At 34.7% G+C, this 57671-nt stretch carries 53 protein-coding genes (2 of these 53 cut by a window edge); 39 read left to right on the top strand and 14 right to left on the bottom strand.

Going from position 1 to position 57671, the window contains the following annotated elements; translation table 11 throughout:
- The 21 genes from QLS65_RS06600 to QLS65_RS06500 form a co-directional block, all read left to right on the top strand.
- Positions 1-3579 carry the 3' portion of an endonuclease gene (locus QLS65_RS06600; protein ID WP_282716095.1) on the top strand. 1677 nt of this gene lie to the left of the window's left edge, so the window shows 3579 of its 5256 coding nt (coding positions 1678-5256); its start codon lies beyond the left edge, outside the window; its stop codon occupies positions 3577-3579.
- Between the two features lie 736 nt (positions 3580-4315).
- The gene (ppsA, locus tag QLS65_RS06595; protein ID WP_282716093.1) at positions 4316-6736 is read left to right on the top strand and encodes a phosphoenolpyruvate synthase; all 2421 of its coding nucleotides are present in this window, start codon (positions 4316-4318) and stop codon (positions 6734-6736) included.
- Between the two features lie 12 nt (positions 6737-6748).
- Positions 6749-7504, top strand: coding sequence for an SDR family oxidoreductase (locus QLS65_RS06590; RefSeq protein WP_282716091.1), 756 nt, complete (start codon positions 6749-6751; stop codon positions 7502-7504).
- Positions 7505-7539: 35 nt separating this feature from the next.
- Entirely contained in the window at positions 7540-7998 is a 459-nt protein-coding gene (locus QLS65_RS06585) for an OsmC family protein (protein ID WP_233206876.1), read from the top strand.
- Positions 7999-8114: 116 nt separating this feature from the next.
- Entirely contained in the window at positions 8115-9062 is a 948-nt protein-coding gene (locus tag QLS65_RS06580; RefSeq protein WP_282716089.1) for a thiamine pyrophosphate-dependent enzyme, read from the top strand.
- A gap of 28 nt (positions 9063-9090) precedes the next feature.
- A complete protein-coding gene (locus QLS65_RS06575; protein WP_199074777.1) occupies positions 9091-9396 on the top strand; it encodes a zinc ribbon domain-containing protein in 306 nt (101 codons plus the stop codon).
- Between the two features lie 12 nt (positions 9397-9408).
- Positions 9409-10407, top strand: a complete 999-nt coding sequence (locus QLS65_RS06570; protein ID WP_282716087.1) for an alpha-ketoacid dehydrogenase subunit beta — start codon at positions 9409-9411, stop codon at positions 10405-10407.
- A gap of 182 nt (positions 10408-10589) precedes the next feature.
- Positions 10590-11579 carry a 2-hydroxyacid dehydrogenase gene (locus QLS65_RS06565; RefSeq protein WP_282716085.1) on the top strand — a complete coding sequence of 330 codons (990 nt, stop codon included), beginning with the start codon at positions 10590-10592 and terminating at the stop codon, positions 11577-11579.
- Between the two features lie 97 nt (positions 11580-11676).
- A complete protein-coding gene (locus QLS65_RS06560; protein WP_158234593.1) occupies positions 11677-12780 on the top strand; it encodes a site-2 protease family protein in 1104 nt (367 codons plus the stop codon).
- The gene (locus QLS65_RS06555) at positions 12767-13921 is read left to right on the top strand and encodes a phospholipase D-like domain-containing protein (RefSeq protein ID WP_282716081.1); all 1155 of its coding nucleotides are present in this window, start codon (positions 12767-12769) and stop codon (positions 13919-13921) included. Before QLS65_RS06560 ends, QLS65_RS06555 begins: the two co-directional genes overlap by 14 nt.
- A gap of 508 nt (positions 13922-14429) precedes the next feature.
- Positions 14430-15491, top strand: coding sequence for a reverse transcriptase domain-containing protein (locus QLS65_RS06550; protein WP_282716079.1), 1062 nt, complete (start codon positions 14430-14432; stop codon positions 15489-15491).
- 258 nt (positions 15492-15749) lie between these two features.
- Positions 15750-16322 (top strand): YceI family protein, encoded by a 573-nt coding sequence (locus QLS65_RS06545; RefSeq protein ID WP_282716077.1) that lies wholly within the window; start codon positions 15750-15752, stop codon positions 16320-16322.
- A gap of 54 nt (positions 16323-16376) precedes the next feature.
- Complete coding sequence (locus QLS65_RS06540) at positions 16377-17276, top strand: J domain-containing protein (RefSeq protein WP_282716075.1); 900 nt, start codon at positions 16377-16379, stop codon at positions 17274-17276.
- Positions 17273-17566, top strand: coding sequence for a chaperone modulator CbpM (locus tag QLS65_RS06535; protein WP_282716073.1), 294 nt, complete (start codon positions 17273-17275; stop codon positions 17564-17566). The genes QLS65_RS06540 and QLS65_RS06535 overlap by 4 nt, the downstream gene beginning before the upstream one ends.
- 49 nt (positions 17567-17615) lie before the next feature.
- Positions 17616-20219, top strand: coding sequence for a cation-translocating P-type ATPase (locus tag QLS65_RS06530; RefSeq protein WP_282716071.1), 2604 nt, complete (start codon positions 17616-17618; stop codon positions 20217-20219).
- Between the two features lie 218 nt (positions 20220-20437).
- Positions 20438-22333, top strand: a complete 1896-nt coding sequence (locus QLS65_RS06525) for an SPFH domain-containing protein (protein WP_282716070.1) — start codon at positions 20438-20440, stop codon at positions 22331-22333.
- A 178-nt stretch (positions 22334-22511) separates the two neighbouring features.
- On the top strand, positions 22512-23294 hold the full coding sequence (locus tag QLS65_RS06520; RefSeq protein ID WP_282712451.1) for an MlaE family ABC transporter permease: 783 nt from the start codon (positions 22512-22514) through the stop codon (positions 23292-23294).
- A 6-nt stretch (positions 23295-23300) separates the two neighbouring features.
- Positions 23301-24053: an ABC transporter ATP-binding protein gene (locus QLS65_RS06515; RefSeq protein ID WP_282716067.1), complete on the top strand. Its 753-nt coding sequence runs from the start codon at positions 23301-23303 to the stop codon at positions 24051-24053.
- Positions 24054-24061: 8 nt separating this feature from the next.
- Positions 24062-25039, top strand: coding sequence for an MlaD family protein (locus QLS65_RS06510; protein WP_282716065.1), 978 nt, complete (start codon positions 24062-24064; stop codon positions 25037-25039).
- A gap of 20 nt (positions 25040-25059) precedes the next feature.
- Entirely contained in the window at positions 25060-26103 is a 1044-nt protein-coding gene (locus tag QLS65_RS06505; RefSeq protein ID WP_282716063.1) for a glycoside hydrolase family 130 protein, read from the top strand.
- A gap of 34 nt (positions 26104-26137) precedes the next feature.
- A complete protein-coding gene (locus QLS65_RS06500) occupies positions 26138-28330 on the top strand; it encodes a glycosyltransferase (protein WP_282716061.1) in 2193 nt (730 codons plus the stop codon).
- A gap of 71 nt (positions 28331-28401) precedes the next feature.
- Here the strand turns inward: QLS65_RS06500 and QLS65_RS06495 are convergent, their stop codons facing one another.
- Both QLS65_RS06495 and QLS65_RS06490 read right to left on the bottom strand, forming a co-directional pair.
- Positions 28402-29526: a cysteine desulfurase family protein gene (locus QLS65_RS06495; RefSeq protein ID WP_282716060.1), complete on the bottom strand. Its 1125-nt coding sequence runs from the start codon at positions 29524-29526 to the stop codon at positions 28402-28404.
- A gap of 18 nt (positions 29527-29544) precedes the next feature.
- Positions 29545-30465, bottom strand: coding sequence for an EamA family transporter (locus tag QLS65_RS06490; protein ID WP_282716058.1), 921 nt, complete (start codon positions 30463-30465; stop codon positions 29545-29547).
- Between the two features lie 204 nt (positions 30466-30669).
- On the opposite strand from QLS65_RS06490, the gene QLS65_RS06485 reads away from it, so the two are divergent.
- Complete coding sequence (locus QLS65_RS06485) at positions 30670-31614, top strand: hypothetical protein (RefSeq protein WP_282712443.1); 945 nt, start codon at positions 30670-30672, stop codon at positions 31612-31614.
- 140 nt (positions 31615-31754) lie between these two features.
- Here QLS65_RS06485 and QLS65_RS06480 read toward each other — a convergent pair whose 3' ends face one another.
- The gene (locus tag QLS65_RS06480) at positions 31755-32306 is read right to left on the bottom strand and encodes a Smr/MutS family protein (protein WP_282716056.1); all 552 of its coding nucleotides are present in this window, start codon (positions 32304-32306) and stop codon (positions 31755-31757) included.
- Positions 32299-32481 (bottom strand): hypothetical protein, encoded by a 183-nt coding sequence (locus tag QLS65_RS06475; protein WP_099714810.1) that lies wholly within the window; start codon positions 32479-32481, stop codon positions 32299-32301. Before QLS65_RS06475 ends, QLS65_RS06480 begins: the two co-directional genes overlap by 8 nt.
- Positions 32482-32582: 101 nt before the next feature.
- On the opposite strand from QLS65_RS06475, the gene QLS65_RS06470 reads away from it, so the two are divergent.
- Positions 32583-32861, top strand: coding sequence for a DUF2752 domain-containing protein (locus tag QLS65_RS06470; RefSeq protein ID WP_282716054.1), 279 nt, complete (start codon positions 32583-32585; stop codon positions 32859-32861).
- Positions 32862-32893: 32 nt separating this feature from the next.
- Here QLS65_RS06470 and QLS65_RS06465 read toward each other — a convergent pair whose 3' ends face one another.
- Positions 32894-33592: a DUF1003 domain-containing protein gene (locus tag QLS65_RS06465; RefSeq protein ID WP_121342509.1), complete on the bottom strand. Its 699-nt coding sequence runs from the start codon at positions 33590-33592 to the stop codon at positions 32894-32896.
- Between the two features lie 392 nt (positions 33593-33984).
- Here QLS65_RS06465 and cysM point away from each other — a divergent pair, with 392 nt between their 5' ends.
- From cysM to QLS65_RS06450, 3 genes are all read left to right on the top strand, one after another.
- Positions 33985-34872: a cysteine synthase CysM gene (gene cysM, locus QLS65_RS06460; protein ID WP_282716051.1), complete on the top strand. Its 888-nt coding sequence runs from the start codon at positions 33985-33987 to the stop codon at positions 34870-34872.
- A 143-nt stretch (positions 34873-35015) separates the two neighbouring features.
- On the top strand, positions 35016-35708 hold the full coding sequence (locus tag QLS65_RS06455) for an SGNH/GDSL hydrolase family protein (protein ID WP_282712439.1): 693 nt from the start codon (positions 35016-35018) through the stop codon (positions 35706-35708).
- Between the two features lie 26 nt (positions 35709-35734).
- Positions 35735-36721 carry an aldo/keto reductase gene (locus QLS65_RS06450; RefSeq protein WP_282716050.1) on the top strand — a complete coding sequence of 329 codons (987 nt, stop codon included), beginning with the start codon at positions 35735-35737 and terminating at the stop codon, positions 36719-36721.
- Positions 36722-36790: 69 nt separating this feature from the next.
- Here the strand turns inward: QLS65_RS06450 and QLS65_RS06445 are convergent, their stop codons facing one another.
- Both QLS65_RS06445 and QLS65_RS06440 read right to left on the bottom strand, forming a co-directional pair.
- Positions 36791-37201, bottom strand: a complete 411-nt coding sequence (locus tag QLS65_RS06445) for an OsmC family peroxiredoxin (protein WP_282712436.1) — start codon at positions 37199-37201, stop codon at positions 36791-36793.
- A 109-nt stretch (positions 37202-37310) separates the two neighbouring features.
- On the bottom strand, positions 37311-38354 hold the full coding sequence (locus tag QLS65_RS06440; RefSeq protein WP_282712435.1) for a sensor histidine kinase: 1044 nt from the start codon (positions 38352-38354) through the stop codon (positions 37311-37313).
- A gap of 508 nt (positions 38355-38862) precedes the next feature.
- Here QLS65_RS06440 and rlmD point away from each other — a divergent pair.
- From rlmD to QLS65_RS06425, 3 genes are all read left to right on the top strand, one after another.
- Positions 38863-40275: a 23S rRNA (uracil(1939)-C(5))-methyltransferase RlmD gene (gene rlmD / locus QLS65_RS06435; protein WP_282716047.1), complete on the top strand. Its 1413-nt coding sequence runs from the start codon at positions 38863-38865 to the stop codon at positions 40273-40275.
- A gap of 125 nt (positions 40276-40400) precedes the next feature.
- Positions 40401-40922 (top strand): DUF6452 family protein, encoded by a 522-nt coding sequence (locus QLS65_RS06430; RefSeq protein WP_282712433.1) that lies wholly within the window; start codon positions 40401-40403, stop codon positions 40920-40922.
- Positions 40894-41757: a DUF6048 family protein gene (locus QLS65_RS06425; RefSeq protein WP_282716045.1), complete on the top strand. Its 864-nt coding sequence runs from the start codon at positions 40894-40896 to the stop codon at positions 41755-41757. Before QLS65_RS06430 ends, QLS65_RS06425 begins: the two co-directional genes overlap by 29 nt.
- 81 nt (positions 41758-41838) lie before the next feature.
- Here QLS65_RS06425 and QLS65_RS06420 read toward each other — a convergent pair whose 3' ends face one another.
- Both QLS65_RS06420 and QLS65_RS06415 read right to left on the bottom strand, forming a co-directional pair.
- A complete protein-coding gene (locus tag QLS65_RS06420) occupies positions 41839-42075 on the bottom strand; it encodes a hypothetical protein (RefSeq protein ID WP_282716043.1) in 237 nt (78 codons plus the stop codon).
- A 58-nt stretch (positions 42076-42133) separates the two neighbouring features.
- Positions 42134-43309 carry a THUMP domain-containing class I SAM-dependent RNA methyltransferase gene (locus QLS65_RS06415; protein ID WP_282716041.1) on the bottom strand — a complete coding sequence of 392 codons (1176 nt, stop codon included), beginning with the start codon at positions 43307-43309 and terminating at the stop codon, positions 42134-42136.
- 69 nt (positions 43310-43378) lie between these two features.
- Here QLS65_RS06415 and QLS65_RS06410 point away from each other — a divergent pair, with 69 nt between their 5' ends.
- Entirely contained in the window at positions 43379-44143 is a 765-nt protein-coding gene (locus tag QLS65_RS06410) for a class I SAM-dependent methyltransferase (RefSeq protein ID WP_282716040.1), read from the top strand.
- On the top strand, positions 44144-44812 hold the full coding sequence (locus tag QLS65_RS06405) for a ZIP family metal transporter (RefSeq protein WP_282716038.1): 669 nt from the start codon (positions 44144-44146) through the stop codon (positions 44810-44812).
- 57 nt (positions 44813-44869) lie between these two features.
- Here the strand turns inward: QLS65_RS06405 and QLS65_RS06400 are convergent, their stop codons facing one another.
- Both QLS65_RS06400 and QLS65_RS06395 read right to left on the bottom strand, forming a co-directional pair.
- The gene (locus QLS65_RS06400) at positions 44870-47260 is read right to left on the bottom strand and encodes a TonB-dependent receptor (protein ID WP_282716036.1); all 2391 of its coding nucleotides are present in this window, start codon (positions 47258-47260) and stop codon (positions 44870-44872) included.
- Positions 47261-47416: 156 nt separating this feature from the next.
- Positions 47417-48559, bottom strand: a complete 1143-nt coding sequence (locus QLS65_RS06395; protein ID WP_282716033.1) for a helix-turn-helix domain-containing protein — start codon at positions 48557-48559, stop codon at positions 47417-47419.
- A 213-nt stretch (positions 48560-48772) separates the two neighbouring features.
- On the opposite strand from QLS65_RS06395, the gene murQ reads away from it, so the two are divergent.
- From murQ to QLS65_RS06355, 8 genes are all read left to right on the top strand, one after another.
- On the top strand, positions 48773-49585 hold the full coding sequence (gene murQ / locus QLS65_RS06390; RefSeq protein ID WP_099714794.1) for an N-acetylmuramic acid 6-phosphate etherase: 813 nt from the start codon (positions 48773-48775) through the stop codon (positions 49583-49585).
- Positions 49586-49591: 6 nt separating this feature from the next.
- Entirely contained in the window at positions 49592-49894 is a 303-nt protein-coding gene (locus QLS65_RS06385) for a Dabb family protein (protein ID WP_099714793.1), read from the top strand.
- 10 nt (positions 49895-49904) lie between these two features.
- Positions 49905-50126: a DUF6095 family protein gene (locus QLS65_RS06380; RefSeq protein ID WP_099714792.1), complete on the top strand. Its 222-nt coding sequence runs from the start codon at positions 49905-49907 to the stop codon at positions 50124-50126.
- Positions 50126-50698: a pentapeptide repeat-containing protein gene (locus QLS65_RS06375; RefSeq protein WP_282716030.1), complete on the top strand. Its 573-nt coding sequence runs from the start codon at positions 50126-50128 to the stop codon at positions 50696-50698. Before QLS65_RS06380 ends, QLS65_RS06375 begins: the two co-directional genes overlap by 1 nt.
- Before the next feature lie 23 nt (positions 50699-50721).
- On the top strand, positions 50722-51096 hold the full coding sequence (locus QLS65_RS06370) for a DNA topoisomerase IV (RefSeq protein ID WP_282712421.1): 375 nt from the start codon (positions 50722-50724) through the stop codon (positions 51094-51096).
- 39 nt (positions 51097-51135) lie between these two features.
- Entirely contained in the window at positions 51136-51906 is a 771-nt protein-coding gene (locus tag QLS65_RS06365; protein WP_282712420.1) for a TerC family protein, read from the top strand.
- A 159-nt stretch (positions 51907-52065) separates the two neighbouring features.
- A complete protein-coding gene (locus tag QLS65_RS06360) occupies positions 52066-53985 on the top strand; it encodes a DUF294 nucleotidyltransferase-like domain-containing protein (protein ID WP_282712418.1) in 1920 nt (639 codons plus the stop codon).
- Entirely contained in the window at positions 53985-54641 is a 657-nt protein-coding gene (locus tag QLS65_RS06355; protein WP_282716028.1) for a 3'-5' exonuclease, read from the top strand. Before QLS65_RS06360 ends, QLS65_RS06355 begins: the two co-directional genes overlap by 1 nt.
- Positions 54642-54701: 60 nt before the next feature.
- Here QLS65_RS06355 and QLS65_RS06350 read toward each other — a convergent pair whose 3' ends face one another.
- The 3 genes in view from QLS65_RS06350 to QLS65_RS06340 are tightly spaced (at most 50 nt apart) and all read right to left on the bottom strand, a layout consistent with a single transcriptional unit that may run on beyond the window.
- On the bottom strand, positions 54702-57392 hold the full coding sequence (locus QLS65_RS06350; RefSeq protein WP_282716026.1) for a DNA gyrase/topoisomerase IV subunit A: 2691 nt from the start codon (positions 57390-57392) through the stop codon (positions 54702-54704).
- Between the two features lie 50 nt (positions 57393-57442).
- Positions 57443-57628 (bottom strand): hypothetical protein, encoded by a 186-nt coding sequence (locus tag QLS65_RS06345; RefSeq protein ID WP_121342524.1) that lies wholly within the window; start codon positions 57626-57628, stop codon positions 57443-57445.
- An 11-nt stretch (positions 57629-57639) separates the two neighbouring features.
- Positions 57640-57671: the final stretch of a DNA topoisomerase IV subunit B gene (locus tag QLS65_RS06340; RefSeq protein WP_121342525.1), read on the bottom strand. Its footprint extends 1831 nt past the window's final position; 32 of the gene's 1863 nt are visible here — the last part of the coding sequence; the start codon falls outside the window, past its right edge — the gene reads right to left on this strand; its stop codon occupies positions 57640-57642.

The following is a 57671-nucleotide window of genomic DNA, read 5'->3' as shown; positions in this document are numbered from 1 at the left end:
ACAGCAGGAACATCAAATGCTTCTTTTGAAATTTATAACGGAGGTACATTATTAGCAGCTACAACAGCCACTAGTTTTACTCTTACTGGTTTAACATCAAATACTACTTACGCCTTAACAGTGATTGCATTAGATGCTAATGACAACGCTTCAATAGCTAGTAATGTGGTTAGTATAACTACCTTAAATAATACTACACCTACTCCAGCTGGAGCTGTTTTTATCAACGAAATTCACTATGATAATGCAGGAACAGATCTTGAAGAAGGTGTTGAAGTTGCTGGGCTTGCAGGTACCGACTTAACAGGATGGAAAATCATCCCTTACAATGGCAATGGTGGCGCTTCTTATACTCCAATAGGAAATTTATCAGGAACAATTCCAAATCAATTAAACGGATATGGAACAATATCAGTAACTATTCCGGGATTACAAAATGGTGCTCCTGACGGAATTGCATTAGTAGATGCTGCTGGAAAAGTTATTCAATTTCTAAGCTACGAAGGTACTTTTAAAGCGACGAATGGTCCTGCGACAGGAATGACAAGTACTGATATTGGTATTGCTGAGGCAAGTACTGCAACTGTTGGGAATTCTCTTCAGCTTATTGGTAAAGGAACCAAATATACTGATTTTACCTGGGAAGCAGCTGCAAGTACTTTTGGAAAACCTAACAAGGGAGAAAAGTTTGGTAATTTAGTTTTTATCAATGAAATTCATTATGACAATGCAGGAACTGATATTGCTGAAGCAGTAGAAATTGCTGGTTACTCAGGAACTGATCTAACAGGATGGAGTATCATTCCATACAATGGATCAGGAGGAGCTAGCTATACTCCAACAGGAAATTTATCCGGAATTATTCCAGATCAATTAAATGGTTATGGTACTGTATCTGTAAACATTGCTGGATTACAAAATGGTGCTCCTGACGGAATTGCATTAGTAGATGCTGCTGGAAAAGTTATTCAATTTTTAAGCTACGAAGGTACTTTTACTGCTACTAATGGTCCTGCTGCAGGAATAACAAGTACAGATATAGGTATCGCTGAAGCAAGTACAGCAACAATAGGAACTTCATTACAATTAACCGGAGTAGGATTTACTTATGCTGATTTTACTTGGCAAGCAGTCAATAATACTTTTGGAGCTATAAATAAAGGACAGTTTTTTGGTAATGCTTCTGATATACTGGTAGTTATTCCAATTGCTGAAGCTAGAGCAAAAACGGATGGAGAAATTGTAACCGTAACTGGAGTTTTAACCGTTTCTGACCAATTTGCAGGATCAGCTTACCTACAAGATGCTACAGGAGCGATAGCAGTTTTTGACAAATCAGTTCATGGAACTGGACTTTTTAAAATAGGAGATTCTATCACAATTACAGGAACTAGAAGTTCTTTCAGCGAACAAGTACAAATAAGCCCAGTAAGTGCGGTTACCAATAATGGATTACCTAATCAACCTATTGTGCCTCTTACTATCACTTTGAGTGAAATGGCAAACCACCCTGCTGAATTAGTTCGCATTGAAAACACAACTTTTCCTAAGCCTGGCGCCATGATGTTTGGTAATTCAAACACTGCTATTACAGATGCTAGTGGAACAGCTCAATTGAGAATCGATGCAGATGTAAATGATCTTACAGGTTTTGCGCAACCAGAAAATTGTTCAGAAATAATAGGTGTTGTGGGGAATTATTTTGCAACTCAACAACTATTACCTCGAATGAGAACAGACTTACCTTGTGCAAATAAATATGAACAAACTGGTAATGATTTAGCAATTTCAAAAGAAAAAACTTTGGATATCGCTACTTGGAACATCGCTTGGTTTGGTGATGAAACCAATTCGCCTGCAGCAGGAAACACCAACCCTGATGCCATACAAAAAGCGGCTGTCAAAAATGTTTTACAGCAATTAGATGCTGATATTTATGCTGTAGAAGAAATCTCTGATGATGCTTTGCTTGCTCAGATGGTTAGCGAAATGAATGATTACAGTTATGTTTTATCAGAGGCTACGTCATATCCTAATGATTTTAGTAGTCCAAAACAAAAAGTTGGATTTATTTATAAAAATAAAACAGTAACTCCGTTGAATACCAAGGTGCTTTTGAAAACCATTCATCCTTTTTATAATGGTGGCGATGTTTCTGCACTTGTAAATTATCCTGATGCTGATAAATCTAGATTTTTTGCAAGCGGTAGATTGCCATTTATGATGACTGCAAATGTTACAATTGATGGTAATCAAAAACAAATCAATATTATTAATCTTCATGCAAGAGCAAATACCAGTGGTGATGCGCAAAGCAAGTATGATATGCGTAAGTTTGATGTAGAAGTTCTAAAAGACACATTGAGTGCACAATATCCCGATGCAAACTTAGTATTACTAGGAGATTATAACGATGATGTTGACTATACAGTATCTGATGTAACAACTACAGTTTCAACTTATGAAGATTATGTAAATGACAGTTCTAATTTTAATGTACTTACTAAAACATTGAGTGAAGCTGGCTTTAGATCGTATGTTACTTATGAAAACATGATTGATCATATAACAGTTTCTAATGAACTTGCTCATTTATACATCAATGAATCCGCTAGAGTACATTATGAGTTTTACACCAGTGATTATACAAAAACAGCTTCGGATCACTTTCCAGTTTCTGTAAGATTGCAATTAAAAGAATTTACTCTTGACGCTAGCAGTGCAACAAATATTACTTGCAATGGCGAAGCTAATGGTACTGCTACTGTTTCTGTTTCAGGCGGAATTGCACCATACACCTATACTTGGAGTACTGATGAAATTACAAATACAAACTCCGTATATAATCTTGATGCAGGAACTTATACTGTAATTGTAAAAGATGCTTTAAACAATAAATTGACTGCTAATTTCATTATAACTGAGCCTTCATTGATTACTATTCCATCAACAAATGAGGTAAATGTATATTATGGTTACACTAATGCTTCCTGCACGACACTTTCTGCCGGTACAGTAACTGGAGGAGTATTACCTTATACATACCAATGGAGCAATGGAGCAACCACAAGTAGTATTGCAGTTTGTCCTACGGCAACTACTACATATACACTAATTGTGAAAGACGCTAACGGTTGTATATCTGCCACAGAAAAGATTGTCAATGTAATTGATGTGCGTTGTGGTAGTAATTCAAAAAATCCAAAAGTGGAAATATGTCATAACGGAAAAACAATTTGTATTGATGAAAATGCTGTTGCAAGCCATTTAGCCCATGGAGACAGTTTAGGTAATTGTGCAGCAATAAATAAAGATTCAGTATCGATAACTGATGTAAATGTATTTCCAAATCCATTCGTAGAAAGTGTAGATGTAAGCATTAACATTTCTGAAAATACAAAGGTTGACTTTTTACTTTATAACTTCAACGGACAGATTGAAAAACAAAGCAGTCAAGAAGTTAAAGCTGGAAAATCAATTACAAAATTAGAATTTTCAGAATTGAATAAAGGATACTATTTCTTGAAAATCGCTATAAATGGTAAAGTCAAAGATATCAAATACTTGATTAAACAATAATTTTTTATAAAGAGATAAAAAAATTCTCTCTATCCAATAAATCAACTATAGCCATCAAAAGTAATTTTGATGGCTTTTTTTTTGATCGGCTACAGCTATTATTTACATTTTAATTCTACTCCAACTTTTAAGAAAACAAAAAAGAATTATTTACATAATCTAAAACATTATTTGCAATCAAAAAATACTAGGTATTCTATATTGATTTAAAAAAACAACTATCAATGTCCGCTTTTGTATTGAAATGACTAAACAAGATGCGCAAACTTATTATCTTTTTAATTTTAATCAGAAAGCATTTCGGCTTAAACCTATCAGGATTTTATACTTCCAGACTAGTAGGCGTTTCCATGAGAAACAGTAGTTATTCTCATATCCAAATGAAACAATAGCATCACCTTTTTTGCTGATGCAAAAGGCAATAAAACAAATAGTACAACCTTAATACAACAAAACACAAACATCTGTATATTAAATACTTAAAATAAAAAATATCGAAAAAAAGTATGTTTTTTGTACCGATGAAATAATTATTTGTTTAAATTTACAGTATTGGTTTAAACAGGCAGGAACACCTACTACCTCATCTTTTAAACTTGATATGTAAATTTCAAACCTACTTCTGAATTACAAAATTTACTATCCTAATTAACTAAAAAATCCGCCCCAGTAATTTTCTATTGTTTCTAATCTAGCATACCAATAATGGTCTGTTTATACTTAAAAAACATACGAAATGGGGAAGTACAAATACATACTGTTTTTTGACCAAATTGGTATTGATGCTATTGGTAAAGTTGGTGGCAAAAACGCCTCTCTCGGCGAAATGTACAATCAACTCAATCCAATAGGGATTCGTATTCCTAATGGGTTTGCTGTGACTGCTGAAGGATATCGTCTTTTCAGGAAAATGAATACTCTGGAAAAACCATTGAAGGATTTATTATTTTCATTAGATACACAGCACTATTCCAATCTTTCTTCCATTGGAGAAAAAGCCAGAAACCTTATTTTATCAGCTGCCATTCCGGACGAAATTCGGGATGAAATTTACGCTGCCTACCAATCCCTTAGTGAACAATGCAACAGCAATACCCTTGATGTGGCAGTGCGAAGTAGTGCTACATCTGAAGATTTACCAACTGCGAGTTTTGCAGGCCAAATGCAATCGTTTTTGAACATCAAAGGTGCCTCCCAATTATTGGATGCAGTTCATCGCTGTTTTGTATCCTTATTTACAGATCGAGCCATCAAGTACCGTCATGACATGGGTTTTGCCGCATTAGACGTTGCCATTTCTGTTGGCGTACAGCAAATGGTACGAAGCGATAAAGCTTCGTCCGGCGTTGCTTTTACCATTGATCCCGACAGCGGTTTTGAAAACACCATCATCATCAACGGGTGTTGGGGATTAGGAGAAAATATTGTTCAGGGAACTGTGACGCCTGATGAATGGATGGTTTTTAAACCTACTTTAGAAAATCCGGATTTGAATCCCATTCTGAAAAGACAGTGCGGGAGAAAAGAATTCACGATGATTTATGCTGAAAAATCAGCAACCACATCGGCAGAAAATACCATTATCAACACCGATACATCTTTCGAAAAACAAAATCAGTTTTCGTTAACAAATAAAGAAGTTATTCAACTCTCCCAATGGTGTTCTAAAATTGAAAAACACTATAAAAAACCAATGGATATTGAATGGGCAAAAGATGGTTTGAATAACCAACTCTATATCGTTCAGGCTCGTCCGGAAACCGTTCATGGAAAAGCCAATAAACAAGTTCGGGAAATTTACAAACTCAAAGAAAAAAGCACCCTTTTGACACAAGGAATTGCGCTTGGCGATAAAATTGCTTCCGGAAAAGCGCGTATTCTAAACAGTCCGCAAGAAGGCGATTTATTGCAAAATGGGGAAATCATAGTAACCGATTTGACTAATCCAGATTGGGATCCCATTATGAAAAGAGCATCGGCAATCATTACCAACAAAGGCGGACGTACCAGCCATGCTGCGATTGTTGCCCGAGAACTGGGAACTGTTGCCGTTGTGGGTTGCGGAAACGCTACTTCTGTTATAAAAAATGGTCAGGAAATCACCGTTTCCTGTGCCGAAGGCAAAGAAGGAAACATCTACGACGGAAAATTGAAATGGGAAGTATCAGAACAGGATTTCAGTAAACTTGAAATGCCTAAAACATCTCCCATGCTTATTCTGGCCGATCCCGAAAGAGCGTTTGAGTTAAGCCATTATCCCAATCAGGGCGTGGGTTTGATGCGAATGGAATTTGCCATTTCGAATACTATTAAAATTCATCCGTTGGCGTTGTGCGAACCTGAAAAAATAACAGATGAGAAAATTATTTCCGAAATAGCCGCAATGACAAAAGGCTATGAAGATCCTAAAAACTATTTCATTGATAAACTGGCCGAAGCTGTAGCAATTGTTGCCGCCGCTTTTTATCCAAAAGAGGTAATTGTTCGAATGAGTGATTTTAAAAGTAACGAATATGCCAACCTCATCGGAGGGAAATATTACGAGCCCGATGAAGAAAACCCGATGATTGGTTTCCGTGGTGCCTCGCGTTATTACAGTGATTTCTATCGAAAAGGGTTTGCTTTAGAATGCGAAGCCATGAAAAAAGTACGAAACGAAATGGGACTGCACAATGTAAAACTGATGATTCCTTTTTGCAGAACCGTTGAAGAAGGTGAAAATGTACTTACCGAAATGTCTAAAAACGGATTGGTGCAAGGCATTAACGGATTACAGGTATATGTCATGATAGAGATTCCGAGTAATGTATTAATGGCCGATGAATTTGCAAAACTCTTTGACGGATTTTCTATTGGTTCCAATGATTTAACGCAACTCACATTAGGTTTAGACCGCGATTCCGCACTGGTAAGTTATTTGTTCAGCGAAGAAAATCCTGCTGTCAAATCTTTAATTAAAGAAACGATTCGGGTGGCCAAACGTTTTGAAATAAAAGTGGGATTGTGCGGACAAGCTCCGAGCGATCTCCCCCAATTTGCGAAATTTTTAATTAACGAAGGCATTGACAGTATCTCGTTTAATCCAGATGCTTTAATAAAAGGAATTGAAAATATTTTGGAAGCGGAAAAGAAAACAAAAAGAAAAATTCTAATGTAAATCGATTTGATTATGGAAGCAACATTCAAAAATAAAGTAGCCATCGTGACGGGTGGTTCCTCAGGAATCGGTAAATCTACTACCTTGGCTTTTGCTCAAAAAGGAGCTAAAGTAGTTGTCGTAGATTGGATAGAAAACAGTGAAACAATGAACCTCATCAAGGATTTAGGTGCCGAAACCATTTTTATCAAATGCGATGTATCAAAAACCGAAGACGTAAAAGCGATGGTTGAAAAAACTATTGAAACTTTTGGCCGTTTGGATTATGCTTATAATAATGCCGGTGTTGAAGGAAAATCTGCTGTTACACAAGATTGCACCGAAGAAAACTGGGATCGAACCATAGGTATCAATTTAAAAGGAATTTGGCTATGCATGAAATATGAGATTCCCGAAATAGTAAAACAAGGCAAAGGAGCTATTGTGAACTGTGCATCTGTAGCCGGATTAGTCGGATTCGCTGGTTTACCTGCTTATGTAGCGTCTAAACACGGCGTTATTGGATTATCAAAAACAGCAGCTTTAGAATGTTCTAAACTAGGAATCAGAATAAATGTCGTTTGCCCAGGAGTGATACAAACACCTATGATTGATCGACTTACCGGAAAAACGAAAGAAGCAATAGAACAATTTACAGGTTTAGAGCCAATAGGACGTTTTGGCAAACCCGAAGAAATAGCAAATGCAGTGGTCTGGATGTGTTCAGACGAAGCTTCATTTGTAACTGGACATGCAATGGCAGTAGATGGCGGATTTGTCGCACAATAATTTTTGAGTTTTAATACCACTAAAAAATGTATAGAATGTATACTTACGAAGTAAATCTAAAATGGTCCGACAAAAGGAAAGGGATCTTAAGTTCTCCCGTTTTGCTTCAAAATATTGAAGTCGCGACACCTCCTGAATTCCCGAAAGGAATGGATAAAATTTGGTCTCCAGAGCACCTGTTTGTTGCCGCAATAAACAGTTGTCTATTAACTACTTTTCTGTCGATTGCCGAAAATTCAAAACTTCAGTTTATAAGTTTTGAGAGTAAATCAACTTGTATTGTCGATAAAATCAATGGGAAACATACTATAACCGAAATCATTCTTCAACCCAAACTCGTCATCCATTATTCCCAAAAACCAGAACGGGCAAAACATATTTTGGAGTTGAGTGAAAAGGCCTGTTTGATTTCGAATGCTATCAAAACTACTATTCGGTTAGAGCCAGAAATAATTATTGAGTATAATCTTGTTCCACTTGGCAATTCTTTCTAGAATAGTATTCAGAAAATATTTCCAAAAAAACAGAGCATAATTATCCGAGTACTAGATTTCAATAGTGGCACAAGACTAAAATAACGAGTCAAAAACTGATTCAAAAAACATAATTCATGGATGCGAAAAAAGGACTTTTACTTTTGTATCAAATGCTGCTCATTCGGCGATTTGAAGAAAAAGCTGCTGAGTTATACACTAAAGCCAAAATCAGAGGATTCCTGCACTTATACATTGGTGAAGAAGCCACAGCAGTAGGAATAATGCAGGCTTTAACTGATAATGATACTGTATTGAGTACCTATCGGGAACATGGTCATGCTTTGGCACGTGGCATTGATCCTGATGTAATTATGGCAGAAATGTATGGAAAAATAGAAGGCTGCAGCCGAGGTCGAGGTGGCTCCATGCATCTTTTTGATGCTTCAAAAAATTTTCACGGAAATAATGCTGTATTGAGTGGCAATCTTTCAATAGCTGTTGGAATGGCATTGGCATCCAAAAAACAAAAGAAAAACAACATTATCTGTTGCTTCTTTAGCGAAGAAGACATTACCAAATGTGAATTTCAAGAAGCTCAGAATCTGGCGGCACTCTGGAAAGTTCCTGTTTTATTTGTCTGTGAAAATAATCTGTATGCTAAGGGCAACGCAGTCCGATATTCGCATACTGTAGCAGAATTAGAAAAAAAAGGCATTGCATCTTCAGCCGTTGATGGAATGAATTTAATAAAAGTAATGCAGGCTGCCAATGCAGCTGTAGAAAAAATTAAAAGTACCGGAAAACCCTATTTACTGATTTGTAACACCTATCGTTTTAGGGCATACTCCATGTTTGATGTCGAATTATACCGTGCTAAAAAGAAAGTGGAAGAATGGAAAAGACGAGATCCGATTCCGCAATTTGAGCAGTTTCTTTTGCAACAGCAATGGATTACGGAAAGTGAGATTGCTGGTTTTGAAAGTAAAATAAAAACAAAAATCCAGAAAGCACTGGATTTTGCCGAAGAAAGCGCTCGGGAACCATTAGAGCAATTGACAAAATTTGTTTACACCGAAATTTAAACTATAAACATTAAAATCAAAAAACACCATGAAAAACTTTACACTAAACTCATTGAAAGAAAACAGAATGGAAGACATCCAATTTTGTCAAAGTTGCGGTATGCCTCTTCATGCAGACAAACTAAAAGGAACCGAAAATAACGGTATCAAAAGCAATGACTATTGCAAGTATTGTTATGTGAACAGTGATTTTAAAAATCCGGAAATGAATCTGGACGACATGAAAAATGCTGTACAAACCTATATGGAAAAAAGAAAACTTCCCAGTTATATGATTCAAAAAGCCGTAAATATTTTACCCGCTTTAAAACGTTGGAAAAGCAAACAACAATAATCAATCCTTCTCATGAAAAGCAACATGGCCACACAATCCATCACCTATCGTGAGGCTTTGAATCAAGGCCTTCGCGAAGCATTGCAAAATGATAAACGCGTCTTTTTGATGGGCGAAGATGTGGGCCGTTATGGAGGAGCTTTTGCTGTAAGCAAAGGATTATTGCAGGAATTTGGAGAAGAACGCATTATGGATGTCCCACTTTTAGAAGCTGGTTTTGTTGGAGCCGGGATTGGAGCAGCAATGGCTGGTATGAAACCCATTATTGAAATAATGACAGTCAATTTCAGTCTATTCGCAATGAATCAAATTGTGAACAATGCGGCTACTTTACAGCACATGTCCGGCGGACAATTGAATGTTCCTCTAATTATACGAATGGGAAGTGGTATTGGACGCCAGTTAGGAACACAACATTCGCATAGTTGGGAACCTTTTTATGCACACATTCCAGGATTAATTGTCCTATCAGTGGGAACGCACGAAGATGCAAGAAGTATGCTGTATGCCGCCCTACAAAGTCCTGACCCTGTGTTATTGTTTGAATATACGATGCTGCTTAATCTCGAAAAAGAAATAGCGACTGATTTGCCAATTGCCTCTATTGCTAAAGCCAAAGTGTTACGAGAAGGAAAGGACATTTCGATTATCACTTACGGAACCGGAGTGTATAAAAGTTTAGAGGCTGCTGCCGAATTAGCTACCGTTGGGATTGATGCAGAAGTCATTGATTTACGCGTTTTGCGACCATTAGACGAGGCTACTTTCTTGGCTTCGATTGCCAAAACACATAGGGTATTGATAGTAGAAGATGCTTGGCGCTCTGTGAGTATTTCCTCGGAAGTGAGCGCACGTATTATGGAAAACGGCTTTTATAATTTGAATACTCCCGTACAACGATTGTGTGGTATTGAAGTCCCTATTCCCTACCCTGCACATTTGGAAGAAGCAGCCATTCCTCAAAAAAATGATATCATAAGTGCCGTAAAAAAGATGCTTTATCGGAATTAATTTTTTTGATAAAAAACACCAATTTGAAAAGCAACATAAGCATCCGTTTGCTCTTTAAAACTGCTGATTAAAAACAACTTATATTCATTAAATTTAAAAATAAGAATTGAAATTACTGAAACAAGTTTGCTAAAAATTCACTACCTTAACAAGTATTTTTTTAGAAATGAAAAACAGCAAAAATGAAAGTATTAGTCTATAGCATATTGGGTTTTGATAAGGCTTTCCTTGAAAAAGCACCGCATGGTAATCACGAATTAGTTTTTACGGAGCAACCTTTGAATGAAAGTACCGCAGCCCTTGCCAAAGGATTTGATGCTGTTTCACTTTTTACTTCGGATGATGCTTCAGAGACAGTATTGCAGAAACTATATACTTGTGGCGTCAAATATATTGCCCTGCGTTCCGTAGGCTATGATCATGTTGATTTGGCCCGAGCAAAATCATTAGCGATGAAAGTGGCAAATGTTCCTGAATATTCGCCTTACGCCATTGCTGAACTCGCCGTGGCCTTGTTAATGGCACTAAACAGAAAACTGGTTTTAGGTCAGACGTTAATGCAAATTGGCGATTATCGTTTGGATCATTTGGTGGGTTTTGATTTGCATGGAAAAACAATAGGTATTGTAGGAACTGGAAAAATAGGAGCTGCATTTGCAAAAATAATGCATGGTTTTGGCTGTAGAATAATAGCCTTTGATATTAAGGAAAACAAGGAACTCATGGATGAAATTCCAATTACTTACGTTTCACTAAAAGATTTATGTGCCACTGCTGATGTGATATCCGTTCATTATCTACTCAATGGGACAACAAACCATCTGTTTAATAAAAGCACATTTTCATTAATGAAAAAAGGAGTGATTTTTATTAATACTGCCCGTGGAGGAATTGTAAATACCAAAGACTTATTAGAAGCAATCGAAAATAAAACCATTGGCGCTGCAGGATTAGATGTTTACGAAAAAGAGAAACCAATATTTTTTCAAGATCATACTGATACTCCAATACATGATGATTTGTTTTTAAAACTTCGTTCCCATCCTAATGTGATGATTACCGGACATCAAGGTTTTTTGACAAACGAAGCATTAGAGGGAATTGCACACACTACAATTGCAAATTTGAATGCATGGGCCTATAATGGTATTTCTGGAAATGAGGTGAATTGATACCTGTTTTGAAATCATTTATAAACGAATAGAATATTTTATTGTTTGTCTGTTTTTTATAATCATGCTGCGTTTAGCAGTATTAAAAACTCAAAAGATGAAAGGATCCTTTAAACTCGGAAAAGTATCTGGTATTGGAATATTCATACACTGGACATTCACTTTACTTATTCTGTTTATCATTTTCATGAACTACAAATCAGGGCAAAATGTTACTCAAATAATATGGTCTGTGGTGTTTATCTTGTGCATTTTCGTTACTGTTTTATTACACGAACTAGGTCATGCTTTAGCCGCAAAAAATTACAACATAAAAACCAAAGACATCACCCTTTTACCCATTGGCGGATTGGCCAGACTGGAACGATTACCAGAAAAACCATCCGAAGAATTAATAGTTGCTTTTGCGGGGCCTTTGGTAAATATTACATTGGCCTTTATCACAGGGATTTTCATTACGATTCCGGATACTTCAGAACAATTAATGGCAGAATTATCTAATGGCGTGAACGCGAATAATTTCTTTCTTAATTTCTTTTTAGTCAATTTCTGGTTGGCACTTTTCAATTTAATCCCCGCATTCCCTATGGATGGCGGCAGGATTTTACGGGCGCTGTTATCGTTCAAGTTACAAAGGCATGTTGCCACAAGAATTTCGGCACGGATAGGACAACTATTGGCAATGGGATTCATTATTTTTGGATTTTTCACTTCTCCGATTTTAGTTTTTATCGGTATTTTTGTCATTATTGGAGCTCAGGTTGAAGCAGATTATACGGAGTCTAAGTTTATCTTAAAAGGCTTTAAAGTCCATGATGTTGTCATGAAACAATACCCGACGATTGATGCAAATGATACTGTAAAAACAGCAGTTGAATTGGTATTGGACAGCCAAAACAAGAATTTCCTGATTACTGAAGAAGGTATTCCGGTAGGAACACTGAATCGGGACCAAATTATTATGGCACTTTCAAAAAAAGGAGATGATGAATTTATTTACAACGTCATGGACCGAAATTTAGTTTACCTCGACAGCGATTCTCTTTTAGAAAAAGTTTTTGAGCTCATTCAACTCAATAAATCAAGATTAATGCTCGTTATGGAAAATAATAAAGTTGTTGGTATTTTAGATGTTGAAAATCTTATGGAATTTCTTTTAATTAACGAAGTGAAAATAAATAAAGCCCATGATAGAAAGTAAAAATAGCCTTATTGCTCCAAAAAATCTGGAGCTTGTTTACAGTGGCGAAGATTATTTTTCTAGATTAGAGGCTATTATTCGGAATTCACAGATTGAAATTCACATGCAAATGTATCTTTTTGAAAACGATGCAACCGGAAATAGAATTATTAAAGCATTAAAAGAAGCCGCTTCGCGTAAGGTTCAGGTTTATGTCCTTTTGGATGGTTTGGGGTCTTTATCATTTCCCTCAGAAATACTAAAAGAAATGAGACAAAGCGGCATAAACATTCGTTTTTTTGCTCCTTTATTTTCAACCTATACCTTTTATCTTGGCAGAAGACTACACCGAAAAGTTATTGTTGCTGATGCAAAATTCGTGCTTATTGGCGGTATAAATGTAGCCGATAAATATTGTGGTTCAGATACAGAAGCTCCTTGGCTCGACTATGCTGTTCAATTAAAAGGAGAAATTGCCGAACCGCTTCAAAAATTGTGTACCGATATCTATTTCAAAAAAAGACACTTACACAACAGCAAAATAAAATCTTCTTTTCTTGTTCAGGAAGATGCCATGGTTCGCATTCTTCAGAATGACTGGTTAAAAGGCAAAAATGAGATTTGTGATGGGTATATAAAATCGATTAGAAATGCGAAAAAAGACATCATTATTGTGGGAAGTTATTTTCTGCCTGGGATTCGAATCATTCGAGCCTTGAAAAAAGCATCTAAAAATAAAGTAAAAATTAAATTAATTCTTTCGGGAAAATCAGATTTACCGCTCACAAGGCGCGCTACCTGCTATCTCTATGACAAACTGCTTAACTATAATATTGAATTGTACGAATGGGACCAATCCGTCTTACATGGAAAAGTGGCCGTAATAGATGGCAATTGGACCACAATAGGATCATTTAATCTAAATAATTTAAGTTCCTACGGAAGCCTTGAAATGAACGTTGAAATAAACTCTGCTTTATTTTCTAAAATGTTTCAAGCTCACCTCATCGAAATTATTGCTCAATGCCAAAGCATAACACTCCAATCACTCAAAACTAAGAACAATCTATTTACAAAATCCATTAACTTTCTTTCGTATTGCGTTACCCGAATAATAGAAATAATTGTCACCTATACTCCCTATAAGCGATTCAATAATTGATTTATAAAATTGAAATCAAGGGTTGAAAGTCTTTTTTTGTGCCAAAACAAAAAAGTATATTCTGTTTCTAAAATCAAAATCATTGTTGAAAAAATTATCACTATTAGTACTGTTAATAAATTATTTTTAATTAACTTTATATATGATTTTTAATCATTTAAAGCATTAATAATAAGCATTTTATAAATAAATAACAATGGAACCACACCGACTAAAAACTAAAAAAAAAGAGGATTGGATTCAAAAAGATTTGGAGAGTAAAATTCCCAAATTAAGCAGTAAAATAGTGTTTATTCCCAGTCAGGATGAATTATTTTTTTAGTTCATTTCTCAAAGAAATTTGTTAGCCCAGGTTAACATCGGAGCCGTGAGTCACTGCTCTGTAATTGAATGTTCTTTCAAGCACCAGGTTTAAAAGATTCTCCGCAGAGCTCCGAACTTTTAAACCGGTATTCTTAATCGGGGTTAGGGACAGAATAGTCCCTACTCCATTAACGATTTCAACGCTATGGATTTTACTCAATACAAAGAAACCTTTACCGAAAAATCACATAAACTAGGCTATTCGCTGCCCAATATTCAACGTTGTCTGGATTATGCCGAGGTATTATTTTCTCATGACGTACCGGTTATTTACAATCCAACCCATTTATCACTTCTGGTGGGATACAAGAAAGAATACTTAAAAAAAGCGGCTGTTTATCCCCGCTATTTTTACCGTGATTTTGAGATTTCAAAAAAAAATGGCACAAAACGACTTATTTCTGAACCGCTTCCAAGCTTGAAAGAAATCCAACTCTGGATTTTGAGAAATATCCTCAATAAAGTTCCCATAAGCCCTTTTGCGAAAGCATACAAAACCAATGTAAGCCTTATAGAAAACCTGAAATTTCATAAAAATCAGCCTAAAGTATATACATTAGACTTAGAAAATTTCTTCCAATCAATTACTATTGAATTAGTTGAAAAAGAGTTTCATCAATTGGGATATTCTAAAATGGTATCAAGACTGCTCTCCAAATTATGCACCCGAGACAGAACTTTGCCTCAAGGCGCACCCACAAGCCCGTATCTTTCGAATTTAATTTTTAAAGATGCCGATGCTGAGATTGCCGCTTACTGCAAATTGCATAAAATAAGATATACCCGTTATGCTGACGACATGAGTTTTTCGGGGGATTTTGATGAAAATAAACTGCTCCATAAAGTTGTTGAAACTGTTGAAAAATTAAAACTTCGCATCAATAAAAACAAGACTAAACTCATGACGGCCAATACGCGCCAAACCGTGACTGGAATTGTTGTGAATGAAAAACCGCAAGTGGCATTACACAAACGCAATGATTTAAGACAAGCCATGTATTATATCAAGAAATTTGGTTTCGAGGAACACCGCGAATACAAAGAAATTAACCAAAAAAATTATCTCGAACATTTATTGGGGAAAATAAATTTTGTGCTGCAAATAAATCCAAAAGACATCGAATTTTTAGAGTATAAATCTATATTGAAAGACCTAAAAAAGAAACAGGATTTAAAAGCTATGGAAGACGAATTATTACCAATATAAGAATTGAAAAACATTCTTGGTAAAAAAATGTTTCATAAAAACTCCTTTTTAGAGTTTTTTTTATTTTCATAAATACCTGAAATAAAGCCGTTTATTCCTGTTTTAATACCTGAAAATTAATTAAATTTGATAGCGCAAAATGTCTAAAAATCACAATCATTTGTGCTATCTTTTTCATGCACATAGATATTGATAATAGCAAGATTACAAACTCTTGACATCTTTATACCCTATCAAATAATTAAAAAATAATACCTCATGAAAAAAATAACAACCATCATCGCAACACTATTTTTATCTACTTTTCTGCTGGGACAAACAACATGGAAAGCAGATCCAATGCACTCAAAACTTACTTTTAGCACCGTGCATCATGGTATTTCGGATATAGCGGGATTATTCAAAAAATTTGAGATAACCGCAACAACTAACAAAACGGATTTTAGTGATGCTGTATTTGAGCTTTCGACTGATGTTGCCTCTATTGACACCGAAGTGGAAATGCGTGATAATCATTTACGAAGTGCTGATTTCTTTAACGTGGAAAAATATCCTAAAATGACTTTTAAAAGCATCTCCATAAAAAAAATCGGGAAGAATAAATACAAACTTGTAGGCACCCTCACATTGCATGGAATCACAAAACCGGCAATAATTACTATGTGGTATAGAGGAACTATAGTGAATGAACAATCAAAAGCAATTACTGCAGGCTTTCAGTTTAGCGGAATTTTAAAACGTTCTGAATTTAATGTAGGATCCAAATTCCCTTCGAAAATGATTAGTGATGAAGTACAAATCAAAGCAGATTGTGAGTTCATTAAACAGTAAATACCTTCGATTAAAGTATTAATAAAGCCTACAAATTATATAAAAACAATCCAGATGGCATTTATAGACTATTACAAGATTCTTGAAGTGGACAAAAAAGCAACCGAAGCCGAGATCAAAAAGGCCTATCGAAAACTGGCCCGTAAATACCATCCCGACTTAAATCCCAACGATAAGGAAGCCGAAAGAAAATTCAAGGAAATAAATGAGGCAAATGAAGTATTGAGCCATGCTGAGAATCGTAAAAAATATGATGACTATGGCGAAAACTGGCAACATGCGGAGGAATTTGAAAAATCAAAACAACAGCAGCAGTACCATAGAGGCGGCCAACAAGATGGTTTTGGCGGGTTCAGTGGCGGCGGAGATTTCTCTGATTTTTTTGAGTCTATGTTTGGAGGTCGTTCGTCAGGAAGTGGAGGTCGTCGTAGTGCACAGTTCAAGGGGCAGGATTTTAATGCTGAACTGCATCTTGATCTAAAAGACGTGTACACCACCCACAAACGCACCTTGACAATTAACGGCAAAAACATCCGTATTACTATTCCTGCCGGAGTCGAAAATGGGCAGCAAATAAAAATTAGCGGGCTTGGTGGCGAAGGTGCTGGCGGTGGCCCAAAAGGAGATTTGTACATCACTTTCACTATTGAAAACCATACCAACTTTAAGTTAGACAAGCACAACCTCTACTCCACTGTTCCCTTAGATTTATATACTGCCATATTAGGAGGCGATATCACCGCAGATACTTTTGACGGAAAAGTAAAACTAACCGTAAAACCCGGAACCCAAAACGGAACAAAAGTAAAACTGAAAGGAAAAGGATTTCCAGTTTATAAAAAGGAAGGTGAATTTGGAGATTTATACATTACCTATCAAGTGCAAATACCCACAAATATTACTGAAAAAGAAAAAGAATTATTTACGGAACTCGCAAAGTTAAGAACGTCATGAACATAGAAAGCCTCATACCGATACCTGCATTATGCATTCATTATAAAGTAGAACTCTCCTTTTTTGACAACCTCAGCGAAATGGGTTTACTCGAAATAAAAACAATCGAAGAAACACAATATATCCATCCGGATGCCATCTATGAAATAGAGAAAATGATACGCATCCATAAAGAATTAGATATTAATACGGAGGGAATTGATGTGGTGTTTAATCTATTACAAAAAATTGATACTTTGCAAAATGAACTGATTTCCACTAAAAACAGATTGCGTTTGTATGAAAGTTGAGATTTGATAATACCAATATTCTTTTTACTGAATATAAAAAGTAAAAAATATGAACTGGCATTTACTACCGCTATCAGAAGTAACACAGTTGCTAAACACAACTTCATCCGGAATTACTGATGTAACTGCGGCAGAACGCTTGCGCGAACATGGGAAAAATCAAATTGAAGATAAAAAGAAGAAGACAATTCTACAGATGGTGATTTCTCAGTTATCTGATTTCATGATTCTCATCCTTATCGCTGCGGCAATTATCTCAGGCATAATAGGTGATGTTACGGATACAATAATTATTCTTGCTATTGTTATGATCAATGCAGCAGTGGGATTTATCCAAGAATATCGGGCAGAAAAAGCAATGGAAGCATTAAAAAAAATGGCGGCAAACCAAGCCCGAATTTTACGCAAAGGAAAAATAATTGACCTTCCTACTTCGGAAATTGTTCCTGGAGATGTTGTGGTATTGGAAGCTGGAAATGTTATTCCTGCTGATGTCCGTTTTTTTGAAACCCATCAAATAAAAGTAGATGAATCAGCACTTACGGGCGAATCAAACAACGTAGAAAAAAATCCAGAAGAACTTCCCGAAGGAAATTATGCGCTTGGCGACCAAACCAATATGGGCTACAAAGGAACTTCTGTTACCAATGGTCGGGCATTAGCTTATGTTGTGGCAACAGGAATGCATACTGAACTTGGACACATCGCAAAAATGATCCAAACCGATGAAACCTCTACACCCTTACAAAAAAGATTAGCAGCTTTTGGCAAACGATTATCAGTGATTATACTTATTATCTGCGCTATAATTTTCTTAATCGGATGGTTGCGGGGAGAATCTGTTTTGACCATGTTGATTACTTCTATTTCACTCGCTGTTGCCGCAATTCCTGAAGCTTTACCCGCATTAGTTACTATTGCACTTGCCTTTGGCGCCAAAAAATTAGCTAAAAGTAATGCCCTTATTCGAAAATTACCGGCTGTGGAAACTTTGGGTTCCGTGACGTACATCTGTTCTGATAAAACAGGAACTCTTACGTTGAATAAAATGACCGTGCAGGAAATTTTTGAAACATCGGATACAGAGTATGAGCCTTTTTTTAAAGAAAAAAACACATTGCTGCACGCTATCGCTTTAAATAATGATGTTACAAAAGATGAAAACGGAAAATGGTTGGGCGATTCAACGGAGTTGGCATTGGTACAATATGCATCCGATAAAAATTTGAATCGCTCTGATTTAGAACTAAAATTACCCCGAATTGGAGAATTACCTTTCGATTCTAAAAGAAAATGCATGACTACAATGCATCAAACCCAAAATTCTAATGGTGAAATCATCGTGATTACAAAAGGGGCTGTCGATGTATTGTTTCACAAACTGAATGACAATCAAAAATCACTTATTCCTGAATTTGAACGTAAAGTCAACGAAATGGCCGAAAAAGGATATCGGGTTTTAGGGTACGCAATGAAAACACTTTCGTCCTTACCGGATACTTCAGATGCTAATTTGATAGAAAATGAATTAACACTTATTGGGTTTGTAGGCATGATTGATCCACCACGAGAAGAGGCAAAACAAGCAGTTTCTGAATGTAAGGAAGCCGGTATTATTCCGGTAATGATTACGGGTGACCACAAGCTGACCGCCAAAGCAATTGCCGAAAAGCTAGGCATTATTGTCACGGATGACGACCTAGTTTTAACAGGTTCAGAACTAACTGCATTAACACAGAGTGAATTTATACAAATTGTAGAAAAGGTAAGAGTGTATGCCCGTGTAAATCCAGAACAGAAACTAAGAATCATTAATGCTTTACAATCCAAAAATCATTTTGTGGCAATGACTGGCGATGGTGTAAATGATGCTCCGGCACTTAAAAATGCTGATATTGGTATTGCTATGGGAATCAACGGAACCGAAGTTTCTAAAGAAGCCTCGCACATGATTTTATTGGATGATAATTTTGCCACCATTATTATTGCCGTTAAACACGGTAGAAAAATATTTGACAACATCCTAAAATTTATCAAATACATTATGACAGGAAACTCAGGCGAAATATGGGCGATTTTTTTAGCTCCATTTTTTGGGTTACCCATTCCGCTATTGGCAATTCATATCCTGTGGATTAATCTGGTAACGGACGGTTTACCTGGATTAGCACTAGCCTCAGAACCATCTGAAACAAATATCATGAAACGTTCTCCCAGAAATCCGAAGAAAAATATTTTTTCAAACGGCATGGCTTTACACATTTTATGGATTGGTTTTTTGATGGGCTGCGTCACCATAGGAATGCAAGCTTACGCAATATATAATGCCAATACACATTGGCAAACGATGGCTTTCACGGTGCTTTGTTTTAGCCAGTTGGGACATGTAATGGTCATTCGCTCCGGGCGTGAATCTATATTCAAAATTGGATTTTTTTCTAACAAACCTATGGTTGGTGCCCTATTGATTACTATTGTCCTTCAATTCATGATTATTTACATGCCTTTCTTTAACGAAATTTTTAAGACCCAACCTTTATCTTTATATGAATTGGGATTCACCTTAGCGATATCAAGCATTGTATTTTGGGCCGGAGAAATAGAGAAATGGATTAAAAACAGACGAGTTATTGACTTCCATGTTCTGTTTTAAAATAATTTATGAGCAAAAAACACCGCTAAAAATGTTAATATTCAAAATGCCAACTTTTGATTGAATTAAAATTAATCGGGTCTTAAAGAGCCTGTTTACAGTGTTAAAAGCCATATTTTTTTATATAAATTTAGTAAGATTATTCAAACGTTAATTATTCTAATTTTTAGAATTAACACTAAAAATTGCCTTAATTTTACAATTCTAATTTATATAATATGACAACAATTACAAATTATTGGTGGGTACTGGTATTGATTTTATGCTTGATTCTTTACAAATTCGTTTTACGTGTTTTCTTCGGAATGGTAATCGTTCCTGAAGATAAAATTGGTTTAGTGACCAAGAAATTTGTCCTCTTTGGATCCGAAAAATCCTTACCAGACGGTAGAATTATAGCTACCAAAGGGGAAGCTGGTTTTCAGGCAAAAACACTTGCTCCAGGATTATATTGGGCTATGTGGCCGTGGCAATTTTCTGTTGAAATGGCTCCATTTACCATTATTCCTGAAGGTAATATTGGGCTACTTTTAAGTAAGGATGGTGCCGAAATACCAACGGGTAGAATTTTGGCACAAAAAGTGAACTCCGACAATTTTCAGGACGCTACCTTATTTCTGAATAATGGCGGGCAAAAAGGACGTCAATCCGCCTTTATAACTACAGGATCTTACAGGATTAATACCTTTTTATTTGAAGTGGTAATGTCTCCTCAAATTGTGATTTCAGAGAATATGGTCGGAATTGTAACTGCTATGGATGGTGAGCCAATTCCTATTGGTCAAATTGCAGGTAAATTTGTTGAAAATCATAATAACTTTCAAGATTTTGATCAATTTCTAAAAAATGGCGGAAATCGTGGATTGCAACCACAGGTTATGCTTGCCGGATCCTATTATATCAATACTTGGGCGATACAAATAGAGCAAACTCCTATGACAGATGTGCCTATAGGGTATGTTGGGGTTGTGATCTCTTATATTGGCGAAGACGGACAAGATGTAACAGGTGATACTTTCAAACATGGAAATATTGTTTCAAAAGGGCAACGTGGTGTATGGATGGAGCCGCTGGGTCCCGGAAAATATGCCTTAAATAAATACACTACTAAATTAGAGCCTGTTCCTACAACAAATCTAGTATTGAACTGGGCAGATGCACGCAGTGAATCCCATAATTTAGACCAAAATTTATCCACAATTACGGTTCGTTCAAAAGATGGTTTCCCTTTTAATCTGGATGTGTCCCAAATTATTCATGTTCCCGCGAATGAAGCTCCAAAAGTAATTGCCCGTTTTGGAAGTATGAATAATCTTGTTTCACAGGTTTTAGAACCAACAATAGGGAATTATTTTAGAAACTCCGCTCAAGAAAGTGATGTAATATCCTTTTTATCAACTAGAAAAGAACGTCAGGAATCTGCTAAAAATCATATCAAAGTGGTTCTTGATGAATACAATGTAAATGCAGTTGACACACTAATAGGAGATATTGTACCTCCAGAATCCCTAATGAAAACTCTGACTGACAGGAAGATTGCCGAAGAAGAGCAAAAAACTTATCAGACACAAAGAATGGCTCAGGAACAACGTCAGGGAATGGAAAAAGAAACCGCTATTGCGGATATGCAAAAAGAAATCGTAAAAGCATCTCAAAGTGTTGAAATTGCCCAACGTACTGCTGATGCAACAGTTAAAAAAGCAGAAGGAGATGCAACTAGTTTAAAATTAAATGTAAATGCAGAGGCAGAAGCTACAAAAATGCGTGCCAATGCCGAAGCGGAAGCTACTAAAGCAAGAGCTGGAGCACAAGCAGAAGCGACAAAACTAACTGCAAGTGCCGAAGCTGAAAGAATTTCTAAAACGGGTCTTGCCGAAGCTGAAAAAATTATGGCTATTGGTAAATCAACCGCCGAAGCCTATCAATTACAAGTTTCTGCTATGGGTGGTGATAACTTCACGAAATACAAAATAACTGAGGAGATTGGCAAAGGAAAAATCAAAGTAATTCCTGATGTTTTAATCTCTGGAAATAATGGATCTGATGGACCAATCAGCGGTCTTCTTGGAATGAAACTAATGGAAATGATGGATACAAAAAGTGAGAAGGAATAAATAGTAATACAATAGTTTTTTATAAAATGTTCAACAAACGCCATTCAAAATTTGAATGGCGTTTGTTTTTATAATTTCTCAAAAAAAGAGCTAAAGAATGTCCTTAAATACTGATAATCAGTTAAATAATCGTATATTTGAGTAGCTGTTTTTTTATTAAAAATTAATTCATTTGCTAATGAATAGTATTTTTAAAATAATCGAATTGTTTAAAAGTTTTTTACTTGAAGTTGGCGAACTCTCTTATTTTGCCGGGCGTTTTTTTAAAGAAGCTTTTAAAAGCCCTTCAGAATTCAAAGAGTTCCTTAGACAATGCTTTTATATGGGAAATCGTTCCTTGTCGCTTGTTGCAGTAACCGGATTTATCATTGGCTTAGTATTCACTTTACAGTCACGCCCCACATTGCAGGAATTCGGAGCCGTTTCCTGGATGCCGTCCATGGTGAGTATTTCGCTTATCAGAGAAATTGGGCCCATCATTACCGCTTTAATTTGTGCTGGCCGTATTGGTTCCGGTATTGGTGCTGAATTAGGTTCTATGAGAGTTACAGAGCAAATTGACGCCATGGAAGTTTCCGGTACAAATCCTTTCAAATATTTAGTGGTAACCCGCATATTAGCAACTACTTTCATGCTTCCTATTTTGGTTTTTTTTGGAGATGCTATTGCCATTTTTGGTTCTTTTTTAGTAGAAAATATAAAAGGGAATGTTTCTTTTTTATTGTATTACAATCAGGTTTTTGATGCATTGGAATTTGGGGATTTAATCCCTGCAACCATTAAAACGTTCTTTTTTGGTTTTGCCATCGGGTTGGTGGGTTGTTTTAAAGGATATTATTGTAAAAAAGGTACTGCAGGTGTCGGTTTAGCAGCTAATTCTGCGGTGGTTTTCACCTCGATGTTATTGTTTATTATTGATTTTATTGCCGTTTTTATCACTGATATTTTTTATGATTTATAACTGATTATGAATACATCTATACCAAATCAAAAGGCCATAATAGAAATCAAAGACTTAAAAAAAAGCTATGGTGATAATCATGTTTTGGATGGTTTTAATATGGTTTTGAATGAAGGAGAAAATCTAGTTATCATGGGGAAATCAGGTTCTGGAAAATCTGTTATGATAAAATGCCTTATTGGATTAGAAGAACATGACAGTGGAACTGTAGTAATAATGGGAAAGGATATTAGCGAACTCAGCCGGGAAGAACTGGATGACCTTCGGACAGAAGTAGGTTTTCTTTTTCAGGGAAGCGCACTCTATGACTCAATGACCGTCAGGGAAAATTTAGAATTTCCTTTGCGCCGTCACAAAAAAAAATTTGGAAAAATAACCGATACCACGCCACTGGTTATGGAAGCTTTAGAAAATGTGGGGCTGGCTCATACCATAAATTTAATGCCCGAAGAGCTTTCGGGAGGAATGAAACGAAGAATCGCTTTGGCCAGAACTTTAATTCTGCAACCGAGAATAATTCTTTATGATGAACCAACAACTGGTTTAGATCCTATTACGGCAAAGGAAATTTTGCTGCTAATGATGTCTATCCAAAAAAAATACAACACTTCGGCAATTATCATAACACACGATGTGGATTGCGCCAGAGTGATTTCGAACCGGATGATTTTATTGGTTGACGGTATCAATTATATGGAAGGAACTTTTGAGGAATTATCAACCTCAACAGATCCTAAAGTACAAGCTTTCTTTAAATAAGAATACATATGGAAAAAACGACATCACAAAAACTGCGCCTTGGACTTTTTGTAATCATCGGATTAACGCTATTTGTACTGGCAGTGTATTTCATTGGCGATAAGCAAAAAATGTTTGGAAAAACCTATCATTTGAATGCCACTTTCAATAACGTAAACGGACTACAAATAGGTAACAATATACGTTATTCAGGAATAAACGTCGGTACGGTTAGAAAAATTCAAATGAAGAACGACACTATTATTCTTGTAGACATGATTATTGATAAAGCTGTTTTCCCTCATATAAAAAAAGATGCGGTTGCCACCATAGGTTCTGATGGTTTGGTAGGAAACATGATCATAAACATTCTCCCAGGTAAAGGCACCTCGCCTTCGGTAAAACCTGGAGACGAAATTCGATCCCAAAATCGCATTCGCACCGATGAAATTTTAAATACTCTCAGTCTAACCAGCAAAAATATGGAACTTATTACGATCGACCTGCTTAAAATTACGAATGAAATCAACCGAGGAAAAGGGACTTTAGGTTTATTAATTAATGACTCTATCATGCCAAAAGATCTCAAAGAGACCATGCATCAAACTTCAGAATCAGTGGCGAAATTAAACAAACTCATTACTTCATTAAACAATAAAGACAATGTGATAGGCGTTCTAAAAGATTCCGCTGTAGCCAATAATATTAAAACAATAGTTCATAATTTAGATAAATCAAGCATTGAAATAGATAAGGTGGTTGGCAATCTCAACACAACCATTTTGAATATTAAGGAAGGAAAAGGCGCCATAAATTACCTTTCCAATGATCCGAAATTAGTTCATAAAATAGATTCTACAATAACTAACATCAATGAAGCCAGTTTCCGTCTAAACGAAAACATGGAAGCACTAAAACATAATTTCTTATTTCGGGGTTATTTTAAAAAACAGGAAAAAGCAAGAAATAAAGAACCAAAGAAAGAAGAAGTGGATAAAAAATATTGAACAGCAAAAAAGATGGAATCATGTTTACAATAGAGAAATTAGGAATAATTCTAAGTCCTACTGACAATACATTTGAAAATAACGGTGTGTTCAATCCCGGTATCTATCAGTATGGAAATACCATTCATGTTTTATACCGAGCAGTAGAACACGGAAATTTTTCAACCATAGGTTATGCAAAAATGGATGGCCCACTTAAAGTAATTGAACGGTATGAAAAGCCACTGATAACCCGTGATTTCGATTACGAAAAACACGGCGTAGAAGATGCCCGAATTGTAAAAATTGAGGATACTTATTATATCACCTATACTGCTTATGATGGTGTCAATGCAATGGGAGCACTAGCTACGTCAAAGGATTTGATTCATTTTGAGAAACATGGAATCATAACTCCGCATGTAAATTACCAAGAATATGAAAATTTTGTAACTTTTTGTGATATCAATAAAAACAAGTTAAATCCAAAATACCATCAATATTATAACCTTTTTGCTCAAATAGGATTAGTGGAGGATGAACACAGATTACTCAGAGATAAAGATGTGGTTTTATTTCCAAGGAAAATAAACGGAAAATTTGTGTTATTGCACCGCATTTGGCCTGGAATTCAGATTGTGCAATTTGATGATTGGAAGGATTTAACCGAATCTTTTTGGGAAGATTATCTTAAAAACCTTGTCAATCATATCGTACTTGATCCAAAAGATATCTTTGAGGTAAACTACATTGGTGCGGGCGGACCGCCTATAGAAACTGAATTTGGCTGGTTGATAATCTATCATGGTGTTCAGGAAACTACAACAGGAAAAATATATCATGCCAAAGCCGCATTACTGCAATTAGACAAACCCGAAATTGAAATTTCCAGATTACTTTATCCGCTATTTTCCCCTACCAAGGAATGGGAAATAGAAGGCGAAGTTAGAAACATAGTATTTCCAACCGGTCATGCTTTATTTGGGAATGACCTTTACCTCTATTATGGTGTAGCAGATAAGCATGTTGCAGTAGCAAAATTAGACATTAATGAATTGCTACTTGAATTGAGAAAGCAATCTTAGAAAAAGTGCCATAAAACTCCAAAAAGGAATAAAAATGTTACTTGTAAGTTCGTATCCACCAAGAGAATGTGGTATAGCAACTTTTTCAAATGATATTGTCAATGCAGTGAAAATTGTCTTTGGAGATACATTGCCAGTTGAAGTATGCGCTTTGCAAAATAGTGAGCAACACTTTGAATATAATAATGAAGTAAGCTTTATTTTACCCGTTGATTCATTGGAACATTACCGAATGGTTGCCGAAAAAATAAATGAACGAAACGACATAGGACTTGTGTGCATTCAACATGAATTTGGTTTATTCAGGGGAGAATATGGGGATTATATACTCTCTTTTATATTAGCTTTAAACAAACCAATTGTTACTGTTTTTCATACCGTGCTACCCAATCCGGATGAAAAAAGAAAGAAAATAGTTCATGCAATAGCTGATTTATCTGATCGTATCATTGTGCTCACTAAAAACTCACAGACAATTTTGACTACTAATTACAGTGTTGAAAAAACCAAAACTATTGTAATTCCGCATGGCAATCACAATGTATTATGGGAACAAAAAAACATTTTAAAGAACACTTATGGTTTCTCGGATAAAATAGTGATGGCTACATTTGGTTTAATAAGCCAAAATAAAGGTATTGAAACCGTATTACAAGCGTTACCTGAAATTGTTAAAAAAAATCCCGAAGTAGTTTTTTTGGTGATTGGAAAAACACATCCTGAAATAATTCGTCAAGACGGAGAAATGTACCGAAACAGTCTTATCAATATTGTACAAGAACTTCATCTGGAAAACAATGTCATTTTCATTAATGAATACCTACAATTGTCGCAATTACTGGAATATTTAACTTTATCAGACATTTATTTATTCTCTTCCAAAGACCCTAATCAAGCCGTAAGCGGGACATTTGCTTATGCCATGAGTTGCGGTTGCACTGTAGTTTCTACTCCAATTCCGCACGCCGTTGAAGAATTGGTAAATGGCAACGGAATACTTTTGAATAGTTTTGAAAGCTCAGAAGAATTCAAAAACGCAATAGTATACTTGATTGAAAATAAAGAAGAACGAATAGCGATGGGCAAAAATGCCTTTTCGTTGTCACACGCCACTAACTGGGAAAATATTGCTATTCAATACCGATTGCTTTTTGACCAATTAACCAATCGAGAAGAAGATTTAAGGTTCAATTTTCCTCCTATAAAACTAGACCATATCAAGAAACTTACTACGGATTTTGGAATACTTCAGTTTTCAAAATTCAGCCAGCCCGATCCTGAATCAGGTTACACCTTAGATGATAATGCCAGAGCATTGATCAATATGGTTCTGTATAATAAAGCTTTTCCGGATAAAAACACTTTAAAACTAGCAAATACATATCTGAATTTTATAGAAGGCATCCAGCAAAACAACGGTTGGTTTGACAACTACAAAGATTTTGACCATCAATTAACCAAACAAAACAAAGAGGTAAATCTTGAAGATGCTAACGGAAGGGCATTATGGAGTTTAGGAACCGTAATTTCCCACAGGGACACTTTACCCTTAGAAATGATTTGCCAAGCGGTAAAATGTTGGGATAAAGCCATCAAAAGAATTGATGATATTAAATCTCCAAGAGCAATAGCGTATGCGTTGAAAGGGCTATATTTATATCATTCTATTTATAAAGATGAAGAGATAAAGACCTATATAGAGAAACTTGCCGATGAACTTTTGCGCCATTATAATATCAATTCAGCCGAAAATTGGTGCTGGTACGAGGATTATATGACCTATGCCAATAACGTTTTGCCGGAAGCGATGATGTACAGTTATTTAGTAACCAAAAATCCTAAGTACAAAAAAATTGCGGCAATCACATTTGATTTTCTGCTTTCTCATTATTTTATGAAAGGACAACTCAAAGTAATCTCAAACAGAGGTTGGTTTAAGAAAGAAAATGAAAGGATTTTCTACGGAGAACAACCAATAGAAGTAGCAACTACTATTATTGCATTGGATTTATTCTATGAAGTAACCCGAAATAAAAAATACAAAGACCAACTTAAACTGGCTTTTATATGGTTTTTAGGAAATAATCATTTGAAACAAATCATGTACAATCCAGAAAATGGGGCGTCCTATGATGGACTGGAAGACAAACATATTAACATCAATCAAGGAGCCGAATCGACTTTATGCTATTTTAAAGCCCGATTAATAATGGAAAAATATACCTAAAATTAAACGTATCATTTTCACTAATCTAGTTTATTCGTATATAAATTAACATTCATTATGATTATTCTTTTTTAGATACTTTTCAACGCTTCAATAAGTAAATCAATATCCTCTTTTGTATTGAAATGACTGAACGATATACGCAAACTCGGTTTCTTCAAATCTTCTTCAGAAAGCATTTCGGCTAAAACATGCGAAGGCTTTACACTTCCTGACTGACAGGCGCTTCCGCGGGAAACTGCAATTCCTTTCATGTCCAAATGGAATAATATCATCGCCGTTTTTGCTGCTGCAAAAGGCAATAAAACATTCAAGACGGTATAAAAACTATCGGGATTTCCATTAATTTTAAATTCAGGAAATTCAATTTTGAGTTGGTCAATCAAATAACTTTTCAACTCCGTAATATGCTTTTGTTCTGTTTCTAAGTTGGTATAAGAAACTTCCAAGGCTTTTGCCATACCAGCGATTTGGTGCAACGCTTCAGTTCCGGCGCGCAATCCTTTTTCTTGTTCACCACCAAAAAACAAGGGTTGTAACCCGGAATTTTTTCGAATAAAAGCAAAACCAACCCCTTTTGGTCCATGAAATTTATGCGCACTTGCCACAATAAAATCAACAGGAATAGTTTGTAAATCAATTGTTGCTTTTCCAATGGATTGTACCGTATCTGAATGAAATAAAACATTATGCTCTTGACAAATGCGACCTATTCGTTCCAAATCTAGAACGTTCCCCGTTTCATTATTCACGTGCATCAGGCTGACCAATGTTTTCTTTTCCTGCGAAAGCAACTCTACTAAATGGGTAATATCGATTTCTCCATTTGGTTTCACATTCACATAATCAATTTGAATATCGTACTCTTTTTCTAAAACCAGAGCCGTGTATAAAACCGCATGGTGCTCTATTTTACTGGTAATAATTCTTTTTACCTGTAAATCTTTTACCGCAGAACGAAGTATCCAATTGTTAGCTTCGGTACCACAAGATGTAAAAATAATTTCCTGTGCAGTCGCATTTAAATTCTTAGCAATAGATTTTCTAGAAAGTTCCAATATGCTTTTGGCAGCACGACCCAAACTATGTGTTGACGATGGATTTCCATAATCTTCCGTCATTACTTTGGTCATTTCCTGGATTACTTCGGTACGAATAGCAGTTGTAGAAGCGTTATCGAGATATACTTTTTTCATTTTTTTCAAAATTATAAATTATTTTAAACCCTCTATTTCTGCTGGAATACTTTTCGATTTTCTAGAAAAAATGAGCTTTTCATTAAAAACAACTATCGAAATTATAATCAGGAAATAGGAAAATAACTGAAGTGAACTAACGTTTTCATCATAATAAAATATAGCTAATAGAAACCCAATAATCGGATTAATATAAATCATAATCCCAACTTCTGAGGAATTAATTCCTTTTAAAGCGTACAAGTTTAAAAACAACGGAATAATAGTAAAAAAGACAACGATTACCAGTAAACATGCATAAAATAAGAGTTCTGTAGGCAAATCTCCGCTATAATTGGGATAAAAAGGAAGCAGAATTATTGCCGTAAAAACCAATTGAATTGTCAAAACAAGGAGTTTATCCAATTCACTATTTTTTCGTTGACTCACTAAATACATTGCATACGTCGCTGCCGTAATAAGGCTGTAAAAAATGTCTTTAAAATGATTCAATGACAATAAAATACAACTAAAGGCACTTATCAAAACGGCAACCCATTGCCATTTACTCAGTTTCTCTTTTAATATTAAAAAAGCCAATATGGTCGTTAAAATTGGGCAAATCATATACGCTAATGAAGCCGCTTTTACACTAACGTGATTCATCACATAAATAAAAACAAACCAGTTTGAGGATAGAAATACGCCACCGCCAAGTGTCAACGTGATAACACTTTGCTTTTGTTTTGCTGTCATCGATTTGAAATGATTCCAATTTTGCACCATGATATTGCGTCGAAAAATGACATTGATAATTACCATCAGCACCACACTAAAAAAAACACGGTAAAATAAAATATCTAAAGAAGGATAATTGTGTAATGGTTTTAATGCTAAACTAAAAAAACCCCAGATAAAAAAGGCAGAGAAAGCAGCTAAATAATATTTGTTAGGTCTCATTATAGTGTGAAATTTGCGCAAAGATAATGATTTCTATTCGCTTTGAATTCATCCAATAGCAGCAATACAATAAAGCACATGCTATTGTATTGCTCTCTCTATTTGAAATTTAAAAACCCAATATCCTGTTAAATAATCTATTTTTAAAGGGGAATGCAATTGGAACAAATTAAAAATTCTATTTTTGTTACAAATATTATAAAAATGAAAAGAGTTGTAAGCCTACTGGTTTTTGCGTTACTGTTAAACGGTTGTGATGATGGAGATTTGATTCAAGAAGACATTAGTTTTGAAGATGTTGCCGCACAAAATTGTACTACAAATGATATTATCTACAAACTAAAGGATAGTGAGGCCCTTATTCTTGAAGTTCTGGGATTTACTTTCCCAACTGAAACTATATCACAGGAATTAGACATTAATACTTCAAATCGTGTACTATACCGCTTTTACAACGGCGCCGTAACTTCCTCAACCATTTGCGAAACTATACCGCCGGCAACACCTATAGTTATGGATCAATGGACTACTTCAGGCGGAAAAATAATTATAAACACTACCGCTATAAAGACCACAAATACTACTGATAACAGTACTAAAATTACGGGTTACAATCATAATATTACCTTTAAAAACATCACATTTGTAAAAAGTAACGGAACACAAGTTTACGAAACATTCCCTTTTGGTGACTATATAATTAGTGCTACTCCTTTACCTTTTGCATTCAATAAAACGCTTGAACAATGCAGTTCTTCAAAACAATTGTATGATTACAATAGTAGTGAAGCTCTTATTTTAGACATTGATCCCGCTTTAATTGTTAATCAAGCGACACCGCTAAACGCTCCAAGAACCGGATTAATAAGTGATACCAAAAACAAACTTACGTATCGATTATTCTCTGGTTTACTTACTGGTGCTTATTTTTGCAACACCACTTTTCCGGCAACTCCTGCAGTAAGTGAAGAATGGATCGCAGTAGCTGGAGTGGCAAACGAAAGCGGAATTGTAGAGGTAACTACTACTACTTTAGGAGCTGGTTTCAAACACACCGTTGTCCTTAAAAAAGCAAAAATGAAAAAAGGAAGCAGTGATTTTATTTTAGGTGATAATTACATTTATGGTGAATTATTGACTACGAATTAATTCCAAATAAGAAGCAAAAACAGAGGCAAAAAACAATCGTTTTTAGTCCCAAAAAAAGGTCCGATTTTCAAGCAAATTTTCTAATGAAAAGGGCTTAAAAATCGGACCTTTTTTTGAGTTTTTAAAAACTAAAACAAAACTTACATGGCACTTTGCTTGATAAAAACTTCTGTTGCGCCTTGACCATATTTTTGATAATTCCCTTCTTGAAAAGCAATGTTGTCATAGCGACCCAATAAAAAATCCAGCTCTGCTTTTAGAACTCCTTCACCCACGCCGTGAATAAAAACAATCTTTGGAATGCGATTTCGGATGGCAAATTCTATGTGACGTTTTGCCGTATCAGTCTGCAAAGTCAGAATATCATAATTCGACATTCCGCGTTTATTTGGCACCAGTTTTTCGATGTGTAAATCAAACTCCGGAGCGGGAATTTCGTGCTTTGATTTCTTTTCTTTCACAAAATTTCGTGGTTTTGGTATCTCTTTTTCTTTTGAAACCTCACTTACATTAATTCTTCTGATAGAATCAAGTAAGTTACTGGAATCGTTTATTTTAATCAATTCATTGACAAAAAATGTCATCAAAAATCCATCCTCTGTTTCAATCGTAACTTGCTTCTCGTTGACTGACAACACTACTCCATTGATGGCTTCATCGAGTACTGAAACCTTATCTCCTTTGTTAAACATTTTCGTCTTCTTTATCTTGATTTTTACTTGGCGTCTTAGCACTCAATTGCATCATTCCCATCATGAAAACCACAATTGCAATTACCATTATATACACATTTTTTTCGGCACTCACCTGCTCGTATAAAGCAACAGTTATCGCCACAACCATTATTGGAATTATAAACTTTCTCATCTTTTTAAATATCAGTTTTCAAAAGTAATGAATTTAAAATTGCATCAATTATTATCGCAACCGTTTCTTATTTTTTCGTAAAATTGTAAAAAGAAAAACCATTGGATTTAGAAAAATATATGCTCCCTTGTTTAAGCAAAACACTCTTTGGAATAGAGTGTTTGGGCTGTGGTTTTCAGAGGGGCTTTTTGCTGCTTTTGAATGGCGATTTTGAAGGTGCTTTTAAGATGTATCCAGCCATTTTTACCACCCTGTTATTTCTGGGAATTCTAGGTTTTAATTTTATCGACAAAAACAGGAATTACAAAAAAATTATCATTGGCTCGGCAATCTTAAATGGCATTTTTATGATTGTGGGTTATTATTTTAAGCACTACTAAAAAGTTCTTTTTTTGATTTTTTAGAACAAAAATTATTTGATTCGAGTCAAAATATCATTCATCATTTCGATTTGGACTTTTTGAATTTCTATTAATTCTTCTTGTTGGTGCATAATTAAATGATCCAGTTTTTCATGAAGCATTCTAATTTCCAGTTCTGATTTCAGATTTATCATATAATCTTTTTTGGCTCTTTCCCTGTCTTTTTCTTCTTGACGATTTTGACTCATCATAATTACTGGAGCTTGAAGTGCGGCAAGACACGACAAAATTAAATTCAACAAAATAAATGGGTACGGATCAAATCCTTTATTCAAGAAAACATAAATATTAATCAGAATCCAAAAAAGAATAAATACTCCAAAAAGGATTATAAATTTCCAGCTTCCACCAAAAGCAGCAACTTTATCAGCGACTTTTTGCCCCACTGTACGAACACCAATTTCATCCTCTACAGTACTCACTAATGATTTATCTTCGTTCAAGGAACCGATAACTCTGGTTTCCAGATTTGACAACTCCCCTATTTCGACCAATAAATAATTAGAAATGTATTTCTCCCGATACATATTCAACTCCCCAATTGAGAGGAATTTGTCCTCATCAAAATCAGGGTAATCATTTTGAATAAGTGCCAATATTGGGTTTCGAATGGTTTTGGCAGCAATTTTATCCGCTATTGGAAATTCTTTTTGGGAAATATCGCTTATAAAAGTAGTCTTGGATTTCATGGATTCTTATTTATTGGCTAATTTAAAAAAACACTTTCATCAAAACTAATAATTCAGCTCCTATACATTGAAAATAAACCAGATACACCCCAACTTTTTATCTTAAAAAGTTAAAACAGTAATTCCCACTGCATTTACTATCCATTTATTTAACAAAAGTGTCTAAATAAACAAGATAGCTTTATGTTTAAGAAAGAAATAATTCGAAATAGTTCAATATCTTTGCGATTCGTTTTAAAACCCATGAAAATGTCACTGAATTACAAAAATATTCCTTTCTGCTATTGTTGTTGCTGTTTTTAAAATCCCCCTTTAAAAAACATTGTTCAAAAACGAATACTAATTGTAATCAACTTAAAATCTGATTATTACAATTTAAGACATCAAACAGCATGAAATCACAAAAAATATTAGACCTTATTGGAAACACGCCTTTAGTAGAAACTACTAATTTGATAAAAAATAAAAATGTAAAACTTTTGTTAAAACTCGAAGGAGACAATCCCGGTGGCAGTGTAAAAGATCGGGCAGCCTACAACATGATAGCTTCTGCACTGGAAAGAGGAGAAATCAAAAAAGGAGATAAACTCATTGAAGCAACCAGTGGAAATACAGGAATTGCTTTGGCGATGATTGCCCAATTATTCAATATCGAAATCGAATTGGTGCTTCCGGAAGATTCCACTAAAGAACGCACCCAAACCATGCGTGCTTATGGCGCAACCGTAATTTTGACACCCGCAGCTACCGGAATAATAGGCTCCAGAGATTATGCTGATAAAAAAGTAGCCGAAGGCGGTTACATCATGCTCAATCAGTTTGCAAATGATGACAACTGGAAAGCACATTATAAAACCACAGGCCCTGAAATATGGAATGATACAGAAGGAACCGTAACCCATTTTGTTTCTGCTATGGGAACAACGGGAACCATTATAGGCACATCTACCTATTTGAAGGAAATGAATCCTGCGATTCAAATTGTAGGCGCTCAACCCAGCGATGGATCTCAAATTCCAGGAATCAGAAAATGGCCAGAAGAATATTTACCTAAAATTTTTGACGCAAAAAAAGTAGATACAATCATTGAAGTCTCTGAAGAAGAAGCACGAGCCATGACCAAACGTTTGGCTCTGGAAGAAGGAGTTTTTGCAGGAATGAGCAGTGGCGGTTCTGTTGCTGCGGCAATAAAAATAGCCGAAGAATTAGAATCAGGAGTTATTGTAGCCATTATCTGTGACCGTGGTGATCGCTATTTGTCCACGGATTTGTTTGATTAAATTAATTAGGCGTTATAAAAACAACCTTCCTTTTCTGTATCTTTCGGATATAAAAAGGAAGGTTGTTTCGATTTTAAGAAAGAACAATTTCTATTTTTAATCAAAACCTATTAACTGATTCACACTTTATAATCTGGTTACAAATGAAAAACACACCATTAATTTACTGCATTCTATTTTTATCAATCATTATGGGAGGAAAAGTACAGGCTCAAGACTGGCCAAATTTAAATAAATACCAAAATGAAAATGCAAATCTGAAACCGGTAACGCCCGGACAAAAAAGAATTGTATTTATGGGAGATTCCATAACTGAATTTTGGAGTATAACCGACCCCGAATATTTTGCCGGAAAACCATACGTTAATCGCGGTATTAGCGGTCAAACTACGCCTCAGATGCTGGTACGTTTCAGAGCTGATGTTATTGCTTTAAAACCCGCCGCTGTACTTATTTTGGCTGGGATAAATGATATTGCCGGCAATACCGGTCCTGCAACATTGGATATGATTGCAAATAATATTTTTTCGATGGCCGAATTGGCAAAAGCAAACCAGATTAAAGTCATTCTTTGTTCTGTATTGCCCGCTTATGATTTCTCTTGGAAGCCCAATCAAAATCCAGCTGAAAAAGTAATGGTACTCAATAAAATGATAAAAAATTACGCTGACGCCAATGGCATTCTATATCTTGATTACTTTTCGGCTATGGCAGATGAACGAAAAGGTTTGCCTGCTTCGTACTCTAATGATGAAGTACACCCAAATAAAACAGGATATCAAGTAATGGCACCACTTGCGGAAAAAGCAATCACCAAAGTCTTATTGCAAAAATAAATTATTACTTTAAAAAGAAACGAAAAATGAACTATCGCAGATTGGGTAAAACAGATTTTGAAATTTCAGAAATATCTCTTGGCACATGGCAGGTAGGCGGAAAATGGGGTTCTCCTTTCAATGATAAAACCGCAGATGAGTTAATCAATACCGCGATTGACAACGGCGTAAATTTTATTGATACAGCCGATGTTTATGAAAACGGATTAAGTGAAACTGCGGTAGGTCGAGTGGTTCGTTCCCGTTCTGAACGAATTTATGTGGCTACAAAATGCGGCCGTCATATTAATCCACATGTAAATGAAGGTTATCAGCCCAAAGTGCTACAACAATTTGTGGAAGATAGTTTGAGAAGAACTGGACTTGAAACACTGGATTTAATACAATTGCATTGTCCTCTGACTGAAGTATTTTATCGTCCGGAAATATTTGAAATGTTTGACCGTTTGAAAGAGCAAGGGAAAATTTTAAATCTTGGCGTTAGCGTCGAAAAAGTGGAAGAAGGACTAAAAGCGATTGAATTTCCAAATGTAACTTCGGTTCAGATTATTTTTAATCTTTTCCGTCAGCGTCCATCCGAACTATTTTTCAAAGAAGCGCTAAAACGTGATGTGGGCATTATTGCAAGAGTTCCTTTAGCGAGCGGGCTTCTGACAGGGAAATTCAATGCTAAAACTACTTTTAACACTCAAGATCATCGTAATTTTAATCGAAATGGCGAAGCTTTTGACAAAGGCGAAACATTTTCCGGCATTAATTACGAACTAGGCTTAAAAGCCGTAGAAGAATTGAAAGCATTATTTCCTGAAAGCACGAACTTGGCTCCAATTGCTTTGCAATGGATTTTAGGTTTTGATGAAGTAAGTTGCATTATTCCTGGCGCTTCTAACGAAAGTCATGTGCTGTCTAATTTATCGGTTTACGATTTACCTAAATTGACCTACGAGAAAATTGCAGCGATGAATGAAATTTATGAGCGTTATATAAAACCAGAAGTGCATCAACTTTGGTAATCATTTAATCATATAAAAAAGGCTCGATTTAAGTTAAATCGAGCCTTTTTTATATGTGAATTTTTATTTTTATGCTAACGTTGCAGTCGTCGAAATTGCAGCATTCAATAGTTTAGAAATAGGACAATTTTTCTCTGCCTTTGTCACTAATTCTTGAAAAACATTATCTGTAATTGCACTTATTTTTGCATTTACCGTTAAGTGGGAAGTAATAATTGTTCCTTCCACCAAGTCGATATCACATTTAGTCTCGATACTCTCTATTTCAAAACCAGCTTCAGTGATATAAGCCGAAAGTTGCATCGTAAAACAGCCTGAGTGCGCTGCGGCAACTAATTCTTCCGGATTAGTCCCCACTCCTTCTTCAAAACGGGATTTGAAAGAATATTGTGTGTCTTTTAATGTGGTACTTTGTGTGGTAAGTTTCCCGGCTCCTTCTTTAAGTGAACCATTCCAAACTGCGGTTGCATTTCTTTTCATAATTATAAATTTTTATGTTTTCTCAAATTTAGTTCATTTGTAAAAAAACGCTTTCGGAAATAGGATTTTTTAACGAAAATTTAAAGTTCGTTGTATTTTATACAATACGTTAAAAAATAATCGAAAAAGTAGCACCTTTATTAGCTCCATTGCTTTCTGCTAAAATTTGTCCATCGTGTCTTTCTATTATTTTTTTACATAAATACAATCCAATTCCTGTTGATGGCTCATTTGACGTACCTAATTTACTCATTTTAGTGAATTTTTTGAATAGTTCGTGGCTTTGCTTTTGGTCAAAACCTATACCTGCATCTGCTATTGTAAAAAACAATTTGCCTTCTTGCATATAAACACGAACTTTTATTTCACTATCCGGAAACGAGAATTTTATAGCATTATCAATTAAGTTTACTAAAACTCGTATCAATAATACTTTATCAATTTTCAAGAGTGCTTCTTCGACTTCAATTGATAAATCGAGTTTAAGGTTTTTATTACTTAGCAGCTGATCCAATTGTTTTGATACAACAGAAAAAATAGAAGAAAACTGAACAATATCATTTTCGGATTTTTTTTCTATAATTTGATCTTGCTCTTTCAGAAGCTTGATGAAGTTTTCAATATAATTATACTGTTGTTCTGTAGATTGAAGGATTAATTCAGCTAATTCTGTTATTGCTTCAGAAGGCTCTTCCTCTAAAATAAGTAATGCCACCGACTTAGAATTCCCTACAAAGTTTCTTAAATCATGGGAAAGCAAATACACTAAATCTTGTTTTTCTGTAATAAAATTTTCATTTTCAGCGATTGAATCCTGAATATTGCTCATCAATAAACCTGCTTCGTCAGAGAAATTAGTTGGTAATGAAGGAACAATTCTCTTGTTTCTATACACATGTAAGGCTTTAGAAGCTACTTCAATTGGCTTAATTAGCTGCTTTAAAAATAGCAAAGTTGTACCTGTAGCTACTAAGGTCATTATAAGTGCAAAAATTAAAATGGTATCTGCAGAAATAGTTTTACTGCCATAAAGCACAAAAAACAACAACCCAATCAACGGAATATGAATTCCTATAAATGCGACAAACAAAAATTTGAACGCATAACTTTTTTTAAGAAAACCTATGTTAGATAATTTTTTATACAACTGCATAGACAATTTGTTTTCGTTTTTTTTTAAACAACAGAAAATAACAAAGAACAAAATAAGTGATTAATTTCTTACCAATACTCAGGATTTTCTAAATAAAATATTAAATTAACTATTTTACTTCAACCAACATACGTTTAAAAAGAGTATTTGGTTCTTAAAGTCGTTTTTTTAATACTATTCTTATATTTTTTTATCGAAATAAAGTAAAATTACTTATCTGAAATCTTCCCTAAACAACAAAACTCAACTCTGCCCCACAATTCCCTGCTCCAGATTACAACGAAAAACCCGCCGTTGCGAAAGCTTTGGAATACTTGTCAGTAGAGAGCGATTCCTCGTTCCCCTTAAAGAGAGTAGAAAAAATGCTCCTTTACAAGCGTAGTGTTACTGCTTGCGGAACTGGGGGTTTATGGCGGTAAGCCGCAATAGCTCGAATAAAAAACACTTGAAATTAAAAATATTTCCTAATTTGAATTTATAAAACCATTCAAACGCTTATTTTTGCGCTATGGCAAAGAAAAATACAGACAAAGTTGTCTTTCATCAAATAAAAGTCCTTGATGCTGGTGCAAAAGGCGTTTCGGTAGCAAAGGCTCCCGATGGAAAAGTAGTTTTTATCCCGAATGTGGTTCCGGGTGACGTGGTTGATGTGCAAACTTTCAAGAAGCGTAAGGCTTATTATGAAGGAAAAGCGGTTCATTTTCATGAATATTCAGAGCATCGTGTAGAGCCTATTTGCGAGCATTTTGGTGTTTGTGGCGGTTGTAAATGGCAGAATATGAAATACAGCCAACAGTTGTATTACAAGCAAAATGAGGTGAAAAACCATTTGCAACGCATTGGAAAAATAGAACTTCCGGAATTTGAACCGATTCTTGGTTCAGAAAAACAGTTTTTTTACAGAAACAAAATGGAATTTTCGTTTTCGAACTGCCGTTGGTTAACCGAAAAAGAAATTGACAGCACCGAAGATTTAGGAAACAGAAACGCACTTGGTTTTCACATTCCGAAAATGTGGGACAAAATTCTGGACATTAATAAATGTCATTTACAGGAAGACCCATCGAATGCGATTAGAAACGAGGTTCGCGCTTTTGCTAACGAACATGGTTTGACTTTCTTTAATCCAAGAGCGCACGAAGGTTTATTGAGAACTTTGATGCTAAGAACGGCTTCAACAGGTGAAATCATGGTTTTGATTCAGTTTTTTGAAAACGACAAAGCCAACAGAGAATTACTTCTCGACCATCTTTACGAGAAATTCCCGCAAATTACTTCGCTGCAATATGTCATCAATAATAAAGCGAACGATACTTTATACGATACCGATATTAAATTATATAAAGGAAGAGATTATATTCTAGAAGAAATGGAAGGTTTGAAATTTAGCATTAATGCAAAATCTTTTTACCAAACCAACTCTGACCAAGCCTACGAATTGTATAAAATAACGCGCGATTTTGCCGGTCTTACCGGAAATGAAATTGTGTATGATTTATATACTGGAACGGGAACTATTGCACAGTTTGTTTCGAAAAAGGCAAAAAAAGTAATTGGTGTAGAAAGTGTTCCTGAAGCTATTAAAGATGCCAAACTGAATGCTGAACGCAATGAAATTACCAATTGTGAGTTCTTTGTAGGAGATATGAAGGTTGTTTTCAACGATAGTTTCATCGCACAACACGGTCATCCTGATGTGATTATCACCGATCCACCAAGAGACGGAATGCACAAAGATGTAATTGAACAAATTATGAAAATTGCTCCTGAAAAAGTAGTTTATGTAAGTTGTAATTCGGCTACACAAGCGCGTGATTTGGCTTTAATGGATGAAAAATACAAAGTGACTCGAGTACGTCCTGTGGATATGTTTCCACAAACGCATCACGTGGAGAATGTTGTACTTTTGGAAAGAAGATAATTGATTTTTGATTGCAGATTCTTGAATGTTGATTACAGATTTTAAAAATTGTCATTGCTATTGTCATTGAAATTTTTCACTTCAGCTATCCTATTGCATAACGCATTACACAAAACAAATTGTAAATGAAAAAAATAATTTTATTGGTATTCGTATTAGCGCTATCCTTCTCCAGCTGTGAGAAAGATGACATTTGCGATGCAAATACACCAACAACACCACGATTGGTGATTGGCTTTTATGATTTCTTGAATCCTTCTGTTTTAAAAAACGTGACAAATCTAAAAGTAGTTGGCGAAGGAATGACGGATGGAATCTTATTTAACGGTAGCCAAACGACAAGTGGAAATACTATTTCTATTCCGTTAAAAACTGTTGGAACAAGCACAACCTATAGTTTTACATTAAATTCAGGAAATCCTAATCCTGCATTGGTTGACGAAGACATCATAAAATTTGATTATACCACACAAGAACTTTTTGTTTCCAGAGCGTGTGGCTATAAATCAATTTTCACATTAGACCCCACAAATCCATATAAACATACTGATGCAACAACTGCAAATCAAAAATGGATAAAATTTATATCTGTTGAAAAAAGTAACTTAGAAAACGAAAATGAAACACATATTAAGATCTTTTTTTAGTTTTTGTCTCCTATTATCGTTGACTTTGGTACAAGCTCAGGACCCGAGCCCAAAAGGCGAACGGGCGAAGCAAACTACTCCTGTCAAAAGTGATCCAAAAAACACCAAAACGGACCAGATGATTCCTGAAGCGCCATTACCATTGGTCAAAATTAATCCTGAAATCATAAAGAACGATTCGATTCCTGTAAAAACAGACCGATATGGGATTCGTATTGGACTGGATTTATTCAAGCTGACACGCGCTTTATATGATAAAGATTACAAAGGAATTGAGTTTGTGGGAGATTATCGATTGACAAAAAAATATTTTTTGGCTGCCGAAATTGGAAACGAAAACAAAACCACGGATGATGACCGCCTTAATTTCACTACCAAAGGTTCGTATCTAAAAGCAGGTTTTGATTATAATGTTTATGAAAACTGGCTGGATATGGAAAATATTATTTCCGTAGGCATGCGCTATGGTTTCAGTACTTTTAATCAGCAATTGAACAGTTATCGAATTTATAATGCCAACCCTTATTTTGGCGAAGTTCCTGTAATTCCCTCCGGCAAAAAGTTTGATGGTTTAACAGCCAGTTGGATTGAAGTGGTAGCCGCAGTGAAAGCAAAAGTATTCAATAATGTATTTGTGGGTTTCAGTCTTCGATTGAATCGATTGGTGACCAATAAAGAACCTGAGAACTTCTCTAACTTATATATTCCTGGATTTAACAGGACTTACGATGGTGATTTTGGAGTAGGATTTAACTATACCGTTACCTATTTTGTCCCTATTTATAAGAAAAAAGTAAAACCTGTTGCAGTTCCTAAAAAAGCTGATAAAAAATAATTACGAATTAGGAATAAAAAAATATCGCAAAGAAAACAATCAGTTCTCTTTGCGATATTTTTTTTAATTCGTAATTTTAAGCTACCCTATTTCCTTAATTCCTTTCATGAAAATCCATTTCATGAATAATTTATCTCCGTCTTTGGTTTTTATCGCATGGAATTTTGGCGACAAAAGTGTTCCAATGACAAATGCAGTTAACGGAATCCAAACTCCGGTTAAATTAGTAAAATGTGCTACTACATATCGAGCGGAAATAAATAATATTGCAAAACATCCCAATTGGTATAGAAATGCTCGTATTTGTAATTTGGTCATTTTTTTAAGTCTTAAAGTTTTAAAGTCAAAGGTCGAAAAGTAAAAAATTGAATATTGCTTATTCAGCATTATCAGTTGTTACCTGAAACTTTGTTCTCTTACTTCCTTCGTACATTTCGTATTTTACTAAACGAGCTTCTAAACCAGCGTTAAAAAGTTTGATTTTCCTAGAAGGTTTAAGACCTACATATTTCAAAGCTTCCAGATTTGCTGTAATCATCCAAGCATTCGTTCCTGGGTAATTTTTCTTCAAAGTATCACCAATATTTTTGTAGAATTCTTCCATGTGAATATCCAAACGCTCATCATACGGCGGGTTGAAAACGATGTGCAATTTTCCTTCTGAAGTCTTTTCAGTATCAAAAAAGTTTTGTTCTTCAATCGAAATATATTCATCCAGATTGGCATTTTTGATATTGTCTTTGGCTTTTTGAACCGCACTTGGTGCTTTATCATAGCCTTTTATCGTGTAATGAAACTCTCTAATACGTTTCAATAAACTGTCTGAAATAGCATCAAACAAATCATTGTCCCAATCGTTCCATTTTTCGAAAGCAAATTCTTTACGGTTGATGTTTGCCGGAATATTGCAAGCAATCATTGCTGCTTCGGCTAAGAATGTTCCCGAACCACACATTGGATCCAAGAAATCCGTTTGACCGTCCCAACCGGAAAGCAATAGAATTCCTGCTGCCAAAACCTCGTTTATAGGAGCAATATTAGTAGCAGTTCTGTACCCACGTTGATTCAATGCATTTCCTGAAGTATCAAGCGCTACTGAAATCTGGTCTTTATCGATATGGATGTTGATTCTTAAATCAGGATGTACTTTATCAATACTTGGTCGTTGCCCCGTTCTTTCTCTGAACTGATCGACAATCGCATCTTTACATTTTTGAGAAACAAATTCCGAGTGATTAAAATATTCCGAATGTACTGTTGTATCAATCACAAAAGTCTGATTGGCATTCAGTAATTTAGACCAATTCACTCCCGAAATGCCTTTGTATAGAGCCTGCTCATTATTTGCCTTGAAAAAATAAATAGGTTTCAGGATTTTCAAAGCCGTACGCAAAGACAAATTTGCTTTGTACATAAACCCTTTATCCCCTTTAAAACTTACCATTCTCACGCCCTGCTCCACGTTTTGTGCACCAAGGTTTTGCAATTCTTTTGCTAATATTTCTTCAAAACCAAAAAAGGTTTTGGCAACCATTTTATAATTATTTTCCATTGTAAAATCAAGATTTCGGTGCAAAAATACACTAAATTTGCATCAATCGAATTAATTGAAAAAGAATAAATGTCTGTAGCACAAAATCCACCAACTGAAAATCATCTGAAATCATCTGAAAACTGGTATACCTCTTGGTTTGACACTCCGTATTACCACATCCTTTACAAAGACAGAAACTATAGAGAAGCTCAGGTTTTTATGGATAATCTTACCCATTATCTCAATCTTCCAGAAAAGGCAAAAGTATTGGATTTAGCGTGTGGCAAAGGCCGACATTCTATTTATTTGAACCAATTAGGATTTAATGTTCTTGGAGCTGATTTATCTGAAAACAGTATTGCCGAAGCCACTAAAAATACGAATGAAACCCTTCATTTCAAAGTACACGATATGCGTGAACCTTTTGAAGAAAAATTCGATGCCATTTTCAATTTATTTACCAGCTTTGGTTATTTCGAAAATGACGAAGACAATCTAACTACTTTAAAAGCCATCAAAGAAAGCCTTTCGGAATATGGCTTTGCCGTGATTGACTTCATGAATGTTGCTCAAGTACTCGAAACACTGGTTCCTGAAGAAACAAAAACGGTCGAAGGCATCGAGTTTCATATCAAACGCTACTTAAAAGACGGTCATATTTACAAAGAAATTGACTTTGAAGACAAAGGTCAAAAATTTCATTTTACCGAAAAAGTAAAAGCCCTTACCCTAAAAGATTTCGAAGAATTAATGGAAGAAGCCGGAATTTATCTATTGGATATTTTTGGTGATTACAAATTGAAAAAATTCCATAAAACAGATAGTGAACGCTTAATCATGATTTTTAAATAAATGAATTACCTTTTACCTTTACTTTCCGTAATCTTAGGATACATCGTCGCATTGATTATACGTCCAAAGAACAAAACCAACCTAAAATTGCTATTGGCTTTCAGTGGTTCTTTTTTACTTTCATTAACGGTAATGCATTTATTGCCTGAAATTTATGAAAGTGCAAATCCAAACATTGGACTTTTTATCATGCTGGGAATCTTGTTCCAAATTATATTGGAATTTTTCTCAAAAGGAGCTGAACACGGTCACGTTCACGGACATGAAATAATGACACAAATCCCGTGGTTATTATTCATCAGCCTTTGTATACATGCATTTTTAGAAGGATTTCCAGTAAGCCATCATCATGATTTAGCCATAGGAATTGCCATCCATCATTTGCCTATTGCAATTATTCTGACTACATTTTTCATCAATGCAAGTCTGAATAAAAAAGCCATTTTTTTCTTCATGGTCACCTTTGCTGTCATGACACCGCTAGGAACTATTTTATCTGATTATTTACCAATATTAAACATGTATTATACTGAAATTACAGCCATTGTAATAGGAATATTATTTCATATTTCATCTACCATTATTTTCGAAAGCAGCGAAGGACACAAGTTCAATATCGCCAAAGTTTCGATGATTGTGATAGGAATTGCATTGGCATATTTTATATAAATTTATAAAGCTAAGAAACAGAAATAAACAGATTTCTGTTTCTTAGCTTTTAATTTTCTAATTACCTCCAGTTCTTTTATTCTCCTCCTTATTTCCAAAATCACGCTGTTGTACATTGATCTTTTTGTTTCCAAAATTATAAACCACAGATAAACGTACAAATCGATTACTTTCTTTCTGCTCATATACCTGTTTTACACCGTTTATAACTGAAGTAAAGTCTTTTAAATAAGAGGTGTTAAAAATATCATTTGCCAAAAATGCAATCTGCATGGTTTTATTAAACAAATCCTGTTTGAAACTAATATCAAAACTCGAGGCATATCCTACTTCATATAAACCGGATTTAAAAGGCGTTGTGTACGTAAAATCGATTTGCAATTTTGTCGTTTTACTTAATAAAAAAGTATTATTTGTAGAAAAATCAATTTGTAAACTGTTTGATGGTGTAGCATTGATATCTTTAATAAATTCTGTTTTTGCTCCCAAAAGGTACAATGAATTTTCACTAGACCACCAATCTGTAAAACTTGCCGAGTAACTTTCCCCTATTCCATAATTTAAGTTTTTAAAATAATTCTCGCGGGTTACAATCTGCGTATTGGTTTCTGGGTTTGAGGTAAACAAAACTCCATAACCGTTTGTAATTGCATTTACAAAAACACTCGTTCTAAAAATCTCTTTATAAGAATGTGCCAACTCAAAATTATCACTAAATGAAGGTCTTAAAAACGGATTTCCTTCGGAATAACTATTGCTGTTGATGTAAATTCTGAACGGATTCAATAAGTCAAAACGTGGTCTGTTGATTCTTTTTCCATAATTCAAACTAAAAGTATTGTTTTCGTTTTTCTTGTAAGAAGCGTAAAACGTTGGGAATAATTTCAAATAATTATTTTCTGTTTCCTGATTTAAAGTTTCAGAAAATCCATTTGTTTGAGTGTTCTCCAATCTTAATCCCATTTGGAAATTCCATTTTTCATTGAGTTTTTTATCTGCATTTACATAAACTGCCTGATTGTTTTCAGTGTATTTAAATCGGTTGGACTGGTTCGAATCTAATTCCGGAGTTCCTGTAATTGTATTGAAATAAAGTACATCACTTACGCTATTTGTAAAACTAATTTTTGCACCATAAGACAAATTCAACGCTTGAAGCGGATGCTCCATATCTGCCTTAAAACTCCAATTGTCAATATCCTGATTCGAAATGTTTCTTCCCGACTGATTTATATCAACAAATGTCATATCTGGCGTGAAATTATTAGCGACAAAGTTTCTATCGAATTTTGAACTGTAATTAAAATAGTCCACATCAAAAGATAACTTCCTTTTTAAGGAATCTAGTTTGGTAATCAAATGTGCATTATACGTTTGATTTCTTGATCCTTTATCAGTGAAGCTATTGTTCAGTATAACATTATCCAATCCGTTTTGAGTATTGTAATTCTCAATTCTAATATCCGATTTAAAATCAGGGTTATTTCTATCGTTTAAATATTGAAATCCAATAGTAGTATGTTCTGAAAGATCATAATCTAAAGCCAATTTACCCGAAAGATTTTCAGTTTTTACCTTTGTTGCACTTTTCATATGGGAAAGTCCATCAGGAAAATACATTTTTAAATCATCAGTAGCATTCAAATAACCTGTTTTTGCATTAATACTGGCAGAAAATCTAAACTTGTTTTTATTGTAAAAAAAGTTATCTCTTAAAGTATAAATACTATATTTATTTTGATCATAAGAAACTGTAGTCGTGTTTTTCCAGGAATCACGAACTCCTTTTTTCATAATAATATTAATCAATCCCCCAGTTCCTTCGGCATCATATTTTGCCGGCGGATTGCTGATAATTTCAATATTTTTAATATCACTAGCCGAAATTGATTTCAAAAAATTATTCAGTTCCTCACCTACTAATTCAATCATTCGTCCATCTACCATAACACGGGAAGTTCCTTTTCCTAAAATATTAATTGTATTATTCTGAACGACAACTCCGGGAGCCATATTAATGGCACTTAAAGCGTCTCCGCCAACTGTTGTAACATTGTTTTCAAGATTATAAACCAAACGATCCGTTTTCTGTTCGATTGTTCTCTTTTTATATTGAATGATAACCTCTTTTAAATTGGTTGCGCTTTCTTTTAAAATGATTGTTCCTAAATCCATATCATTTTCTATTGTAAACTCTTTTTCATAATCTTTAAATTGTAAAAGGGTGATCCCAATTTTATAAGATCCTTTTTTAAGATTGATTTCAAAACTACCGTCTTGTTTTGAGGTTGAACCGTCTATAATTTTTCCTTCTGAATTCGATATGGAAATATCTGCCCATTCTAATGGAATTGTTTCGCTTGCTATTTTTCCTTTTAATTTAAATGATGCTTGTGCTAAACAAAATAAAGGCAATAATAAAAAGACAAGGAGATTTACTTTTTTCATGATTTCTAATTTTAAAACTTGTTTCGATTAATTTGAAGCAAAGTTGCCTTAGAAATTTTCAGAATTCGACCGACAAAAAAAAGTCGAACCAATTTCTATTCAGAAAATCAGTTCGACTTTATCAGGTATGAAGTACGACTTTTTACAAACAACTCATTATAAGGCGTTTATATAAGCGGTAGGGGTCAAATTGGTGTGTTTTTTAAAAGAGGTATTAAAAGAAGATTTGGAGTTAAAACCAACCTCGTATAAAATTTCCAGAACGGTAAGCTGACTTCTAGACTGATCTTTTAAAATACCCATCGCTTTTTGAATACGATATTCATTGACAAAATCAAAAAAGTGCTGATCTATATGATGATTAATCAAAACCGATAAATCCCGGACCGGAATATCAATTTGATTGGCAAGCTCCTGAATGGTAAGCGATGGATCAAGAAAAGGCTCTTTCTGAGCCATATATTGTTTTAATATCGAAATTTGACTGGAAATCGCATCATCTTGAACATTTTTAGATGCTGTCTTTTCTTCGACTTCAGGCAGAATATCTTTTGTCAATTGTAATCTAGAATTAATTCCCCTAAAAAGTTCCGGATGATTCAATGCTTTCATCACTAACCAACAGGTAATAAATAAAGCTACACTTCCTACAACTACATTTAACCAAAGAAACATTTGTCTGTAATCGCTATACCGTAAAAGGTTTTTTAATGCAACCAAACCGTGCGCGATTAGGAAGACAGTAGTCATCTGAAAAAGATACTTGTATGTCGAAGTACTAGGATTGGTATAGTTTTCCAGATAAATTTCTCTGTATTTCTTCAAAATTAAAAATGCGCTAACAATATAAAACACATATTGAAATTCAATTAAAATCTGGATTAAGTATATTTCAGGCATATGCTCAAGATCTCCGGATAAGAGTTTCATATCTGAATTACTGGCTAAATAAAGTCTTGGAATAAAAACTAAATTAACTAGTAAAATAGGAAGTAAATGCACTAAATGTTTCCATTTCAATCTAAAATCAGAATAACAAACTGACAATACATAAAGATAAAATAAGGGCATTGCCAACAAACAGATTGTCCATCTAAAAATCATCAAATCAAGATAATCCTGAATATAATCAGTAACAAAAAAACCACTAAGATCAATAGCCGAAATAATAAAAAACCAGGCAAATAAACGGTTGGCCAATTTATTTTCAGTTTTAACAGTCAGTAAAAAAAATGCCATCAATAAAGACACAAAAACTGAAATCCGTGCAATCCCTTGCAATAAGATTATTCTATCCATTTATTTTTTAATATTTAACAAATATAATATTTTAGTTCATCTAACAAAGATTCAATAAACTTTCTCCATATGAGAAATTAAAAACTAAAAAAAGTAAATCAATTTATATCAAATTTAAAGAAACTCGACACTAAAAAACCTGAAACTAAAAATAGAAAATTTCGAGATTGTGATAAAAAAGGTTAATTTTGGAGTTGTCCAATTATACGAAAAATGACCTTCACAAAAACCACCGAACAATCTTCAAAATACGAACATTTAGAAAAAATGTCAGTGCAAGAATTGTTATCTAATATCAATCAGGAAGACAAAACTGTTCCACTTGCCGTAGAAAAAGCGTTGCCCCAAATAGAAAATTTAGTCACTGAAATCGTTGCCAAAATGAAACTCGGCGGGAGATTGTTCTATATTGGTGCAGGAACTTCGGGACGTTTGGGAATTCTTGATGCTTCGGAATGTCCACCAACATTTGGTGTACCTTTCGATTTGGTAATTGGGATAATTGCCGGAGGCGACACCGCAATCCGCAGAGCCGTAGAAAATGCCGAAGACAACGCAACACAAGCCTGGATTGACTTGAAAGCTTTTGATGTAAATGAAAATGATGTCGTGGTAGGAATAGCCGCTTCGGGAACAACACCTTATGTTATTGGAGGATTACAAACTTGCAACGAGAACAATATAACCACAGGAAGTATTTCTTGTAATGCAGGAAGTCCGCTTTCGCAAACAGCAAAATTCCCTATTGATGTAGTTGTAGGACCAGAATTTGTAACTGGGAGCTCTAGAATGAAAGCTGGAACAGCCCAGAAACTGGTACTGAATATGATTACTACCGCAACTATGATTCAACTGGGTAAAGTGAAAGGAAACAAAATGGTTGATATGCAATTGAGCAACAGCAAACTGGTCGATCGCGGTGTGAAAATGATTATGGGAGAAATTCCCGTTTCCTATGAAGAAGGTGCCGAATTATTGAAAAAACACGGTAGTGTAAGGAAAGCCGTTGATAATTTTAAAAAATAAACAACGATGATTCACCATATAGTAATGTGGAAATTAAAAGATTTTGCAGAAGGCAAAAGCAAAGCCGAAAATGCAATTATTCTAAAAGAGAGACTTGAAGATTTAAAAAAGGATATTCCTGAAATAGTTGAAATACGAGTAGGAATTAATATTGAAAGTGAATATTCAAACTTTGATGCCGTACTGCACTCTTATTTTAATTCGTTTGAAACATTAGAGAAATACCAAAATCATCCAACACATAATATTGTTGCTGAATGGATAGGTAAAATTAGAGATTTGAGATATTGTGTGGATTATGAATTTTAATTATTAAATTATGGCAACCAACAAGGAACTACTATCTAAAGGAATTAAATATTTAGCGGGAGCTTTACCATTATTATTCTTGGGGCCGGCAGTGATTTATAATGCTTTTATGAATCAACAGAATGTGTGGCATTATTTAGTTTTAGCAATAGGAATAATTGCTTGTTTAGCAGCTATGCTTTTGATGTATTTGGGATTAAAAATAATTATGAAAAGCTTATTTAACGACTAATGGAAAACCTAATTCACGTTCAAAAAACATTTGAAAAAATCGTTTACGTCGATAAAAAAGTAAACAACCGAGAATTTGAAGATTGCGTTTTTAAAAACTGTGATTTATCGAACAGTGATTTCTCCTACAGCACTTTTATGGATTGCGAGTTCATTGATTGTAATCTTGCTATGACCAAATTATCAGGAACAAGTTTGAAAGGCGTACAATTCAAAAACTGTAAATTATTAGGTATCCAATTTGAGGAATGCGATGATTTCTTGTTTAACGTCAATTTTCAAGAATGTGTTTTGGATTATTCTTCTTTTGCCAATAAAAAAATGCCAAAGACAAAATTTAATTCTTGCTCGTTAAGAGAAGTAAGTTTTGTTGGCACCAATCTTACGAGTTCAGTTTTTGATAACAGTAATTTGGATGGTGCTATTTTTAACAATACACAATTAGCCGGAGCCGATTTTTCAAAAGCATCTAATTTTAAAATTGATCCCGAATTCAATCCTATGAGAAAAGCCAAGTTTTCTACACAAGGAATCATTGGACTTCTGGACAAATACGATATCAAAATACAATAGTTAAAAAGTAAACATACTAAGAAATGAAAAAAATACTATTCCTCCTCCCACTACTATTACTAATGTCATGCTATGATGCGGAGCGCAATTGCAAGGATTTTAAAACTGGAAAATTCAAGTTTGAATATGACGTTGACGGTGTAAAAAAAATTGCCCTTTTTGAACGTAATGACAGTATTGAAATAGAAACTTTTGAAGGAAAGACTGATACTGCTTCGATACGATGGGTAAATGATTGTGAATATGTTTTACTGAAATTGCATCCAAAAAATATGGCTGAGGAAAAGGCTATTGGTATGAAAATTTTGACAACCACAAAAAATTCCTATACCTTTGAATTTGGAATGGTTGGTGTTGATGAAAAACAAAGAGGAACCGTTACTAAGATTTCCGATTAAGCTTACAAACTCAAATTAATAAATAATAACGAACTAAACATGGAAGTATTTTTAAATCCGGATGCTTGGATTGCCCTTTTAACATTGACATTTTTGGAAATTGTATTAGGAATCGACAACATTATTTTCATATCAATTGCCACAGGAAAATTACCTGCTGAACAACGTAAGAGAGCGACAAAAATAGGAATGTTCCTTGCTATGTTTATGAGAATTGCTCTTTTGTTTGGTATCAATTTATTGATTCAAATGAAAGAACCTTGGTTTCATATTGATTTTAGTTGGTTTTCAGCGGGAATTACTGGTCAAAGTCTTATTTTACTGGGCGGAGGATTATTCTTAATTTATAAGAGTACCAATGAAATTCGTGAAAAAGTAGACGAGAAAGGTCATGAAGAAAAAGAAATAGGAAAAGCTGCCACAAAATCATTCCAGAACGTACTGTTACAAATCATCATGATTGATTTAGTTTTTTCTTTTGACAGTATTCTTACCGCGGTAGGTATGACAAATGGAGTTGAAGGTGCTTTATATATTATGATTACTGCTGTGGTTATTTCTGTATTAATCATGATGCAATTTGCTGTTCCTGTTGGGAATTTTGTCAACAAACATCCTTCTATTCAAATACTTGGATTATCCTTTTTGATTCTAATTGGAATGATGTTGCTTACTGAAAGTGCACATTTATCGAATGCTTTAATCTTTGGAAATCATGTTACTCCAGTACCAAAAGGGTACTTATATTTTGCCATATCTTTCTCATTATTAGTCGAAGTACTGAATATGAAAATGAAGAAAATTAAATAATCAAACTATTTTTTGATAAAGAAGCTCCTTTTCGGGAGCTTTTTTTTTATTCTGAAAATATATTCCTCCTTAAATGGGGAAACACTAAAAAGACCCAAATTTGGTCTTTTTTCTTTTTATTTTATTTTTTATAAATTACCTTAGACACAAATAAGCACCATGAAAAATACAATCTCCCATAGAGTTGCTGACTTTTTAAAAAACTTCCCTCCTTTTTCCTTTTTACATCAAAAAGACATCGAAGTTATCTCTGAACAAATCTCCATTATTTATAAAGAAAAGGACAGTGTCATCTTTGCCGAAAACGAAGAAACCCATTCCTCTTTTTATGTTGTACACAAAGGAGCAGTCGCACTTAGAACAAGTTTGGAAAATGATATTCTGGATATGTGTGATGAAGGGGATATTTTTGGGTTGAGACCACTTATAGCCAATGAAAACTATAAAATGGAAGCCAGAACTCATGAAGAAAGCATTCTTTATGCAATTCCAATTGCTATTTTCAAACCTTATGCGTTAGAAAACAGAGCTGTGGGAAATTTTTTAATCGAAAGTTTTGCTTCTAATACGCACAATCCTTATTCCAAAAGCCACAGCGGAAAACTATATGGAGAAACAATGGATCTGGAAGGTCTGGACACGGGTAGAAAACTATTAGACTTACAGCCTGTAAAATATTCTAAAAAACTAATCACCTGTTATTCAAACACTATTGTAAAAGATATTGCGGAGACCATGACCAAAAAAAATGTGGGTGCCATTCTTGTGGTTGAAGATTCGCTCCCCATTGGTATCATTACAGATAAAGATTTAAGGAACAAAATTGTGACTGGAGAATTTCCCATCACAACAACTGCGGCCTCAATAATGACAACTCCAGTTATTACGTATCCTAAGAAAATGACCGTTACGCAAGCTCAAATGGCCATGATGAAAAGCAATATCAGCCATTTATGCCTTACGAAAGATGGTACGCCAAACTCCAAAGCTGTTGGAATCCTATCCAAGCATGATGTTATGGTAGAACTTGGCAATAATCCAGCAGTATTGATTAAAGCGGTAAAAAGAGCTAAAAAAGCCAAACAGATAAAACCAATACGCGCCAATATAATGCAATTGTTACAAGGATATTTAGACCAAAATATTCCGATGACACTGACTTCTAAAATAATTACAGAATTAAATGATGCCTGTATCAAGCAAGTCATTGAAATATCCTTGAAGAAAATGAAAACGCCTCCACCTGTAAAATTTGGATGGTTGGCGTTGGGAAGCCAAGGAAGAAGTGAACAGTTACTGCATACTGACCAAGACAATGCTTTAGTCTATGAGGATGTACCCGAAGAATTAAAAGAAAAGACCAAGAACTATTTTTTAGAATTTGCCAAACATGTCAACAAAGGACTTTTTGAAATTGGCTATGATTACTGTCCAGCAGAAATGATGGCTTCTAACCCAAAGTGGTGCTTAAGTCTTGGCGAATGGGAAAGTCAGGTTCATCATTGGATTACCAATCCAGGGAAAAATGAAGTCTTATTGTCCTTTATATTTTTTGATTACAGTCTGTCATATGGAGACAGCGAACTGGTAAATAAACTTTCAGAATTTATTTTTGAAAACATAAAAGCAAATCCTGTTTTTTATATTCACTTGGTAAGTGGCGCGCTACAAAGTCCTTCTCCAACAGGGTTCTTCAGACAATTTTTAGTTGAACAAGATGGAGCTCACAAAGATTTTTTCGATATAAAAAGACGCGCTTTAATGCCATTAACAGATGCTGCAAGGGTTTTAATTCTATCTCATTCCGTAAAATCAATCAGCAATACTCCCGAACGTTTTGAAAAATTGGCAGAATTAGAACCCAACAATAAAGAATTGTATTTAGCCTGTTCGTATTCCTATAAAGCATTATTAAAATTCAGAACAAAACAAGGGCTTTTGCATAATGATTCCGGGCAGTTTATTGCTCTCGAAGCGTTATCTAAATTAGAAAAAATTAAGCTAAAGCGAACATTCAAAACCATTAAGGAACTCCAAGAAGTCATTACCATCCGATTTAATCCTTCAAATATATTATGATGATAAATTTTATAGAAAAAAGTAAAACTATTTTATTTGATTTATTGGGGAAATCCGAAAAATCATCTGATGAGGAACTATTAAACGATATTGATGCGGTACGTTTTGTTGTGTTGGACACAGAAACCACCGGATTTGATTATACAACTGACAGGATACTTTGCATTGGAGCTATTGTTCTTCAAAACAATACGATTCCTATTAATGGAAGTTTTGAAGTTTATATTCAACAAGAACATTACGATCAGGCAACTGCAAAAATTCATGGAATTCTGAAAGAATTTGTAATAGACCGCCCCACAGAATTAGAAGCCTTACAACAGTTTTTAGATTTTTTAGGAGATTCTATTATCATTGCACATCATACCATATTTGACATTACTATGATTAATAAGGCACTCGAAAGAAACGGATTGCCGGAATTAAAAAACAAGACTTTAGACACGGCTGTTTTGTATAAAAAAACATTATTGGTATCTAATTTATTGGACCGTAAAGAAAATTATAGTTTAGACGAGCTTGCCGATAAATTTGATATTTCAAAAAAAGACAGGCATACCGCAATGGGAGATGCCTATATTACTGCAATTGCCTTTTTGAAAATTCTAAATAAATTGAGAGAGAGAAAAGAAATTACCCTAAGACAATTGTTTTAATAAGCGTATAAAAATTGGCGAAAATGCATAAAAAAAAGCCCCTTTTCAGGAGCTTTTTATTTATTCTAAAGACAAAGTAATCTGTCCGTCATCTTCCAATTGAATATCAGAATCATCAGCATCTGTTTCTCCTTTTACTTCTAAATCCTCAGGAATAACCTCAACAGGAATTTCATACGGTAAAGGTTCCAGCAAGTTTACTTGTTTCAACTTATCGGTTGTCAATTGATTCCCTAAAGCCTTAAATCCTTTTACCGAAATAAACGATTCTATATCTACCGTCATTGCCTCTTTTTGAACTCCTTTTACTTTTGTAAAAATTAATTCAGCCACAGGGCGATAATCCGTTGATACAATCTCTAATTGTGAATTAGAATGTTCCGTGATAAAACTTTCCTCTTTATTTTCTGTTTCCACTAAGAAACGTTTGATGTAATAACGTTCTTTTTCTCCATCATAATAAATCGCCGAAATTGGTTTCTTTGGAATCCATTTCTCCAAAACCACCATATCTTCATCAAAATGAGTCGATAATTCTGGTGTAATTACTTTTATTTTTCCAGATTGTGATATGACCAAAATTTTATCATTAGGTCTGAACTCCCCTAACAACTCCCCTCTTGCATCTACGTTTAATCGTTGAACGGTATCATCAAACCAAACTTTTCTTGGCAATAAAGTCGAAATTCCTTTTTCCTTCAATTCTATTTTTTTGATTGGATATTTAGTAACCAAATTCCCTTTGGAAGCACGACCTTTTATCGCTAAACTGGCAAAATCAATATCGAATTTCAGTTTTTTTACACTTCCTACCTGACGCAATAATATTGTAATTACTTCAGCTTCTCCATTTGGATTGCAAGAAAAATACAACACTTGGGAACCCGCAGTTTCATTGGTCAAATCGTATGCTTTGTCTCGGGTAACTCCTGAAACATTGAATCGTTTGATATAAGAAGGCCCAGATTTTCCATCTCGGTAAATCATGTTATAAATGGTACGCTTATCACTTTTGTCAAAAATAGCAATGTGAATAATATCTTTACCCACGAATGTTTTCGCATCTACTTTGGTAATCATCATTTTTCCATCACGCAAAAACACGATAACATCATCAATATCAGAACAATCCGTAACGTACTCGTCTTTTTTCAGGCTCGTACCTACAAATCCTTCCTCTTTATTAACATATAATTTAGTGTTTCTTAAAACTACTTTGGTCGCTTCGATATCATCAAAAATACGTAGTTCGGTTTGGCGTTCCCGCCCTTTTCCATACTTCTCTTTTAATTTGGTAAAATAAGCAATAGCAAAATCAATCAGATGTTCTAAATTGTGTTTTACTTGTTCGATATCACCTTCCAATGCTTCGATTTTGTCTTGCGCTTTATTGCTGTCAAATTTTGAAATACGCATGATTCGAATATCCAATAAACGCAGAATATCGTCTTCGGTAACAGCGCGTTTTAAATGTTTTGTATGTGGTTTCAAACCATCATCAACGGCCTTAATTACCGTTTCTCTGGTCGTCATTTCTTCAATGTCACGATAGATTTTATTTTCGATAAAAATACGTTCCAAAGAAAGAAAATGCCATTGTTCTTCCAGTTCACTCAATTGAATTTCCAATTCACTTTTCAGTAATTGTACCGTTCTATTGGTTGAAATTTTCAACATATCCGAAACCCCGATAAACAACGGTTTATTATCTTCAATCACACAACCCAATGGCGCTACCGAAGTTTCACAAGCTGTGAAAGCAAACAATGCATCAATGGTTTTATCTGGAGAAACACCTGGAAAAAGATGAATTAATATTTCGACCTCAGCAGCGGTATTGTCTTCAATTTTCTTGATTTTGATTTTCCCTTTATCATTTGCTTTCAAAATACTGTCAATCAAAGTCGTTGTATTTGTAGAAAACGGAATTTGGGTAATCACCAAAGTATTTTTGTCCAGCTGACCAATTTTGGCACGAACACGAATACGTCCGCCACGCAATCCATCATTATAATTAGACACATCGGCAATACCTTGCGTCATAAAATCCGGATACAGTGTAAAAGGTTTCCCCTTTAATATTTTTATCGAAGAATCGATTAATTCATTGAAATTATGAGGCAACACTTTCGTCGAAAGACCAACAGCAATACCTTCAGCTCCTTGTGCCAAAAGCAATGGAAACTTCACCGGAAGATTGTTCGGTTCGGCTCTTCGTCCATCGTAAGAAACGCCCCAATCGGTAATTTTTGGACTGTAAATAACCTCCAAAGCAAATTTAGACAAACGCGCTTCAATGTAACGAGAAGCTGCAGCGCCATCACCCGTTAGGATATTCCCCCAGTTTCCCTGACAGTCAATCAATAATTCTTTTTGTCCAATTTGCACCATCGCATCACCAATACTCTGATCTCCGTGTGGATGATACTGCATGGTGTGTCCTACAACATTGGCAACTTTATTATAACGACCGTCATCTAATTCTTTTAGAGAGTGCATGATACGACGTTGCACCGGTTTAAAACCATCTTCAATAGCCGGAACGGCACGCTCCAGAATCACATACGAAGCATAATCCAGAAACCAGTCCTTATACATCCCCGTAACTTTGGTAATGGTATCGTTTCCGTCTTCTTGATTATCGTAAAAATGCTGGCCTTCAAAAGATTTATCTTCAGATTGATTTTCATCAATTGAATTATCTTCTTCCTGACCTTCCGGAATTGTATTTTCGTCTTCTTCGTCTTTCATTAAATATATTCTATTGAATAGTAATCAATTCTAATTTTGTTCTAAAAACTCTAAAAAGAATATTTTTCTTTACAAACATGCTCTTCCTTTGTAACCTCAATTCCATTTTTATCCTTCTCTTTCTTTATAACTATATCACATTCTTTATGATCATTACTCCTTATAATAAAAAAGGTAGTTGAAAAACTAATCACAAATAGTAAAGCGATAAAAATTAGTGTTCTTTTTGTAGGCATTTTATAACTATTTAAACTTTCTCGATTACATCTAATTCCACCT

Origin of the sequence: Flavobacterium algoritolerans, assembly GCF_030010385.1 — a bacterium.
GTDB lineage: Bacteria > Bacteroidota > Bacteroidia > Flavobacteriales > Flavobacteriaceae > Flavobacterium > Flavobacterium algoritolerans.
Note: the sequence above shows the minus strand (reverse complement) of the source record. Positions and strands in the feature narration are given on the sequence as shown.

What these genes read in the sequence shown, in the direction of transcription:
- ppsA (WP_282716093.1), top strand. Translation starts at nt 4,316, where the DNA reads ATGGGGAAGTACAAATACATACTGTTTTTTGACCAAATTGGTATTGAT.
- QLS65_RS06590 (WP_282716091.1), top strand. Translation starts at nt 6,749, where the DNA reads ATGGAAGCAACATTCAAAAATAAAGTAGCCATCGTGACGGGTGGTTCC.
- QLS65_RS06585 (WP_233206876.1), top strand. Translation starts at nt 7,540, where the DNA reads ATGTATACTTACGAAGTAAATCTAAAATGGTCCGACAAAAGGAAAGGG.
- QLS65_RS06580 (WP_282716089.1), top strand. Translation starts at nt 8,115, where the DNA reads ATGGATGCGAAAAAAGGACTTTTACTTTTGTATCAAATGCTGCTCATT.
- QLS65_RS06575 (WP_199074777.1), top strand. Translation starts at nt 9,091, where the DNA reads ATGAAAAACTTTACACTAAACTCATTGAAAGAAAACAGAATGGAAGAC.
- QLS65_RS06570 (WP_282716087.1), top strand. Translation starts at nt 9,409, where the DNA reads ATGAAAAGCAACATGGCCACACAATCCATCACCTATCGTGAGGCTTTG.
- QLS65_RS06565 (WP_282716085.1), top strand. Translation starts at nt 10,590, where the DNA reads ATGAAAGTATTAGTCTATAGCATATTGGGTTTTGATAAGGCTTTCCTT.
- QLS65_RS06560 (WP_158234593.1), top strand. Translation starts at nt 11,677, where the DNA reads ATGAAAGGATCCTTTAAACTCGGAAAAGTATCTGGTATTGGAATATTC.
- QLS65_RS06555 (WP_282716081.1), top strand. Translation starts at nt 12,767, where the DNA reads ATGATAGAAAGTAAAAATAGCCTTATTGCTCCAAAAAATCTGGAGCTT.
- QLS65_RS06550 (WP_282716079.1), top strand. Translation starts at nt 14,430, where the DNA reads ATGGATTTTACTCAATACAAAGAAACCTTTACCGAAAAATCACATAAA.
- QLS65_RS06545 (WP_282716077.1), top strand. Translation starts at nt 15,750, where the DNA reads ATGAAAAAAATAACAACCATCATCGCAACACTATTTTTATCTACTTTT.
- QLS65_RS06540 (WP_282716075.1), top strand. Translation starts at nt 16,377, where the DNA reads ATGGCATTTATAGACTATTACAAGATTCTTGAAGTGGACAAAAAAGCA.
- QLS65_RS06535 (WP_282716073.1), top strand. Translation starts at nt 17,273, where the DNA reads ATGAACATAGAAAGCCTCATACCGATACCTGCATTATGCATTCATTAT.
- QLS65_RS06530 (WP_282716071.1), top strand. Translation starts at nt 17,616, where the DNA reads ATGAACTGGCATTTACTACCGCTATCAGAAGTAACACAGTTGCTAAAC.
- QLS65_RS06525 (WP_282716070.1), top strand. Translation starts at nt 20,438, where the DNA reads ATGACAACAATTACAAATTATTGGTGGGTACTGGTATTGATTTTATGC.
- QLS65_RS06520 (WP_282712451.1), top strand. Translation starts at nt 22,512, where the DNA reads ATGAATAGTATTTTTAAAATAATCGAATTGTTTAAAAGTTTTTTACTT.
- QLS65_RS06515 (WP_282716067.1), top strand. Translation starts at nt 23,301, where the DNA reads ATGAATACATCTATACCAAATCAAAAGGCCATAATAGAAATCAAAGAC.
- QLS65_RS06510 (WP_282716065.1), top strand. Translation starts at nt 24,062, where the DNA reads ATGGAAAAAACGACATCACAAAAACTGCGCCTTGGACTTTTTGTAATC.
- QLS65_RS06505 (WP_282716063.1), top strand. Translation starts at nt 25,060, where the DNA reads ATGTTTACAATAGAGAAATTAGGAATAATTCTAAGTCCTACTGACAAT.
- QLS65_RS06500 (WP_282716061.1), top strand. Translation starts at nt 26,138, where the DNA reads ATGTTACTTGTAAGTTCGTATCCACCAAGAGAATGTGGTATAGCAACT.
- QLS65_RS06495 (WP_282716060.1), bottom strand. Translation starts at nt 29,526, where the DNA reads ATGAAAAAAGTATATCTCGATAACGCTTCTACAACTGCTATTCGTACC.
- QLS65_RS06490 (WP_282716058.1), bottom strand. Translation starts at nt 30,465, where the DNA reads ATGAGACCTAACAAATATTATTTAGCTGCTTTCTCTGCCTTTTTTATC.
- QLS65_RS06485 (WP_282712443.1), top strand. Translation starts at nt 30,670, where the DNA reads ATGAAAAGAGTTGTAAGCCTACTGGTTTTTGCGTTACTGTTAAACGGT.
- QLS65_RS06480 (WP_282716056.1), bottom strand. Translation starts at nt 32,306, where the DNA reads ATGTTTAACAAAGGAGATAAGGTTTCAGTACTCGATGAAGCCATCAAT.
- QLS65_RS06475 (WP_099714810.1), bottom strand. Translation starts at nt 32,481, where the DNA reads ATGAGAAAGTTTATAATTCCAATAATGGTTGTGGCGATAACTGTTGCT.
- QLS65_RS06465 (WP_121342509.1), bottom strand. Translation starts at nt 33,592, where the DNA reads ATGAAATCCAAGACTACTTTTATAAGCGATATTTCCCAAAAAGAATTT.
- cysM (WP_282716051.1), top strand. Translation starts at nt 33,985, where the DNA reads ATGAAATCACAAAAAATATTAGACCTTATTGGAAACACGCCTTTAGTA.
- QLS65_RS06455 (WP_282712439.1), top strand. Translation starts at nt 35,016, where the DNA reads ATGAAAAACACACCATTAATTTACTGCATTCTATTTTTATCAATCATT.
- QLS65_RS06450 (WP_282716050.1), top strand. Translation starts at nt 35,735, where the DNA reads ATGAACTATCGCAGATTGGGTAAAACAGATTTTGAAATTTCAGAAATA.
- QLS65_RS06445 (WP_282712436.1), bottom strand. Translation starts at nt 37,201, where the DNA reads ATGAAAAGAAATGCAACCGCAGTTTGGAATGGTTCACTTAAAGAAGGA.
- QLS65_RS06440 (WP_282712435.1), bottom strand. Translation starts at nt 38,354, where the DNA reads ATGCAGTTGTATAAAAAATTATCTAACATAGGTTTTCTTAAAAAAAGT.
- rlmD (WP_282716047.1), top strand. Translation starts at nt 38,863, where the DNA reads ATGGCAAAGAAAAATACAGACAAAGTTGTCTTTCATCAAATAAAAGTC.
- QLS65_RS06430 (WP_282712433.1), top strand. Translation starts at nt 40,401, where the DNA reads ATGAAAAAAATAATTTTATTGGTATTCGTATTAGCGCTATCCTTCTCC.
- QLS65_RS06425 (WP_282716045.1), top strand. Translation starts at nt 40,894, where the DNA reads ATGAAACACATATTAAGATCTTTTTTTAGTTTTTGTCTCCTATTATCG.
- QLS65_RS06420 (WP_282716043.1), bottom strand. Translation starts at nt 42,075, where the DNA reads ATGACCAAATTACAAATACGAGCATTTCTATACCAATTGGGATGTTTT.
- QLS65_RS06415 (WP_282716041.1), bottom strand. Translation starts at nt 43,309, where the DNA reads ATGGAAAATAATTATAAAATGGTTGCCAAAACCTTTTTTGGTTTTGAA.
- QLS65_RS06410 (WP_282716040.1), top strand. Translation starts at nt 43,379, where the DNA reads ATGTCTGTAGCACAAAATCCACCAACTGAAAATCATCTGAAATCATCT.
- QLS65_RS06405 (WP_282716038.1), top strand. Translation starts at nt 44,144, where the DNA reads ATGAATTACCTTTTACCTTTACTTTCCGTAATCTTAGGATACATCGTC.
- QLS65_RS06400 (WP_282716036.1), bottom strand. Translation starts at nt 47,260, where the DNA reads ATGAAAAAAGTAAATCTCCTTGTCTTTTTATTATTGCCTTTATTTTGT.
- QLS65_RS06395 (WP_282716033.1), bottom strand. Translation starts at nt 48,559, where the DNA reads ATGGATAGAATAATCTTATTGCAAGGGATTGCACGGATTTCAGTTTTT.
- murQ (WP_099714794.1), top strand. Translation starts at nt 48,773, where the DNA reads ATGACCTTCACAAAAACCACCGAACAATCTTCAAAATACGAACATTTA.
- QLS65_RS06385 (WP_099714793.1), top strand. Translation starts at nt 49,592, where the DNA reads ATGATTCACCATATAGTAATGTGGAAATTAAAAGATTTTGCAGAAGGC.
- QLS65_RS06380 (WP_099714792.1), top strand. Translation starts at nt 49,905, where the DNA reads ATGGCAACCAACAAGGAACTACTATCTAAAGGAATTAAATATTTAGCG.
- QLS65_RS06375 (WP_282716030.1), top strand. Translation starts at nt 50,126, where the DNA reads ATGGAAAACCTAATTCACGTTCAAAAAACATTTGAAAAAATCGTTTAC.
- QLS65_RS06370 (WP_282712421.1), top strand. Translation starts at nt 50,722, where the DNA reads ATGAAAAAAATACTATTCCTCCTCCCACTACTATTACTAATGTCATGC.
- QLS65_RS06365 (WP_282712420.1), top strand. Translation starts at nt 51,136, where the DNA reads ATGGAAGTATTTTTAAATCCGGATGCTTGGATTGCCCTTTTAACATTG.
- QLS65_RS06360 (WP_282712418.1), top strand. Translation starts at nt 52,066, where the DNA reads ATGAAAAATACAATCTCCCATAGAGTTGCTGACTTTTTAAAAAACTTC.
- QLS65_RS06355 (WP_282716028.1), top strand. Translation starts at nt 53,985, where the DNA reads ATGATAAATTTTATAGAAAAAAGTAAAACTATTTTATTTGATTTATTG.
- QLS65_RS06350 (WP_282716026.1), bottom strand. Translation starts at nt 57,392, where the DNA reads ATGAAAGACGAAGAAGACGAAAATACAATTCCGGAAGGTCAGGAAGAA.
- QLS65_RS06345 (WP_121342524.1), bottom strand. Translation starts at nt 57,628, where the DNA reads ATGCCTACAAAAAGAACACTAATTTTTATCGCTTTACTATTTGTGATT.